This window comes from Natrialba swarupiae, assembly GCF_008245225.1.
Taxonomy (GTDB): domain Archaea; phylum Halobacteriota; class Halobacteria; order Halobacteriales; family Natrialbaceae; genus Natrarchaeobius; species Natrarchaeobius swarupiae.
In genome coordinates this window covers 1-54543 of record NZ_VTAW01000016.1, presented here as the reverse complement: position 1 = coordinate 54543, position 54543 = coordinate 1, and the positions used below count along the sequence as shown (strand labels likewise).

The 54543-nt window shown below is 63.6% G+C and carries 62 protein-coding genes, 1 tRNA gene and 2 pseudogenes (1 of these 65 only partly in view); 25 read left to right on the top strand and 40 right to left on the bottom strand.

Annotated features, from left to right (window positions below; translation table 11 throughout):
- Nucleotides 1-371, bottom strand: the 5' portion of a protein-coding gene (locus FYC77_RS12940) for a CPBP family intramembrane glutamic endopeptidase (RefSeq protein ID WP_149081916.1). 208 nt of this gene lie to the left of the window's left edge; 371 of the gene's 579 nt are visible here — the first part of the coding sequence; the start codon lies at nt 369-371; its stop codon lies off the left edge, out of view.
- 261 nt (nt 372-632) lie between these two features.
- Here FYC77_RS12940 and FYC77_RS20735 point away from each other — a divergent pair.
- The 6 genes and pseudogenes from FYC77_RS20735 to FYC77_RS12910 form a co-directional block, all read left to right on the top strand.
- Nucleotides 633-794, top strand: a pseudogene (locus FYC77_RS20735) (Rpp14/Pop5 family protein); the annotation flags it as partial.
- A gap of 4 nt (nt 795-798) precedes the next feature.
- Complete coding sequence (psmA, locus tag FYC77_RS12930; RefSeq protein WP_149081915.1) at nt 799-1563, top strand: archaeal proteasome endopeptidase complex subunit alpha; 765 nt, start codon at nt 799-801, stop codon at nt 1561-1563.
- 190 nt (nt 1564-1753) lie between these two features.
- Nucleotides 1754-2479, top strand: a complete 726-nt coding sequence (locus tag FYC77_RS12925; protein WP_149081914.1) for a ribosome assembly factor SBDS — start codon at nt 1754-1756, stop codon at nt 2477-2479.
- Between the two features lie 268 nt (nt 2480-2747).
- A complete protein-coding gene (gene hflX, locus FYC77_RS12920) occupies nt 2748-4058 on the top strand; it encodes a GTPase HflX (RefSeq protein WP_149081913.1) in 1311 nt (436 codons plus the stop codon).
- 88 nt (nt 4059-4146) lie between these two features.
- The gene (locus tag FYC77_RS12915; RefSeq protein WP_149081912.1) at nt 4147-5304 is read left to right on the top strand and encodes a thiolase family protein; all 1158 of its coding nucleotides are present in this window, start codon (nt 4147-4149) and stop codon (nt 5302-5304) included.
- Entirely contained in the window at nt 5301-5705 is a 405-nt protein-coding gene (locus FYC77_RS12910; protein ID WP_149081911.1) for a nucleic acid-binding protein, read from the top strand. The genes FYC77_RS12915 and FYC77_RS12910 overlap by 4 nt, the downstream gene beginning before the upstream one ends.
- Here the strand turns inward: FYC77_RS12910 and FYC77_RS12905 are convergent.
- Nucleotides 5702-6538 (bottom strand): DUF7547 family protein, encoded by an 837-nt coding sequence (locus tag FYC77_RS12905; RefSeq protein ID WP_149081910.1) that lies wholly within the window; start codon nt 6536-6538, stop codon nt 5702-5704. The two genes, FYC77_RS12910 and FYC77_RS12905, sit on opposite strands and share 4 nt — an antisense overlap.
- Nucleotides 6539-6684: 146 nt before the next feature.
- Between FYC77_RS12905 and FYC77_RS12900 the strand changes: the two genes are divergently transcribed.
- The 3 genes from FYC77_RS12900 to FYC77_RS12890 all read left to right on the top strand — a co-directional run bounded on the left by FYC77_RS12900 (nt 6685) and on the right by FYC77_RS12890 (nt 8626).
- Nucleotides 6685-7332 carry a DUF7504 family protein gene (locus FYC77_RS12900; protein WP_149081909.1) on the top strand — a complete coding sequence of 216 codons (648 nt, stop codon included), beginning with the start codon at nt 6685-6687 and terminating at the stop codon, nt 7330-7332.
- Between the two features lie 78 nt (nt 7333-7410).
- Nucleotides 7411-8175, top strand: coding sequence for a ribonuclease H-like domain-containing protein (locus FYC77_RS12895; protein ID WP_149081908.1), 765 nt, complete (start codon nt 7411-7413; stop codon nt 8173-8175).
- Nucleotides 8176-8230: 55 nt separating this feature from the next.
- Nucleotides 8231-8626 carry an acyl-CoA thioesterase gene (locus FYC77_RS12890; RefSeq protein WP_149081907.1) on the top strand — a complete coding sequence of 132 codons (396 nt, stop codon included), beginning with the start codon at nt 8231-8233 and terminating at the stop codon, nt 8624-8626.
- A 76-nt stretch (nt 8627-8702) separates the two neighbouring features.
- Here the strand turns inward: FYC77_RS12890 and FYC77_RS12885 are convergent, their stop codons facing one another.
- From FYC77_RS12885 to FYC77_RS12860, 6 genes are all read right to left on the bottom strand, one after another.
- The gene (locus FYC77_RS12885) at nt 8703-8990 is read right to left on the bottom strand and encodes a HalOD1 output domain-containing protein (protein WP_149081906.1); all 288 of its coding nucleotides are present in this window, start codon (nt 8988-8990) and stop codon (nt 8703-8705) included.
- A gap of 342 nt (nt 8991-9332) precedes the next feature.
- Nucleotides 9333-9406: transfer RNA gene (locus tag FYC77_RS12880), tRNA-Thr, on the bottom strand.
- 12 nt (nt 9407-9418) lie between these two features.
- Nucleotides 9419-9913: a GNAT family N-acetyltransferase gene (locus tag FYC77_RS12875; RefSeq protein ID WP_149081905.1), complete on the bottom strand. Its 495-nt coding sequence runs from the start codon at nt 9911-9913 to the stop codon at nt 9419-9421.
- Between the two features lie 50 nt (nt 9914-9963).
- Complete coding sequence (locus FYC77_RS12870; protein WP_149081904.1) at nt 9964-10572, bottom strand: CBS domain-containing protein; 609 nt, start codon at nt 10570-10572, stop codon at nt 9964-9966.
- A gap of 96 nt (nt 10573-10668) precedes the next feature.
- The gene (locus tag FYC77_RS12865) at nt 10669-11427 is read right to left on the bottom strand and encodes a GTP cyclohydrolase III (protein WP_149081903.1); all 759 of its coding nucleotides are present in this window, start codon (nt 11425-11427) and stop codon (nt 10669-10671) included.
- Nucleotides 11428-11584: 157 nt separating this feature from the next.
- Complete coding sequence (locus tag FYC77_RS12860; RefSeq protein ID WP_149081902.1) at nt 11585-11908, bottom strand: DUF5785 family protein; 324 nt, start codon at nt 11906-11908, stop codon at nt 11585-11587.
- 114 nt (nt 11909-12022) lie between these two features.
- Here FYC77_RS12860 and mutS point away from each other — a divergent pair, with 114 nt between their 5' ends.
- A complete protein-coding gene (mutS, locus tag FYC77_RS12855; protein WP_149081901.1) occupies nt 12023-14797 on the top strand; it encodes a DNA mismatch repair protein MutS in 2775 nt (924 codons plus the stop codon).
- Nucleotides 14798-14908: 111 nt separating this feature from the next.
- On the opposite strand, the gene FYC77_RS12850 is transcribed toward mutS, so the two are convergent.
- Nucleotides 14909-15094: a hypothetical protein gene (locus FYC77_RS12850; protein ID WP_149081900.1), complete on the bottom strand. Its 186-nt coding sequence runs from the start codon at nt 15092-15094 to the stop codon at nt 14909-14911.
- Nucleotides 15095-15111: 17 nt separating this feature from the next.
- Entirely contained in the window at nt 15112-15864 is a 753-nt protein-coding gene (gene nucS, locus FYC77_RS12845; protein ID WP_149081899.1) for an endonuclease NucS, read from the bottom strand.
- Nucleotides 15865-15974: 110 nt separating this feature from the next.
- Between nucS and FYC77_RS12840 the strand changes: the two genes are divergently transcribed.
- Entirely contained in the window at nt 15975-16553 is a 579-nt protein-coding gene (locus FYC77_RS12840; RefSeq protein ID WP_149081898.1) for a hypothetical protein, read from the top strand.
- Nucleotides 16554-16591: 38 nt separating this feature from the next.
- On the opposite strand, the gene FYC77_RS12835 is transcribed toward FYC77_RS12840, so the two are convergent.
- Nucleotides 16592-17083, bottom strand: coding sequence for a hypothetical protein (locus tag FYC77_RS12835; RefSeq protein ID WP_149081897.1), 492 nt, complete (start codon nt 17081-17083; stop codon nt 16592-16594).
- Nucleotides 17084-17336: 253 nt separating this feature from the next.
- Here FYC77_RS12835 and FYC77_RS12830 point away from each other — a divergent pair, with 253 nt between their 5' ends.
- Nucleotides 17337-19271: a beta-CASP ribonuclease aCPSF1 gene (locus tag FYC77_RS12830; protein WP_149081896.1), complete on the top strand. Its 1935-nt coding sequence runs from the start codon at nt 17337-17339 to the stop codon at nt 19269-19271.
- Between the two features lie 76 nt (nt 19272-19347).
- On the opposite strand, the gene FYC77_RS12825 is transcribed toward FYC77_RS12830, so the two are convergent.
- From FYC77_RS12825 to FYC77_RS12780, 11 genes and pseudogenes are all read right to left on the bottom strand, one after another.
- Nucleotides 19348-20202 carry an endonuclease III domain-containing protein gene (locus FYC77_RS12825; RefSeq protein ID WP_149081895.1) on the bottom strand — a complete coding sequence of 285 codons (855 nt, stop codon included), beginning with the start codon at nt 20200-20202 and terminating at the stop codon, nt 19348-19350.
- 64 nt (nt 20203-20266) lie between these two features.
- Complete coding sequence (locus tag FYC77_RS20490; RefSeq protein WP_202911834.1) at nt 20267-20434, bottom strand: hypothetical protein; 168 nt, start codon at nt 20432-20434, stop codon at nt 20267-20269.
- Nucleotides 20435-20528: 94 nt separating this feature from the next.
- Nucleotides 20529-20996, bottom strand: coding sequence for a DUF6691 family protein (locus FYC77_RS12820; RefSeq protein ID WP_149081894.1), 468 nt, complete (start codon nt 20994-20996; stop codon nt 20529-20531).
- Nucleotides 20993-21487 carry a YeeE/YedE family protein gene (locus FYC77_RS12815; RefSeq protein ID WP_149081893.1) on the bottom strand — a complete coding sequence of 165 codons (495 nt, stop codon included), beginning with the start codon at nt 21485-21487 and terminating at the stop codon, nt 20993-20995. The genes FYC77_RS12820 and FYC77_RS12815 overlap by 4 nt, the downstream gene beginning before the upstream one ends.
- 203 nt (nt 21488-21690) lie before the next feature.
- Nucleotides 21691-22125, bottom strand: a complete 435-nt coding sequence (locus FYC77_RS12810) for a type IV pilin (protein WP_149081892.1) — start codon at nt 22123-22125, stop codon at nt 21691-21693.
- 441 nt (nt 22126-22566) lie between these two features.
- On the bottom strand, nt 22567-22998 hold the full coding sequence (locus tag FYC77_RS12805; RefSeq protein ID WP_149081891.1) for a type IV pilin: 432 nt from the start codon (nt 22996-22998) through the stop codon (nt 22567-22569).
- A gap of 33 nt (nt 22999-23031) precedes the next feature.
- The gene (locus tag FYC77_RS12800; protein ID WP_149081890.1) at nt 23032-23466 is read right to left on the bottom strand and encodes a type IV pilin; all 435 of its coding nucleotides are present in this window, start codon (nt 23464-23466) and stop codon (nt 23032-23034) included.
- A 408-nt stretch (nt 23467-23874) separates the two neighbouring features.
- Nucleotides 23875-23980, bottom strand: a pseudogene (locus FYC77_RS12795) (IS5/IS1182 family transposase); the annotation flags it as partial.
- A gap of 62 nt (nt 23981-24042) precedes the next feature.
- A complete protein-coding gene (locus FYC77_RS12790; protein WP_149081889.1) occupies nt 24043-24474 on the bottom strand; it encodes a type IV pilin in 432 nt (143 codons plus the stop codon).
- Nucleotides 24475-24506: 32 nt separating this feature from the next.
- On the bottom strand, nt 24507-24956 hold the full coding sequence (locus FYC77_RS12785) for a type IV pilin (RefSeq protein ID WP_149081888.1): 450 nt from the start codon (nt 24954-24956) through the stop codon (nt 24507-24509).
- 492 nt (nt 24957-25448) lie between these two features.
- Nucleotides 25449-25919 carry a response regulator gene (locus FYC77_RS12780; protein WP_149081887.1) on the bottom strand — a complete coding sequence of 157 codons (471 nt, stop codon included), beginning with the start codon at nt 25917-25919 and terminating at the stop codon, nt 25449-25451.
- Nucleotides 25920-26076: 157 nt separating this feature from the next.
- Here FYC77_RS12780 and FYC77_RS12775 point away from each other — a divergent pair, with 157 nt between their 5' ends.
- Nucleotides 26077-26322 carry a hypothetical protein gene (locus FYC77_RS12775; protein WP_238386939.1) on the top strand — a complete coding sequence of 82 codons (246 nt, stop codon included), beginning with the start codon at nt 26077-26079 and terminating at the stop codon, nt 26320-26322.
- 36 nt (nt 26323-26358) lie between these two features.
- On the opposite strand, the gene FYC77_RS12770 is transcribed toward FYC77_RS12775, so the two are convergent.
- Nucleotides 26359-26907, bottom strand: coding sequence for a hypothetical protein (locus tag FYC77_RS12770; protein WP_149081885.1), 549 nt, complete (start codon nt 26905-26907; stop codon nt 26359-26361).
- 151 nt (nt 26908-27058) lie between these two features.
- Between FYC77_RS12770 and FYC77_RS12765 the strand changes: the two genes are divergently transcribed.
- Nucleotides 27059-27475: a helix-turn-helix transcriptional regulator gene (locus tag FYC77_RS12765; RefSeq protein ID WP_149081884.1), complete on the top strand. Its 417-nt coding sequence runs from the start codon at nt 27059-27061 to the stop codon at nt 27473-27475.
- Here FYC77_RS12765 and FYC77_RS12760 read toward each other — a convergent pair.
- The 11 genes from FYC77_RS12760 to FYC77_RS12710 form a co-directional block, all read right to left on the bottom strand.
- Nucleotides 27472-28191: an urease accessory protein UreF gene (locus tag FYC77_RS12760; protein WP_149081883.1), complete on the bottom strand. Its 720-nt coding sequence runs from the start codon at nt 28189-28191 to the stop codon at nt 27472-27474. The genes FYC77_RS12765 and FYC77_RS12760 overlap by 4 nt on opposite strands.
- Nucleotides 28181-28864 carry an urease accessory protein UreE gene (gene ureE / locus FYC77_RS12755; protein WP_149081882.1) on the bottom strand — a complete coding sequence of 228 codons (684 nt, stop codon included), beginning with the start codon at nt 28862-28864 and terminating at the stop codon, nt 28181-28183. Before ureE ends, FYC77_RS12760 begins: the two co-directional genes overlap by 11 nt.
- Nucleotides 28864-29853, bottom strand: a complete 990-nt coding sequence (locus FYC77_RS12750) for an urease accessory protein UreD (protein WP_149081881.1) — start codon at nt 29851-29853, stop codon at nt 28864-28866. Before FYC77_RS12750 ends, ureE begins: the two co-directional genes overlap by 1 nt.
- Nucleotides 29850-30470 carry an urease accessory protein UreG gene (gene ureG, locus FYC77_RS12745; RefSeq protein WP_149081880.1) on the bottom strand — a complete coding sequence of 207 codons (621 nt, stop codon included), beginning with the start codon at nt 30468-30470 and terminating at the stop codon, nt 29850-29852. The genes FYC77_RS12750 and ureG overlap by 4 nt, the downstream gene beginning before the upstream one ends.
- Entirely contained in the window at nt 30470-30889 is a 420-nt protein-coding gene (locus FYC77_RS12740; RefSeq protein ID WP_149081879.1) for an urease subunit gamma, read from the bottom strand. The genes ureG and FYC77_RS12740 overlap by 1 nt, the downstream gene beginning before the upstream one ends.
- 120 nt (nt 30890-31009) lie before the next feature.
- Nucleotides 31010-32716 carry an urease subunit alpha gene (gene ureC, locus FYC77_RS12735; RefSeq protein WP_149081878.1) on the bottom strand — a complete coding sequence of 569 codons (1707 nt, stop codon included), beginning with the start codon at nt 32714-32716 and terminating at the stop codon, nt 31010-31012.
- Nucleotides 32713-33099 carry an urease subunit beta gene (locus tag FYC77_RS12730; RefSeq protein ID WP_149081877.1) on the bottom strand — a complete coding sequence of 129 codons (387 nt, stop codon included), beginning with the start codon at nt 33097-33099 and terminating at the stop codon, nt 32713-32715. Before FYC77_RS12730 ends, ureC begins: the two co-directional genes overlap by 4 nt.
- 343 nt (nt 33100-33442) lie before the next feature.
- On the bottom strand, nt 33443-35203 hold the full coding sequence (locus FYC77_RS12725) for a YcaO-like family protein (RefSeq protein ID WP_149081876.1): 1761 nt from the start codon (nt 35201-35203) through the stop codon (nt 33443-33445).
- Nucleotides 35204-35347: 144 nt separating this feature from the next.
- On the bottom strand, nt 35348-36508 hold the full coding sequence (locus tag FYC77_RS12720; protein WP_149081875.1) for a hypothetical protein: 1161 nt from the start codon (nt 36506-36508) through the stop codon (nt 35348-35350).
- 60 nt (nt 36509-36568) lie between these two features.
- Entirely contained in the window at nt 36569-37642 is a 1074-nt protein-coding gene (locus tag FYC77_RS12715) for an Mrp/NBP35 family ATP-binding protein (protein WP_149081874.1), read from the bottom strand.
- A gap of 237 nt (nt 37643-37879) precedes the next feature.
- Nucleotides 37880-38203: a hypothetical protein gene (locus tag FYC77_RS12710; RefSeq protein ID WP_149081873.1), complete on the bottom strand. Its 324-nt coding sequence runs from the start codon at nt 38201-38203 to the stop codon at nt 37880-37882.
- Nucleotides 38204-38349: 146 nt separating this feature from the next.
- On the opposite strand from FYC77_RS12710, the gene FYC77_RS12705 reads away from it, so the two are divergent.
- The 4 genes from FYC77_RS12705 (at nt 38350) to FYC77_RS12690 (ending at nt 42709) form a co-directional block, all read left to right on the top strand.
- Nucleotides 38350-39336 carry a 5-methyltetrahydropteroyltriglutamate--homocysteine methyltransferase gene (locus FYC77_RS12705; protein WP_149081872.1) on the top strand — a complete coding sequence of 329 codons (987 nt, stop codon included), beginning with the start codon at nt 38350-38352 and terminating at the stop codon, nt 39334-39336.
- On the top strand, nt 39333-40400 hold the full coding sequence (locus tag FYC77_RS12700) for a methionine synthase (RefSeq protein ID WP_149081871.1): 1068 nt from the start codon (nt 39333-39335) through the stop codon (nt 40398-40400). The genes FYC77_RS12705 and FYC77_RS12700 overlap by 4 nt, the downstream gene beginning before the upstream one ends.
- A gap of 77 nt (nt 40401-40477) precedes the next feature.
- On the top strand, nt 40478-41329 hold the full coding sequence (locus FYC77_RS12695) for a translation initiation factor eIF-2B (RefSeq protein ID WP_149081870.1): 852 nt from the start codon (nt 40478-40480) through the stop codon (nt 41327-41329).
- A 93-nt stretch (nt 41330-41422) separates the two neighbouring features.
- Nucleotides 41423-42709 carry a TIGR00341 family protein gene (locus FYC77_RS12690; RefSeq protein WP_149081869.1) on the top strand — a complete coding sequence of 429 codons (1287 nt, stop codon included), beginning with the start codon at nt 41423-41425 and terminating at the stop codon, nt 42707-42709.
- A 24-nt stretch (nt 42710-42733) separates the two neighbouring features.
- Here FYC77_RS12690 and FYC77_RS12685 read toward each other — a convergent pair whose 3' ends face one another.
- A complete protein-coding gene (locus FYC77_RS12685; RefSeq protein ID WP_149081868.1) occupies nt 42734-43429 on the bottom strand; it encodes a ThuA domain-containing protein in 696 nt (231 codons plus the stop codon).
- Nucleotides 43430-43698: 269 nt separating this feature from the next.
- On the opposite strand from FYC77_RS12685, the gene FYC77_RS12680 reads away from it, so the two are divergent.
- On the top strand, nt 43699-44808 hold the full coding sequence (locus FYC77_RS12680) for a Gfo/Idh/MocA family protein (RefSeq protein WP_149081867.1): 1110 nt from the start codon (nt 43699-43701) through the stop codon (nt 44806-44808).
- Between the two features lie 173 nt (nt 44809-44981).
- Here the strand turns inward: FYC77_RS12680 and psmB are convergent, their stop codons facing one another.
- Nucleotides 44982-45713: an archaeal proteasome endopeptidase complex subunit beta gene (gene psmB / locus FYC77_RS12675; protein WP_149081866.1), complete on the bottom strand. Its 732-nt coding sequence runs from the start codon at nt 45711-45713 to the stop codon at nt 44982-44984.
- Nucleotides 45714-45928: 215 nt separating this feature from the next.
- Nucleotides 45929-46102, bottom strand: coding sequence for a hypothetical protein (locus FYC77_RS20485; protein WP_202911833.1), 174 nt, complete (start codon nt 46100-46102; stop codon nt 45929-45931).
- Between the two features lie 389 nt (nt 46103-46491).
- On the opposite strand from FYC77_RS20485, the gene FYC77_RS12670 reads away from it, so the two are divergent.
- The 4 genes from FYC77_RS12670 to FYC77_RS12655 all read left to right on the top strand — a co-directional run bounded on the left by FYC77_RS12670 (nt 46492) and on the right by FYC77_RS12655 (nt 50181).
- Nucleotides 46492-46842, top strand: a complete 351-nt coding sequence (locus FYC77_RS12670; protein WP_149081865.1) for a DUF555 domain-containing protein — start codon at nt 46492-46494, stop codon at nt 46840-46842.
- A gap of 75 nt (nt 46843-46917) precedes the next feature.
- Nucleotides 46918-47457, top strand: a complete 540-nt coding sequence (locus tag FYC77_RS12665) for a CBS domain-containing protein (RefSeq protein WP_149081864.1) — start codon at nt 46918-46920, stop codon at nt 47455-47457.
- A gap of 249 nt (nt 47458-47706) precedes the next feature.
- Nucleotides 47707-49194, top strand: a complete 1488-nt coding sequence (locus FYC77_RS12660) for a metal ABC transporter solute-binding protein, Zn/Mn family (RefSeq protein ID WP_149081863.1) — start codon at nt 47707-47709, stop codon at nt 49192-49194.
- A 3-nt stretch (nt 49195-49197) separates the two neighbouring features.
- Nucleotides 49198-50181: a metal ABC transporter permease gene (locus FYC77_RS12655; protein WP_149081862.1), complete on the top strand. Its 984-nt coding sequence runs from the start codon at nt 49198-49200 to the stop codon at nt 50179-50181.
- Nucleotides 50182-50315: 134 nt separating this feature from the next.
- On the opposite strand, the gene FYC77_RS12650 is transcribed toward FYC77_RS12655, so the two are convergent.
- The 3 genes from FYC77_RS12650 to FYC77_RS20480 form a co-directional block, all read right to left on the bottom strand.
- A complete protein-coding gene (locus tag FYC77_RS12650; protein WP_238386938.1) occupies nt 50316-50825 on the bottom strand; it encodes a hypothetical protein in 510 nt (169 codons plus the stop codon).
- 101 nt (nt 50826-50926) lie between these two features.
- Nucleotides 50927-52429, bottom strand: a complete 1503-nt coding sequence (gene guaB, locus FYC77_RS12645; RefSeq protein WP_149081861.1) for an IMP dehydrogenase — start codon at nt 52427-52429, stop codon at nt 50927-50929.
- A 168-nt stretch (nt 52430-52597) separates the two neighbouring features.
- A complete protein-coding gene (locus FYC77_RS20480) occupies nt 52598-52738 on the bottom strand; it encodes a hypothetical protein (RefSeq protein WP_202911832.1) in 141 nt (46 codons plus the stop codon).
- 140 nt (nt 52739-52878) lie between these two features.
- Here FYC77_RS20480 and FYC77_RS12640 point away from each other — a divergent pair, with 140 nt between their 5' ends.
- Nucleotides 52879-53367 (top strand): DUF309 domain-containing protein, encoded by a 489-nt coding sequence (locus FYC77_RS12640; protein ID WP_149081860.1) that lies wholly within the window; start codon nt 52879-52881, stop codon nt 53365-53367.
- A 222-nt stretch (nt 53368-53589) separates the two neighbouring features.
- Nucleotides 53590-54387, top strand: a complete 798-nt coding sequence (locus FYC77_RS12635; protein WP_149081859.1) for a M14 family metallopeptidase — start codon at nt 53590-53592, stop codon at nt 54385-54387.
- Nucleotides 54388-54543 lie beyond the last annotated feature (156 nt).

Genomic DNA, 54543 nt, shown 5'->3' with positions numbered 1-54543 from the left:
CTCACGAGAAAGAAACCGCCGAAGTGAACGCCGATGGACAGTCCGAGTTTTCCCGTTAGAACGTACGCCGCCGTGAAGGTAATCCCCATCAACCCGCTGGTGATCGGTTCGCGTACCGGATCTTCCCCGAGCGGGACGTGAAACAGCCCGAACACCACGAGACTCCCTGCGGCCGCGAGGACGACTGCTCGAGTCGGAATGATCGTCCGAAAACCCGTCGTCGTCGAGGGAAACCGTTCGTACGCACGGATCGTCGGCGATCCGGAGTCGCTACAATCGGTCGTCGACGACGTCCCGGCGAACTTCGAGTTAGACGTCAATCGGATCGAAACGTTCCCCGGCGCGCTGGAGGCCCCCGAACGGCGACTCACGCCGAAATCGCCTCGGAGGTCGGTGCGCCCCGAACACCGTTACGATGCATCTCCAGAAGGCCGAAGCGACGTTGATACCTGTCGTCGAAAAACGGATGACCGAGAGCTATCGAACACCGCCACGGTAGCGCCCGGGCGAAAGTATTGTCCCCTCGAGACCGTTCGGGTACCTCTCGTGAGAGGTGGTTCGGACGTGAATTCGTTCTCCGCGAACGATGGACACCTTGGGTCTTGTCCTACCGGCGACGGGCATCGTGGTAAGAAAACTATTTAGGACGCCGTGGGCAAGTCACGGAAGAGAGAAACGTCGTGTTCGGGAACGAGGAGCGAGTCGCCGTCTACCGTGATGGATCTACAGACGTGCGACTCGAGGAGACGTTCGCGGACGTGACAGACCTCGATTACGATTCAGATTTAGCGTGATACTATGCAGGGACAAGCCCAACAGCAGGCGTACGACCGAGGCATCACGATCTTCTCGCCGGACGGCCGACTCTACCAGGTCGAGTACGCCCGCGAGGCGGTCAAACGCGGCACGGCAAGTATCGGTGTGCGAACGACGGACGGCGTCGTACTCGCAGTCGACAAACGGGTCCCCTCGCCGCTTTTGGAGGACTCGAGCGTCGAGAAGATTCACAAAGCCGACGACCACATCGGCATCGCGAGTGCGGGTCACGTCGCCGACGCCCGCCAACTGATCGACTTTGCGCGTCGCCAGACGCAGGTCAACCAGCTTCGGTACGGCGAACCGATCGGCGTGGAGACGCTCACCAAAGAAGTCACCGACCACATCCAACAGTATACCCAGGTCGGCGGTGCCCGCCCGTTCGGCGTCGCGTTGATCGTCGGCGGGATCGAAAACGGGGAGCCGCGCCTGTTCGAGACCGATCCCTCGGGGACGCCCTACGAGTGGAAGGCGCTGGCCGTCGGTGCCGACCGGAGCGAACTCCAGGAGTATCTAGAGGAGAACTACGACGCGGAAGCCGACTTAGACGGCGGAATCGCGCTCGCCCTCGACGCGCTCGCGTCGGTCAACGACGGCTCGTTGCTCCCGAGTGAAGTCGGACTCGCGACCGTCGACGCCGAAACGGAGTCGTTCGAACAGTTCGACCAGGATCGGATCGGCGAGCACTTAGAGGAGAACGACCTCCTCGACGACGGCGACGAAGACGGCGACGAAGACGACGAGTAATCGTTCCCGTCTCTCCCGAACGACCTGCCTCGCCAAACCGACCGTTCTCGACGCGACTATCCGAGTGTACGGTCCGTTGTCGATCAGTGCCGACGAAATCACAACGATTCGTTCGTGCTTTCGCAGCGACACTGTGACAGCAATCCGTATCAGGAAAAGCTCTTTTACCCGGCCGTGGGTACTCCCGAGTATGATATCACTTGACGAGGCGGTGACAGCGCGACTCGAGTCACACGGGGCGCGCTTCGAAGTGTTGGTCGACCCCGACGCGGCGCTCGCGATCAAACGCGACGAGTTCGAGGACGATCTCGAGGACGTGATCGCCGCAGAAGACGTCTTCGAGGACGCCTCCCGGGGCGATCGTCCGGCGGAAGACGACCTCGAGACGGTCTTCGATACCACGGACCCACTCGAGATCATCCCCGAAGTTATCAAAGACGGAGAGATTCAGATCACGGCCGAGCAGCGCCGCGAGATGCAAGAACAGAAACGAAAACAGCTGATCGATACGATCGCGCGCAACGCGGTCAATCCGCAGATGGACAACGCTCCCCACCCTCCAGAGCGAATCGAGAACGCACTCGAGGAAGCGGGGTTTACGATCGATCCGATGGAACCGGTCGAAAACCAGGTCGACGACGCGCTCGACGACCTACGGCCCGTCATCCCGATCCGGTTCGAAGAGGTGACGATCGCCGTCCAACTTCCCGCGGAGCACGCCGGGAGCGCCCAGGCGAAGGTTCGCCAGTTCGGTGATCTAGAGCGCGAGGAGTGGCAACCCGACGGCTCGTGGATCGGTGTCTTGACCTTCCCGGCGGGAATGCAAAACGAGTTCTACGACACCGTCAACGAACACACGAGCGGCACCGCCGAAACCGAGATCATTAAGGACAAAGACGATCTGCGGACCCGGTAGCTCGGGCCACCGACCGATCCGTCACGCTGGTGGTGGGTCCACATCGAGCACGGGATTCAAGATGGTCCGACACGTACAGTACCCTATGACTCAGCGTCGAAACGTGGAGGTGTTCGACCGCCATCGATAGCGTGTTCGGGCATGTGAGATCCCGTTCTCACGATCCACCGTCCGCGAGTTCCCCTCGACCGAGAGGGGGCGGTCGTCGCAACGTCGAGCGATGCCGCTCGAGCGACTGCTTTCGCCCAGTTTCCGTCTCCGTACAGCCATGAGAGCGATCATCGCAAAACGCGTCGATTCCGGAACGCCCGACACGGACGAAATCCGCGAGCTCGCGGAGGCGGCGGGGTACACTGTCGTCGGAGAAGTAACGCAGTCACGGCGCGCGGACTCTGCGCTCCAGCTGGGTGAAGGGAAAGCTGAAGACCTCGCCGCGACGGTCGCGAAAACGGAGGCGACGACCGTCGTCTTCGACAACCGGCTCGGGCCGTACCAGACCTACAACCTCGGTCAGCTGTTGCCCGAGGGTGTCGAGGTCATCGACCGGTTTACGCTCATCCTCGAAATATTCGGTCAGCGGGCCCAGACGCGCAAGGCACAGCTCCAGGTCGAACTGGCCGAACTGCGATACGAACTGCCGCGTGCTGAGGCGAAGACGAGCCTCGCGAAACGGGACGAACACCCCGGGTTCATGGGCCTCGGCGAGTACGACGAGAGCCGTGAACGGGACATCAAAGCCCAGATCAGTCGGATCAACGACGAACTCGAGCAGATCGAGCAGACGGAGGAACACCGACGGGAGCGCCGTCGCGACTCCGGGTTCGACCTGGTCGCACTCGCCGGATATACGAACGCGGGTAAGTCGACGCTGCTGCGCCGGCTCTCGGAAGGACTCGACGTCGCCGAGAACGAGGGTCTCCACCCTGACCTCGATTCGACTGCCGAGTCCGAAGACAGGCTGTTTACGACTCTCGGGACGACGACCAGACGCGCAGCCATCGAGCCCCGTGACGTGTTGGTGACCGACACCGTCGGGTTCATCAGCGATCTCCCACATTGGCTCGTCGAGTCGTTCAAGTCGACGCTCGACTCCGTTTACCGGGCAGATCTCGTCTTGCTCGTCGTGGACGTTGGCGAGGATATCGACGAGATCCACGAAAAGCTCGTCACGAGCCACGACACCCTCTACGAGCGAAACGAGGCACCGATCGTCACCGTGTTGAACAAGATCGATCAGGTCGACGAGGCGGAACTCGCCGAAAAACGCGAGGCATTGTCGGGGCTCGCCCCGGACCCGGTCGCGGTCAGTGCACAGGAGGGAACCAACGTCGACGCCTTGCTCTCGCGAATCGACGACGAACTCCCAGACTGGAAACAGGAACGACTCGTGTTACCGATGACGGAGGATACGATGAGCGTGGTCTCCTGGATCCACGACAACGCGAACGTCGACGACGTCACCTACGGCGACGAGGACGTCCTCGTCGACTTTCAGGCTCGGCCGGCGGTGATCTCGCAGGCCCGTTCGCGTGCGAGCGAGTTACACGCCCCACCGACGGAGTCGACGGAAGCGTCGTAACGGCTGTTCGGAGTAACCGATTTTCAGCGGCCGTCGCCGCGCAACCACTTCCCTCACTTATAAATCGCAGAGACGACTCTGAATGGATATGGAACGTGTTGCAATCATCGGCGCGTCGATGACCCAGTTCGGACAGCGCGAGGAGTGGGTCGTCGACCTCCTCACGGAGGCCGCCCTCGATTGTCTCGAGGACGCAGCGGTAGACGCGTCGGCCGTCGAGCACCTGTACGTCTCGAACATGGCCAGCGGCGAGTTCGAAGGACAGTCGGGCGTCATGAACGCAGTCGCTCACGATATCGGTGCCGTGCCGGCGTACACGCAGCGAGTCGACCAGACGAGTTCCAGTGGTGGTGCTGGCATGTACGCCGCCTGGCAGTCGGTGGCAAGCGGCGCGAGCGAGATGACGCTGCTCGTCGGCGGCGAGAAGATGACCCACAAGACGACCGGCGAGGCGACCGACGTCATCGCCTCGTTGACCCACCCTGCCGAGTACAAAACCGGCGTCACGCTGCCGTCGTTCGCCGGCCTGACGGCACGACACTACCTCGAGCGCTTCGACGCCCCTCGCGAAAGTCTCGCGAAGGTCGCCGTGAAAAATCACGAGAACGGCGTCGACAACCCACACGCCCAGTTTCAAAAGGAGATCGACGTCGAGACCGTACTCGAGTCGCCGATCGTCGCCGATCCGCTCCGCCTGTACGACTTCTGTCCGATCACGGACGGCTCCGCGGCGCTTCTGTTCTGTCCGGAATCCGTCGCGAAGGAGTACGCCGACGAGTACGTCGTCGTCGCCGGGATCGACGGTGCGACCGATACCCACGTCGTCCACGAACGCGAAGATCCGACCGTGATGGGCGGCGTCGTCGAGAGCGGCGAGGGTGCCTACGAGATGAGCGGCTACGGCCCTGACGACGTCGATGTCGCGGAGCTCCACGACATGTTCACCATCCTCGAGTTCCTCCAGATGGAGGGTCTCGGCTTCGCCGAGCAGGGGGAGGCCTGGAAACTCGTCGAAGAGGGCTACACCGAACGTGATACCGGCGAGTTACCGATCAACACGTCGGGTGGACTCAAATCCAAGGGACACCCACTCGGTGCCAGCGGCGTCGCACAGGGCGTCGAAATCTACGAGCAACTCGTCGGCGAGGCAGGCCCGCGTCAGGTGGACGCAGACGTCGGCCTCGCGTGTAACGTCGGCGGGTTCGGAAACTGCGTAATCACGACTATCATGGAGGCAGCACGATGACGATGGAAGCCTACCGATACGAAGACGGTTCGATCAGCTATCCTGGACATCCCCGAAGCCTCGACGGCTCGGAGCCGGTCGACACGATCGATCTGAGCGAGTACACTGCAGAGGTCATCACGTGGACGACGAGTACCGCCACGCCGCCGGGTGTCCGCCAGCCGAACACCCTCGTGATTGTCGAGTTCGATCTCAGTGAGGCGTCTGAGGACGCCTCGAGAAGCCAGATAGAGGGCGAGGACGGCGAGACCGTTCGAGCGATCGGGCAGGCGACGACCGACGACGTCGAGACGGGCGATACGGTGCGTCCGGTCCACGTCGACGAACTCCGCGAGCCGGGTGCCGGCATCCGCGAACCGGACAGTCAGGAGTGGGACGGTTACCGTTTCGAGCCGGTCTAACTCTCGTCTTCGCGACCGCCGTCACGATTCTCGCTCCCGTTTCCATCCGAGTCGTCGGTCCGGTGGTCTTCACCGTCAGCTACGCCGTCGAAATCCGCTCCATCGGAGTCGTCGGAGCCCGTGCCGTCGATGCCGCCGTGATCCTCGCCGGCCGAATCGTCGACAGCCCCGACACCGTCGTCCGCGGACTCACTCGTCCCTTCCTCGTCTGCGCCGTACCGATCTTTCAGCGTCTCGAGTTCGGCGTCGACGTCGACGGCGGACTCCGGCTCCGGCTGGGCGTCCTCGGAATCGGATCGCGGATCGCCGTCCGTCACGTCGATATCGATCGACCTCGAACCGGACGATCGGTCGGAATCAACGGGATCGTCTTCTTCCGTGGCGGCTCTCAGACGGTCGTCTACCTCGTCGCGGAGCGTTCGGGCGTCGGTGAGGAGCTCCCTAGCGTGTTCGTCCGCCGGAAGCGTCCCCTCCGACGACGCTCGTTGAAGCTCGGCGAGCACCGTATCGAGCCTCGAGAGCGTCGTTTTCCTGAGTTCGTTTGCTCGCTCGTTTGAGACGGCGACTGCGTCCGTCGTTCGATCCCTGACCTCCCGCTCGGTTCGGACGAGTTCGAGCCCCCGCTGGAACGCCTCGAGTGCGCGAACGCTCGACTCGAGGACGGCGAGCAGGGCGGGGATCGCGACCTCGTCAGTAAACGAGAGTAGCTCCCGCGGCGTGGGGGGCCGAAGCGGCGGTCGACGCCGGGGGGACTCGAGTTCGTCGGAAAGCTCGTCGATCGTCCGCGTCAGTTCACGGATCGCCTCGACGAGTTCGTCATCTCGGTCGGCCATACCACCCCTACGTGGTTCTGTATGAAAAGAGAGACGATTGGTGGCTGTTTATCGGCGTCAGATGGTTGCAATTAGGAATGAACTCGATTTCTAAACAATTTTCCGGCCACAATATTTATTTAATTCATCACCCTGACCTAGTGTGAATGCAACGTGAACTGGGGGAGCGGGGGGGAGAGCGTACAACGTTTGCCCAAACGCTCAACACGTTGAAGCATACGGGGAGTAATCTGCTTCTCGTCGGAAGGGGTGGTGGTGCACACGGTACCGCCTGCCGTCGGCTGCGTGGTGAAAGCCGAGGCGAGTCGCGGTATCGCGTGTTCGTAACGGACGACGCGAGATGCTGTTACCACGACCACGAGGCCGAAGACGTGACCACTGCCATCGTCGAGTACTCCGGACCATCCTCGAGCGATTCCGGAGTCGGAGACGGCAGCGAAGAGGCGCTCTGCCAACTCGTCACCGACGTCATCGATACCGTCGAGGAGTTCGAGGACGAAGCCGACGGATTCGAGCCCTCGGAGCTTCGCGTCTGCGTCGACTCGCTCGTGCCGTTGCTGCAGCAATACGACACCGAGGACGTCTTTCGGTTCGTTCACGTGACGACCGCCCGAATCGAGCAGGCGCGTGGTATGGGCCACTATCACCTCCCAGTGTCGCGCGACCACGACGCGATTTCCCTACTCGAGCCGATGTTCGACGCCGTCGTGTCGCTTCGAACCCGCGAGAACGTCCACGAACAGCAGTGGCACCTCCGCGATCAGGGGACCACGACCGACTGGATCCAACTCTGACGTCCTCGAGCGGACGCCAGCGCCACAGCGCCCGGCGAGACCCGAGTGTTTTTTACGGTCTCTCCCCCCTGAACAGGTGTGCGAATCGAGAACAGTTTCATTCCCGTCCGCGGCGTCGGTGAGCACACCGAACGGCGCCTCTGGGAGCACGGCATCACCCACTGGGACGAGTTCGACGGCAGCGTCGTCGGAGAGACCCTCGCCGACCGGATCGACGCGTTCATCGAAGACGGACGCACACACCTCGATCGCGGCGACGTCTCCGTCTTCGCTGATCAGTTGCCCGCCTCGAGCCGCTGGCGGCTCTACGAGAACGTCCGCGAGAACACCTGTTTTCTGGACATCGAGACCACAGGGCTCGACGCGAACCGAAACCGGGTGACGACGGTCAGCCTCCACTGGGGCGGCGAAACCGAGACGTTCGTCAACGGCCGGGATCTCACGTGTCAGCGCCTCGAGGCGGAACTCGAGCGATCGTCGTTGCTGGTGACGTTCAACGGACAGCGCTTCGACGTTCCGTTTCTCGAGACGTGTTACGACCTCGACGTCACCGTTCCGCACGTCGATCTGCTCTACCCCTGTAAGAAACTCGGACTCGACGGCGGACTCAAGGCGATCGAGCGGGAGGTCGGTATCGGCCGAGAGATGCCGGATCTTAGCGGACAGGACGCCGTCAGACTCTGGCACGAGTACGAACGCGGCGACGACGCCGCTCTGGAAACCCTCGTCGAGTACAATCGCGCGGATACGGAGAACATGAAACCACTGATGGAGACCGTCGCCGATCGGTTACATCGGCAGGTCTTCGAGACGTGTTGTCCCTCCGGTGCTCGTGAGAGATGATCCGGCTTCGCTCGGGAGCGCCAATCATACGGTGGTAGACGACGTTCACACGGTCATGAACGAATTCGAGTACGAGGTCGACCTCGAGGTTCGGCTTCGCGACATCGATTTCATGGGTCACGTGAACAACGCAGTCTACGCGACGTACCTCGAACAGGCTCGTGATCGGTACTTCACCGACGTGCTCGAGGTCTCGCTGGCCGACGTCGGGACTGTCCTCGCCAATCTCGAGATCGATTACGCACAGCCGATCGAAGCCGACGAATCGGTGACAGTCGCTCTCGGTGTCCGCGAACTCGGCGACGCCAGTATTCCCATCGAGTACGAGATCCGTGCGGACGGTACGGTCGCCGCGACGGCCCGCACCGTTCAGGTCGTCGTCGACGCCGAGACGGGCGAATCACAGTCCGTCCCGTCGACGTGGCGGTCCCGGATCGAGAGTCGCCGGTAGTCTGCCGGACGGCCCGCTGGCCGCCGGTGGGTGGCCCCGCAGGCCGTGGGCCCACCGCCACGACGGGATCGCAGTCCTACTCCTCGAGGTCGTCGTACACTTCGACGTCGCCCTCGCTGGTGACGACGACGCGATAGCCACAGAACGGAAACTCGACGCGACCGTGTGTTCGGGTCGTCCCATCGGCGCGAGGAGAAAACAGGGAATCGAGTGCTTCGGGATTGACGACGCTGTAGAGCGATTCGTATTCGGGTGGTTCGATCTCCATCGGATCGACTCCTTCCCGTTCGGCGACCGAAGCGATTACTTTGAAGCTCAGTGGGTGAGTCGAATCAATCTGCGAGCGATCGACTGAGAGTAGCATTGGGCGCACACTTTCTTTCGGTGCACATAAACCCTCTGGCCTCAACACGAGCCTGTTGGCTAATCATATACTTCAACGTACGCTTGTATCCAGTAGCAACCTTTTTGGGCATGGTCTTATATCTGTGTTTATGATTCTTTCTTTGGTTAAAATTATTTAACGAGAAAATATCCACCTAGAAAGGAGAGATTGTAACGAAACGAAAGGCAATCGACGTCTCAAAATTGCTCGCGACGACCGAAGCCAGGGAGGGGATTTGAACCACGGTCGGATCAAAGCACCTCCCTGATTCAACTCCCGCCCTCTCTCGTCGTCGCTCGCGAACGTGCTCGCGACGACCGAAGCCAGGGCGGGGATTTGAACCCCGGAAGTCTCGATTACAAGTCGAGTGCATGAACCGCCCATGCTCCCCTGGCGCAGTCGGTCAGTTAGCGGTCCTCCTTTGAGTGTGTGTCGTTTTCCGACCGACCCGCCAGTGACCGTTCCATCGTCACGCGTAGTGGGTCGTATCCGTGACGGCGGTAGAATCGTCTCGCCTCCTCGTTTTCGGCCATCACCTCGAGTACCAGTACTTCCACGTCCCGCGCTTCGAACGCCGCTTCGACCGCCTCGAGCAGGGCCGAGCCGATCCCGCGGCCGCGGTAGTCTGGTTCGACGTACAGATTCGAGAGTGATCCGCGGGTTGCCTCGAGTTCTAGAGCACCATGTTCGACCGAAAAGGAGGCGAATCCGACGATTTCACCGTCGACGCGAGCGACGAGCAGTCCGTCGGTCGCCTGGTAAGCAGCGAGCGTTTCGCGCATCGTCGTTCGATTGGGGTCGGGTCGGACGTACGAGCCGTGCGAGCACTGATCTCGTGCGAGACGTACCCACAGCTCCGTAATCGCCTCGAGGTCGTCGGGCGTCGCGGGTTCGACGATCATGTGATCGAGTCACTCGCGGACAGCGCGAAAAGGACTGTGCATCGAGCCGATCACACTGTTCGGCAGTCAGAACAGACGAGCTGTCCGTTGGCGTCCCAGAGCGTGTCCGCAAGCGAGCCACAGGTCTCACAGACGCCTTGAGTAGAGTACTCATCGCCGCCGTTGGGAAGCGCGCGTTCGTCAGCCGTCCCCCCGAGCGTTGGCGCGACCGACTCGTCGGTTCGGCGCTCCGTGTCGGCTATCGGGTCGGTCGACCGGGGCGACCCCATCGCTCCCTGAAAGGACCCCGCCGCGGCGATGACGTCCCGTTGCGTGAGCAGTCCGAGGACCTCCTCGCCGTCCTCGACGACGACGTTCCGGATGTTTTCCCGGCCCATCGTGGTCGCTGCACCAGAGAGCGAGCGGTCCGGCCCGATCGAGATCACAGGCGTCGTCATCACGTCGCCGACGTCGGTCTCGGCGGGATTACCCTCGTCGGCGACGACGCCGAGTACGTCCCACTCGGTGACGATGCCGACCGGCACCGAGCCGCGAACGACGAGTACGCTACTCGTTCGCTCCTCGCGCATGAGCCGAACCGCGCCGAGGAGGCTGTCCGACTCGCTGACCCCGACGTATTCGGTCGTCAGGACGTCCCTGACCGACAGTTCCGATTCCATATGTGAACAATACACATGGGCGGGCTAAAAGCTACCCCCGCTACACTTAAGCGAATCGGCGGAGAAGTTTCGGGGCCCGGCGACCGCACCCGATTACTACGCGAGCTCGACTCTCGTCCCGTCGGCCCGGCACACTTCGAGGGCGTGTTTCGCGGCGAAGCCAGCGTCGTGGGCGCTCGAGCCCCGACCGACGCCGACTTGCAGTTCGACGTCGACGGCGGTTTCGACGTGGCCGATCGCCTCTTCGTAATCGTCGGACTCGAGGTCGGGACAGACGACGATGACGTTGTCACCGCCGACAAAAAACGAGAGGCTGTCGTGGGCGTGGCGCATGTGGCGCATGAGTTCGGCGTAGCCCTGTTCGATCTGGATGAAGCTATCGAAAGCGTTGAGTTCGTCCGTATACTGCCCGGTGGCGTCGACGACGTCGAAATGGGCTATCTGGACGTCGTCGTCGGTCCGGTGAGGATCGTCGATAGTCCGTCCCTCGAGACACTCCCGTCTGTCCTCGTCCTGTGCGCTGCCGGCGTCTTGGACGACTGTTGTCGCGTCGGAAAGCGCCTGAACGGGTGAGGTACCCGTCGCGACGCCGAGACTGAGCGTGACAGGATACCGGTTGCCGACGGACTCCTGGAGGAGTTCGTGGTCGGCCATCGTCAGGCCGTTCGTGACGGCGATCATGTTGTCGAACCGGGTGAAAAACGTATAGCCGTCGCGGTTACCGACGAACTGGGAGATGTCTGCGTAGAGGCGAGACTGCATCGTCTGGAGGTCCGCCTCCCGGCGAGGCTCGGGGGTCACCGTCCACGGCCCGTAGTTGTCGATCTGAACGAGCGTTACCTGCGTATTAGTCACGGTAGCGGAGTCTTCCGAACGGCTCCGTATAAGTGATACGTAATCCAGATTCGTGACGGTCGTGTGTCGACACGAGTCCAACGGGTGATCGCCAAGAACTCGGGGCGCATACGGTGTCCTGTCCGGCAACTCCGGAAGAACGAGACAGCAATCCGTATCAGGCGTGTTTCTTCTCCGGGTTCACACCCGTTGGGTGGTACTCCCAGAAGTTCCCTTCGCGCATGGCCGCACCGACGGCCTTGTGCATGTCCGTGATCGTCTCGAACTCCGCCGGCTCGACGTACTCGAAGATGTCGCGCATCGAGACGACCGTCTCGTAGTTGATCCGGATCGGGTCGTCGCCGTGTTCGGCGACGAATTCGTCGCGCTCGAGGGGAAAGTCCTCCTCGTCGTCGACCTTCTTGGCGATGATCGCCATATCGTACTTGCGCATCCCCTCGCTGCCCTCCTCCCCGTCGGGATCGTGTGGCCAGTCGCTCATGCCCGATGGTGGGTGTGGTGGGTGCAAAAGGATTACTCCTCGTGGGCGGCCGCCGTCTCGACAGCCTCGCCCGATCCAGCAAGCTATTTCCCCGTCGGGCGGCGGCATTCGGGTATGGATCCGGCGCTTGGCCCTCCCGAAGAGATGGCCGAGAAACGAGACGAGTTGACGCCGATGATGCGTCAGTATCACGACCTCTGTGCCCGGTACGACGACGCGCTCGTGCTCTTTCAGGTCGGCGACTTCTACGAGACGTTCTGTGGCGCCGCCGAGCGGACCGCGCGGCTGCTCGAGATCACCCTCACCAGCCGCGAGGACAGCACCGGCGAGTACCCCATGTCCGGGATCCCGATCGACAACGCGGAGTCGTACATCGAGACGCTGCTCGAGGCGGGCTACCGGGTCGCCGTTGCAGACCAGGTCGAGGAACCCGGCGAAACCTCGGGCGTCGTCGACCGCGCGGTCACACGCGTTATCACCCCCGGAACGCTCACCGAGGACGAACTCCTCGCAAGCGACGATAACAACTTCGTCGCGGCGGTCGCTCACGGCAACGGCGAGTCGCCGGCCCCTCGAGTGGGAGACGGCTCGCGAACCGGCGGGACCGAGACGCTCGCGCTCGCGTTGCTCGACGTCTCGACCGGCGACTTCCTCGCGACCAGTTCGCGCTCCCCGGACGCCATCGCGGACGAGGTCAGTCGGTTCGACCCTGCAGAGGCCGTCCTCGGCCCGAACGCGCCGCGGGACGTCCTCCCCGAGGAGTGTATGGTCACGCCGTTCGACGCCGCAGCGTTCGACCGCGAGCGCGCCGCTTCCCTCCTCTCGCGGTACTACGGCCACCCCGACGCGTTGCTCGCGGAGGACGCCGAAATCCGCGCCTGTGGCGCGCTCCTTGCGTACGCGGAGTACGTCCGCGGCGGCGAACACGCCGCAAGCGCCGGGAGCGACGACGAGGCCGCACCCGTCACCGAGCCGGCCGACCCCGACGAACGCAGTCGGCTCGAGTATCTCACCCACCTCACGCGGTACGATCCCCGCGAGTATCTTCTGTTGGATGCGGTCGCCCTGCGCAGTCTCGAGTTGTTCGAGCCGCGGGCCGTCCACGGCCGCGACGACGCGACGCTCGTCGGCGTCCTCGACGAGACCGCGAGTGCGCTCGGCGGTCGAACGCTGCGCGACTGGCTCCGCCGACCGCTGCTCGAGCCCGACCGCATCGAGTCGCGACTCGACGCCGTCGAGGAACTCACCGGCGCGGTCCAAACTCGAGAAGAACTGCACGATCATCTCCGGGACGTCTACGACTTGGAGCGACTGATCGGACGAATCTCGCGCGAGCGGGCGAACGCCCGGGATCTGCGTTCGTTGCGAGCCACCCTGGCGGTCGTCCCCGAGATTCGCCAGCGCCTCGTCGACGCCGACTGCGATCGGCTCCAGCGACTCCACGACGAGCTCGATCCGTTGGTCGATGTCCGCGAGGCGATCGACGAGGCGATCGTCGAGAATCCGCCGATCGAGATCACCGAGGGCGACATTATCGCCGACGGCTACGACGACGGCCTCGACGAGTTGCGGGCGACCGCCCGCGACGGCAAACAGTGGATCGAAGACCTGGAGGAGCGCGAACGCGAGCGAACCGGAATCGACTCGCTGAAGGTCGGCTACAACTCGGTTCATGGCTACTACATCGAGGTGACCAACCCCAACCTCGAGTCGGTCCCCGACGACTACGAGCGCCGACAGACGCTCAAGAACTCCGAACGGTTCGTCACGCCGGAGCTCAAACGCCGCGAGGACGAGATCGTCGGCGCAGAAGAGCGTGCGGACGAACGCGAGTACGACCTCTTCTGTGAGGTTCGTCGAGACGTCGCCGACGAGGTCGAGCGCGTCCAAGCGCTGGCCAACGCGGTCGCAACCCTCGACGCCGTCGTCGCGCTCGCGACCGCCGCCGCGGAGTACGACTACTGTCGGCCGGAGATAACGGATACCGACCGTCGAAGCGGCCTCGAAATCGACATCGAGGGCGGTCGCCACCCCGTCGTCGAGCGCACCCAGGAGTCGTTCGTCCCGAACGACGCGCGCTTCGACGACGGCCGGCGGCTCGCGATCATCACCGGCCCCAACATGTCAGGAAAGTCGACGTACATGCGTCAGGTCGCCCAGATCGTCCTCCTCGCGCAGGTCGGCAGTTTCGTCCCCGCGCAGTCGGCGAGGATCACGCCGGTCGATCGCATCTTCACTCGCGTGGGCGCGAGCGACGACATCGCGGGCGGTCGATCGACGTTCATGGTCGAGATGGACGAACTCGCGACGATCCTGCGCGAGGCCGACGAGCGCTCGCTCGTCTTGCTGGACGAGGTGGGTCGGGGAACGTCCACCGCGGACGGCCTCGCTATCGCACGGGCGATCACCGAACACGTCCACGACGAGGTCGGCGCGACGACGCTGTTCGCGACTCACCACCACCCGCTGACGGAACTCGCCGACGACCTCCAGGCGGCGTTTCCGCTCCACTTCGAGGTCGAGGGAGTCGACGACGAGGTCGTCTTTCACCACGAGATCGCCTCGGGCGCGGCAACCGGTTCGTACGGCATCGAGGTTGCGACGGCTGCAGGAGTTCCCGAGACGGTCGTCGAGCGCTCCCGGGAACTGGTCGACGGGACAGCAAGTGCGGCCGACACAACGGGGACCGCTCGAGATATCGACGAATTCGAACGTGTACACACGGGACGAGATCCGGCGGCTGCAGGCGGTCCGTCGCCCGCTACGGCGGACGGTGGGGACGACCCGACCGATATCGCTGCCGAGCTACGGGCACTCGATCTGGGCCATCTCACGCCAGTCGAGGCGCTGACCGAACTGGATCGATTGAAGCGCATGCTCGAGGAGTAGTCTGGAACGGACGGGCAGTGGTCCGTATCAGCGCTTTACCGCGCGCGTCTTCGAACACGTGTTCGACGGTTTTGGGATACGCCAACAGCACGAAACAGACGATGGCGGGTCCTACCGCATGGTCGCCACCGCGAACGTATACGGCACCTGATCGAACCCGACGAGAACCCCGACCGCACAGCACAGTTTGACGCCCAGCGGTACGGCCTCGTCGCCGGGAGTCGACGTCACCGGCGGTGGTTCGCTCGAGTCAGTTTCGGCGCACCCGCGACCCGGACAGCGGGTGGGCTGGGACATCGAGACAGGAACCCGTATCAGTCATCGCAGCCCGTCTCGGGAGTTGGCTCGAGCGAGACGAACTCGAGGCCGTGTTCGGAGAGCAGTCGGTCGGCTCTGTCGGTGACGGAGGGTGCGACGAGGATGCCCCGGACAGCGACGTCGGCGTGCAGGTCACCCGCGAGCGCGTCGACGTACCGACGAAGCTGGCTCACGGCGTCGGGGCCGACGCGGCGGCGCTTGAGTTCGACGACGACGGCCCGTCCCGCCGCGTCCTCGCCGTAGATGTCGACGGCACCGGCGGACGTGTCGCGTTCGGTCGCCAGCGGCCGGAACTCCGGCTCGAGGAGGCTTGGCTCGTCGAGAATCCGCTGTCGGAGGTCCGCTTCGGTCCCCGAAAGCGTGAGTTCGGTCTCGTCGGAGCCGGCGAACGCCGAGACCTGCAGGACGTCTCGAAACCGGACGAGCAAGCGCTCCTCGGGGGTCGACCGGGCGCTCTCGAGGACGACGTCGCCACCGTCACAGTACACCTCCTGCTCACAGCCCGGTGGCTGCCAGTTGACCGGCTGTTGGCCTTCGTCGGTGTGGACGAGCGTTGCGCCGTCGGGTTTGCACAGTATGAGCCGATCGCCCGCCCCGAGCCGACTCGAAGCTCGCCCCTCGTAATCGACGGTACATCTCCCGAAGACGGTAACGAGTGCACCACGGTCGATCCCGTCGGCGATCGCGTCTCGAGTGGCGTCTGGGCTGGGCTCCTCGAGGGACGTCACAGCTGCTCGGTCGGTCGTCACTGAGACCCGATAGCCACCAGTCAGTAAAAAGGGATGCGGGACGTGATAGTTCTCCAGTGTGATCGATACCTAAACCCTTACCTGTCGTCCGCTCTGCGCGCTAGTACATCATGACGAACCTCCACGACCGCCGTCGAGTGCTTCAGATTGCCGGTGCAGGCGCTATCGCGTCTGTCGCGGGTTGTTCGGACCTCGATTCGTCCGAGAGCGTCGAGAGCGAACCGGGGGCCGATGGGTCCGGTGACCAGCAAGACGCTCATGGTAGCGACGACGAACAGGGAGACGTGCTCACTGCGATCGCCGAACCGGAGATGGACGACATGCAAGAGCTCCAAGAGGAGGTTATGACGGGCGAACTCTCCCAGGAGGAAGCGATGCAACGGCAGAACGAACTCCACGAGGAAGCGATCGACGAGTTCGAAACGCGCGTCGACTCGGAAGACGACACGGACCTCCGCATCGAGGAGACCGAGGATGGATCGGGACTCTACCTCGTCGACGGCTCGGCGGACGTCCTCGTCGACGCGCTCCGAAGCGGCGATATTTCCGTGCTCGGACAGACGGGACTCTACGACCAGATTCTCCAGCAACAACAACAGCAACAGCCCGAGGGCGAGGAGATCGACGAAGACCAACTCGAGGAGATCGAGGAACAACTCGAAGAGCAGGCGAGCGAGGACGACGAGTAACGGCTGCCCGACGTGAGACGATCGGAGGCGACTGCGGGTTAGGCCTCGGGATCGACGCCGAACGGACTCTCGCGTTCCGTCCAGTCCCAGCCGGGAATCCGTTCCTGGAACCCAGCGGCGAGCGCCGCCTCGAGATCGTCGACGCCCGCGTTTTCGTCGGGGCCGCCGTGTACCTGGAGATCTGCGTAGTGAAACGTCGCTTCGCCGAGCGTCCGCAGCGGCTGCGTGCCGGCGATCGTCGCCGCGAGTTCTCGGCCGAGCAGTTCGTCGACGACGAATCCGGGATAGTCGTCCTCGACGTCGAGGTCGCGGAGAATAGCAACCATCGCGGCGACGTTGACCGCCAGGTCGCCGTCGGCGAAGACGATATCGACCTCCCTCCGGTACTGTGATTGGGTGACGGGATCGACGTCGACCTCGAACACCCGCCCCAGGTCCTCACGAACGTCGTTTACGATCGGAACGACGACGTTGGCGTGGTCTCGCACCCAGTCCCGTTCGGTCGCGACGCGCTCTCGAGTCAGGTTCATACGTCGTGTTCGGCCTCGAGTCCCCTGGGCTTTGCGAAGGCTTTTATACAACGCGAGGAATACCGTCAGGTAAGCGGGTTCTCCCTGGAATCTTCCCGCACGAACCAGGACACCGACCTGGGAGCGTATTCGTCACGACACGGAGCGACACGGATGATCCGAAAGAGAAGACGTCCTGCGTCGTCTCTCCCCGTCGCTCTCTCGAAGAAATCGTTCCCCGTCGGCGAGTTCACGCAAGCCGAATCTGGCGATTATGAGCACTGTAGAGCAGCAACTCGACGATTTGCAAGCAGAGATCACGAGTGAGTTACCGAGCGATATCTCGGTCTCCTCGGTGAAGTACGAAGGGCCGGAACTGGTCGTCTACACGCGCGATCCGAAGAAGTTCGCCCAGCAGGGTGATCTCATTCGAAAGCTCGCGAGTAAACTCCGAAAGCGGATCACTGTCCGCCCCGATCCGAGCGTTCTCTCTCGACCCGAGCACGCCCGACAGGAGATCATGGACGTCGTTCCCGAGGAGGCCGGCGTTTCGGATCTCGATTTCCACGCCGACACCGGCGAGGTCGTCATCGAAGCCGAGAAGCCGGGTATGGTGATCGGCCGACACGGCTCGACCCTCCGGGACATCACCAAGAACGTCGGGTGGACGCCCGAAGTCGTCCGGACGCCGCCTATCGAGTCCTCGACCGTCTCGAACGTCCGGAGCTTTCTCAAGCAAGAACGCGACGAGCGCCGCGACATTTTAGAGCGCGTCGGCCGGCAGATCCACCGCGAAGAAATGTCCGACGACGAGTACGTTCGCATCTCGACGCTCGGTTGCTGTCGGGAGGTTGGGCGTGCGTCGTTTATCCTCTCGACGCCGGAGACGCGCATCCTCATCGACTGTGGCGACAAGCCCGGAGCAGAGGGTGAGGTCCCCTACCTCCACGCCCCCGAAGCACTGGGCGCCGGCCCGCAGAACATCGACGCGGTCGTCCTCACCCACGCCCACCTCGACCACTCCGCGCTGATCCCGCTTCTGTTCAAGTACGGCTACGACGGCCCGATCTACTGTACCGAGCCGACGCGGGACCTGATGGGCCTGCTCACGCTCGACTACCTCGACGTCGCGGCCAAGGAAGGGCGATCCCCACCCTACGAGTCCGAACAGGTTCGCGAAGCGATCAAACACTGCATTCCGCTCGAGTACGGCGACGTCACCGACATCGCGCCGGACGTCAAACTCACGTTCCACAATGCGGGTCACATCCTCGGGTCGGCCGTGAGCCACTTCCACATCGGCGACGGCCTCTACAACGTCGCGTTCTCCGGCGACATCCACTACAAGGACACCCGCCTGTTCAACGGCGCAGTCAACGACTTCCCGCGCGTGGAGACGCTCGTCCTCGAGTCGACCTACGGCGGTCGCAACGACTACCAGACCGACCAGAAAGACTCCGAGGAGAAGCTAAAGGAAGTCATCCGGGAGGCCCACGAGAAAGGGGGCAAGGTCCTTATTCCGGCGTTCGCCGTCGGCCGCTCTCAGGAGATCATGCTCGTCTTAGAGGAGGCGATGCGAAGCGGCGACATCCCGTCGATGCCGGTTCACTTAGACGGCATGATCTGGGAGGCGACCGCAATTCACACGACCTATCCCGAGTACCTGCGCGACGATCTCCGGGACCGAATCTTCCACGAGGACGAGAATCCGTTCCTCGCAGAGGAGTTCAACCACATCGACGGCGGCGAGGAGGAACGACAGGACGTCGCCGACGGCGAGCCGTGTATCATCCTCTCCACCTCGGGGATGGTCACCGGCGGTCCGATCATGTCCTGGCTCTCTCACATCGGCCCCGACCCGGATTCGACGCTCGTCTTCGTCGGCTACCAGGCACAGGGAACCCTCGGCCGGCGCATCCAGACCGGCTGGGACGAAATCCCGACCAGCGAAGTCGGCGCAATGGGCAACGGCGGCGGCCGCGGCACCCTCGATCTCAACGTCACCGTCGAAACTGTCGACGGTTTCTCCGGTCACGCCGACCGTGCCGGCCTCGAGAACTTCGTCAAGACGATGAATCCACGTCCCGAGAAGGTGCTCTGTGTTCACGGCGACGAACGCTCCGTACAGGACCTCTCCTCGGCGTTGTACCACGACTACAACATGCGGACGTTCGCGCCGAAGAACTTAGAGACGTTTCGCTTCCTGTAGTTTCGTCTTCGCTCTCCGCTCACAACTCGAGTCCGTCCCACGCACTCGAACTTCGATTCCCTGTCGTCCAGGTCGATCACTCGACCGCTTCGACCGGGTCGATCACGTCACCAGTTTCGGGATAGACGCCGACCTGATCGCAGACGTCGCCCATCGGACAGGCGTCGGGGTCCTCGAGACACGCCGGCTTTCGCGCCGTACAGTACTCACGGCCGAACTGGATCGTCGCCGTGTGGCCGAAGCCACACTTCTCGGCAGGCACCTCGCGCTCGAGGGCGGCCCGTACCACCTCGTGGTCGGCGTCTGGCGGAGCGACACCCATACGGCGGTAGATCCGGTGGACGTGCGTATCGACGGGGAAGACGCCGGCCCGGCCACCAGCAAAGAGGAGGACGCAATCAGCGGTCTTCGGGCCGACGCCGGTCACGGAGAGGAGACTCTCGCGGACCGCCGCCGGAGACTCGTCCGTGACAAAGGCATCGAACGCGCGGGCCGACCCGAACTCCTCGAGTACCCACTCGGCCGCCGCGATGATGACCTCCGATTTTTGGTTGTAGAGGCCGGCCGAACTGATCGTCTCCGCGAGTTCGGTGCGGTCGGCGTTCGAAAGCGACGTCGCGAGGTCGGCCCCATCCTCCCGGTCCTCGTCGGCGTCTACCGCGTCTGTGCTCGATTCGCCGCCGTAGCGCTTGATGAGCGCGTCGTGGGCCGGTTGGCTCGCGACATCGCTCGTGTTCTGGCTCAGGATGGTCCGGACGAGACAGGTAAAGGCGTCTTGCCCCCCGTACGTTTTCTGCCAGTACAGTTCGCCCAGACGGTCGACGACCCGTTCGGCTCGCGTGTCGGCGGTTGCTGGATCGAACTCGGTGGCTACGCCGCCGCCGGATTCGCCGCCGCTGATGTTGACCGACGGCTCTCGATCGTCGCTCATGCGTGACGAAAACTACGTACTCGACGCCAATCTACGTACTGATTCACCGTCCGGAAACCAGCTGTCACCACGTCGTCTTGCAGCTGAACGTCTCGCCACAGGACGAGCAACTCGCCGACCTCGCGAACCCGTCTTTCAGCGATCCAACGGCTTTGCTCGTCCCGGTGACGGTCATATCGATGTCGACGTCGACCGACTCCGAACAGTGTGGGCAGATAACTCGCTGTGACATACGACTCGATACCGAGGAATCGTAATCACCGTTGTGGCCAGGTATCTCTCACCCAACACTCCGCGCCCTCGAGGAGGACGCGTCGGTGCCGTCGTCAGTCCGCCGTCGTTGCAGGCGTCGAACTGTCCGCACGCGTCGAGCGCCAGAATCCCTGAATGTACGCGCCGAGGAACATGCCGACGATACCGGTGAGAATCGGGTAGTTCCCGATCCCGAGGCTGGCGTAGGCAGCGCCGGGACAGATCCCCGAGAGCCCCCAGCCGACGCCGAAGATGCCGCCGCCGATGACGACGTTCTTGTCGAGGGTCTTCAGTCGACGGCCGTAGGTCGCGCCCGTCAGCGGCGCGTCGTTTCGGACGAGTTTCACGCCGAAGAACGTAATCCCGGTGACGATTGCGGCACCGAACATCACGAACAGCAAGCCGAGATCCTGGAACTGCAGGAAGCTCAGGACGACTTCGGGTTGGGCCATGTGACTAAACCCGAGACCGAAGCCGAAGATCAGCCCGCCGACGAACACGAGCGGGAGAAACAGCGGGTGTTGCTCGTGGTCGGCGCTCACGGCACCACCCCCACGGCCTGGACGAGTTGTGCGGTGCCGATCGCGATCAACAGAAAGGTCGCGACGCCGACGAACGACGCACTCGAGACCGAGCCGACGCCACAGACGCCGTGGCCGGAGGTACAGCCCTTCCCGACGCGGGTACCGATCCCGATGAGGATTCCGCCGACGAACAGCCGCCACCACTGGACGTCGGTCGTCCAGATGCCGTCCTGAAACGCCAGCGCGTAGACGGCCGCCCCGGCAACGATCCCGACCGTGAAGACGACCCGCCAGTCTCGAGAGGGGCGATACTGCTGGAATCGCGACAGACTCGAGCCATACGAGAGCGTCGACTCGAGGAAGGTACTCGCGCCGGCGGGGATCCCGGTGCCGAGGTAGATCACGGCGACCCCGAGGCCGACGAACAGTCCGCCGATCGCGTAGTGGCTGATCCCGTTGGGGAACAGCTCCGCGAGCATGGCGACGACTATCGCAGCGGTTGCGGTCATTACTCGAGGGGAGGAATCCTCGGCGTATCAATGCTCCCCAGGCGGGGAAAATTGTGCGTATCTCGGTTGGCTCTGACGACGGTGTGTGGTCGGTGGTCTCGAGGCCGTTCCCCGCCTCTCGCCGTCTCTCCGGTCGGCGGTCTCCGCCGGCTCCGGAGTGGATACTGGCCGAACTCGGCGTGCGAAGAAAGCGCCGACAGGCGTTAGAACTCCCAGTCCTCGGAGGCGACCTGGGTCTCCGTTTCGGACTCGTTGATCACCGCGATGGCGGAGATCGTTCCGGCGGGCTCGAGATCGTCCGCTTCGGTGTACGAGACGGTGTCACCGACGGTCAGAAGTGACGCGTTGTCCGGTTCGCCGCTCCCGGTATCCCAGTTGCTCGAGGAGAGGTTGACGTGATCGGCGTTGCCCATCGACGTCACTTCGACCTGGATCGCGTCGGCCTCGTGATCGACGTCGATCGAGACGGCCGCCTGCGCTTCCTGGCCGACGCTGCCGCCGAGGTCGAGAACGAATGCGGCGATGACGGCCGCGAGAATAACCGTGATCGCGACCATCAGAATAACGCCGATAACTGGCGATACGGCCCGTTCCTGCTCGTCTCCGATCAACCTATCGCGTACGTTCGTTGCATCCATTGGTGATCCCGTGTCCGTCGCACCCGAACAGCCGGACGGTCGTGTGCGCCGACGTAACGCCGTCGGCCTCCGTGGGGGTCAGCACAACCGTCCGGCGGTCGTCCCTGCTGGCACTCCGGTGCTGATTCCAACCAGTGAATTCAGGGTATATATAATTAGTCGTTCGTATATTGAGATGGAAATATATCGACCCGAGAGCGGTTGCGAACGTGAGAGTCGCCCTCTCGAAATCGGTTACAGTTTCTCCCTGTGGCGGTTCCGTACTGCGGTTTTCTTCAGCTGGCTACAGCTGGTCTCCCACTCACAGCGGCCGCTTCAAGCGCCGCTATGACTGGTTGAAAACCGTTGGTAACTGCGTGTACTGTCAGCGATAGTCGGACCGTGTCGTTCAGACGACACACGTCACCGCCGTACGTGTCGTCGATAAAGAAGGAAAAGCGATCAGCTAAAGTCGTAGTCGTCGCTCGTGATCAGGGTCTCCTGTTCGCCGGCTACCCCGACCGCGACGATGGTTCCCTCGTGACCGGCCGACTCGAGGTCGTCGCGCTCGATTCGGAGGCTGTCGCCCGTCTCGAGTTCGGTGAAGTCGTCCTCGTCGATGGACGCACCTGGTGTGAGGTGCTCGGCAGGGTCGCCAGTGACGTTGATGTGGTCGGCGTTACCGAGCGTCGTCACCTCGACGTCGATGTACTGTGGATCGTGCTGGACGGTAATCGAGACGCCCGCTTGCACTTCTTCCTCGATGTCGCTACCGATGTCGAGGACGAATCCTGCGACGACGGCCGCGAGGATTACGGTGATTGCGACGACGAGAATGACGCCGACAACCGGCGATACGCCCCGGTCACGGTGTCGATACTGTGTTCTAATCATGTGGTGAAATAAAACCGAAAAGTATGGATGTGCTTAGAAGTCCCAGTCCTCGGACGCGACCTGTGTCTCGGTTTGCGTCTCGTTGATCACTGCAACGGCGGAGATGGTCCCTTCGGACTCAATGTGGCCGGCATCGTAATCCAGAGTTGTCACGTTTCCGACAGTCAGTTCATCAGTGTCAGCGTCGTCCCAGTTGCCACCTTGCCCGTTAGAGGTTAGGTTAACGTGATCGGCGTTCCCCATCGACGTGATCTGGATTTGGATTTCTTCCTGAGTCTCGTCTACATCGATCGAGACACCGGCCTGTGCTTCTTGCCCGACGCTCCCACCGAGGTCGAGGACGAATGCTGCGATGACGGCAGCGAGAATGACTGTAATCGCAACCATCAGGATAACACCGATGACAGGCGATACTGCTCGTTCCTGCTCGTTTCCAACTAGCTTGTCGCGGATTTTTGTTGCGTCCATGATTATCGTGTGATTTCGTTTCCATTGCACCCCACGACAGCCAGAAAGGTTATGCGCGCCGACATGGAACCGTCGGCCTGCACCCGGGGATTGGGGGTAAGCATGACCCGTCCGGCGCTTCCTTCCTGCTATCGATTTGGTGCTGATACCAACCAGTGTAATCTGGGTATATATAATTAGCTGATAGTGTACTCTCCCGAAAAATACCTGATTAATATTGCAGTCATATCCGATTATCAAGTTAATCTTGAGCGGTTCAGGATCCTGTTGAATCGGCGTAATTTGGTGAAATCAATTTATATTGATGAATAAAAATTGGGTTGGTTTGTGGAGATGATTAAAACAAGTGTGTATTTATTATATAATATAACAGGTTATATCTGAGAAGAGCATGTCATAGAAACTAACTCATAGCTTGAGTTTCTCACGTCCTGGATCGTCGCCTCGCTCATAGTTGATGAATGCTAACACCATCACGGAGACACAGCGCAACAAACACGCTGCTTCGTACGTGACCGTTTCTATAACATGCTTCTAACAAGGCAGGGTCAAAGTTCGAGATATTACGAAAGGAAATCAGCTGAAGTCGTAGTCGTCGCTCGTGACGAGGGTCTCCTGTTCACCAGCTACCCCGACGGCGACGATGGTTCCGTCGTGACCGACCGACTCGAGGTCGTCGCGCTCGATTCGGAGGCTATCGCCCGTCTCGAGTTCGGTGAAGTCGTCTTCGTCGATGGACGCACCCGGCGCGAGGTGCTCGAGTGGATCGCCAGTGACGTTGATGTGATCAGCGTTGCCGAGCGTCGTCACCTCGACGTCGATATACTGCGGGTCGTGCTGGATGGTGATCGAAACGCCGGCTTGCACTTCTTCCTCGATGTCGCTGCCGATATCGAGGACGAACCCTGCCACGACGGCGGCGAGGATCACAGTGATCGCAACGACCAGGATCACACCGACTACAGGCGATACGCCTCGGTCACGATGGCGGTGCTGTAAGCTAATCATGTGGTGAAATAAAACCGGAATGTGGGGTTAGTTTAGAAGTCCCAGTCCTCGGACGCGACCTGCGTCTCGGTATCCGTCTCGTTGATTACTGCAACGGCGGAGATCGTTCCGGAGTCATCAAGAGCGCTGTCACTACCATCCTCGTACTCAAGATTCGTCACGTTACCGACGGTCAGCTCATCTGTATCTGCATTGTCCCATTCATCACTGTCACCAATACCGTTCGACGACAGGTTGACATGGTCAGCGTTCCCCATCGAGGTCACTTCGACTTGGATTTCCTCCTGCGTCTCGTCCACATCGATCGAAACACCTGCCTGTGCTTCCTGCCCGACGCTCCCACCGAGGTCGAGGACGAATGCGGCGATGACGGCCGCGAGAATGACCGTAATCGCAACCATCAGAATAACACCGATAACAGGTGATACTGCTCGTTCCTGCTCGTTTCCAACCAGCTTGTCGCGGATTTTTGTTGCGTCCATGGGTATCGTGTGATTTCGTTTCCATCGCACCCCACGACAGCCAGAAAGGTTATGCAGGCCCACGTGGAACCGTCGACCTGCGCCCGGGGATTGGGGGTAAGCATGACCCGCCCGGCGCTTCCTTCCTGCTATCGATTTGGTGCTGATATCAACCAGTGTAATCCGGGTATATATAATTAGTCGTTAGTGTAGCTGCGTGGAATTATTCGCACTCGCTGTCGGTTTCATATCTGATAATCAAGTCCCTCCAGAGGGGTTACAGCACCCCGTTGAACCGCCGCAGTCTTGCGGTTCTGTCTCGATCCCAACGGGAAGACGACCCGCAGTTCTCGCGTCGTGACGCCGGTTCCAATCAGCAATGGAAACCGCCAGTGAACACTATCGGAAACTGTCGTTACCCGTCGGTTCGCTACTAACGGTACAATCTACCTCTTCTACCCGGACACAATCCCAACGAGCGACCCCGATCGAACGAGCCGTCCGCGTCGGCGGTCACTCCCCGCTGCACTCCGTGGGTGAGGACTTCCTGACGATCGCCACCCAGAACTCCTCGACCGAGCGGACGAACTCGACGAACTCCTCCGGTTCGACCGGCTTTCGGAGGTAGTGGTCCGCCTCGAGTCCGTGGGATCTGACGATCTCCTCGCCCGCATCGGAACTCGTCAGGACGACGAGCGGAATCTCACGTAACACGGGATCGCCCTCGAGTTCCGCGAACACGTCCATTCCGCTTTTTCCGGGAAGCTGTGTCTCGAGAAGGATGATGTCGGGCTCCGGTGTATCCTCGTAGCCGTTGTGCTGGTGGAGGAAATCGAGAGCGGATTCCCCGTCCGAGACGGTGTAGATCGTGTTCAGGAGCTTCGCCTCGTCGAACGTTTCGGTAAAGAGCCGGGTGTCGCCTGGGTTCGGCTCGACGAGCAAGATGTCGATCACGTCCTCCTCCCGGCCGTCTGTCGAACTCACACCAATCCATTGGTGGGAGCGAGTAAAAACATATCTGTCCTCCGGCCTGCCAAAACACAGATATTAACTCGTTCAGCAGGAGATATGTCTATCCCGTATACTCTCAGCCCGAATATCAAACGATCGTGGTTTTATCTACCGGCGGCGTAGCGACGGTATGGATCCATCCCACTCACCCGGACGGCGACGAACGCGCGGATCTGCCACCCGTCTCGAGTGCGTCGAACGACGCCTCGAGGCGGCGGAGATCCGTCTCGAGCGACTGCAGAACACGCTCGACGGGCTCGCTCGCTCGTCGGGCGTCTCGATCGGCTGCCCGTGTAACCGGTGTGGCCGGAGTTACGTTCTCATCGAGGGCGGTCGGATTCGCTGTCCGGAGTGTCGGTTCAGCCAGTCGGTGTGAACGCTCCAGTCGCCGGTTCGAGTCTTCCGATGGCGATTACGGGAGTCGTTCGACCGCCTCGGCCAGATCGGATTCGGTCTCCCACCGGTGGAGCCGGCCCTCCTCTTCGAGCAACTCGAAGACGCCGTCTTGCATCCAGCCGAACGGTCGCCGTTCGTCCTCGTACTCGCGTTTGAGCACGTAGCTCTTCGAGACGTACTCCTCGGTGCCGACGAGCAGTCCCTGCTCGACCAGGAAGTCACTCGGATCTCTCTCCGCGACGCCGACGACGTGACTGACCAGATCGGCGATCAGACAGAATTTCTGAATGCCGTTATCCCACTCCCCGCGGACGTCGACCATCCGGAACGCGTAGGCGTCGGGCCGGCGGTTCAGCCTGTCGACGACCAGGTTCAGCCGGCGGATCGGCTCCCGGTCGTAGTTTCCGAGAACGAAGTATGTCCGGTCGTTCTCGTAGATCGGCGTCAACTCGCTCAGCGCGTGCAGGATCTCCTCGTTGTCCGCGAGCGTGATCTCGTCTGCCGCCAAGCGATCGCTCGCGCTCTCGAGGAGGTCCTCCGGCCGGGGCGGCTCCTGTTCGGTCATACAGCGACGTTCTCGCGACCGGGAAATAGTCGTTTCCGAGTCGTTTCCGTTTCCGATAGCGAACGGTTCCTCTGTGTTCCCAATTCCAGTTTACTCTAAAGTAGTTTACTCCAGGGTAACTTACTTGGTGATCTACTCCGTAGGTGAGCGTATGAGTACCAGTCTGGGCGCTGACGACACAGGGGGGACACGGGAACTCGTCCACTTCGTCACCCAGGAGACCCGGTTTTCGCTGATCGCCAACGTGGTTCAACACCCCGCGGGGCTGGCGTCGATGTACGAACTCGAGCAGCTAAATCCGAGCGTGAGCGAGGCGACGGTGTACAAACACGTCCAGAAACTGATCGAGGCCGGCATTCTCGAGGCGGTCACGCTCCCGGACGACGAACGCCAGCAGGGGTATCCCTGGAAGTTCTACCGGCTGACCGACGAGGGGCGGGCGTTTCTCGACGAACACAACTTGCTCGCCGCCGAGGAGACGTTGCGACTGATCTACGACTCGATTTCCGATAAATCCGAAAAGATGGTTCGATACGAGAACGCCCCGCGTCCGGACGTCCAGCATTAACTCATAAACAGCCGCCGTCCCGCTCGTTCGTGGCGCATTCCCATGATCTCCGCCAGCGGCGCGAACGACGCCATCGCGGTCGCATCGTCGTCGACGTGACGGTCACAGATTTCGACGACGACGGATTCGAGGTCGCCGAGCACCCGCTGGATCTCGGTGTGACCGAACCGCCCGAGTCGCTGTGCGGCCCCCAACAACCCAGTCACGAACGAGTAGGCGTGGGAGAGACAGGCCTCGAGCCGCGGGAGACCACGGCTCTGGGCGACGACGCCGAAGACGACTGGGTAGTGACCTGGCGTCTCACCGGCGTCGATTCGCGTGGCGAACTTCTGACGGAGGCCCGTACGGACGTCCACGGACGCGAGGTCTTCCTCGGTCCCGGCGAGCAACTCGCACAGCTTCGCGCCTGCTTTCGTCGAACTCTCGCGGAACTCGCTTGGCATCGTCACGGCGTGGAGGCGCGCGTCGACCTCGAGGAGCTGATCGAGGTCGTCCGACGAACTCGCGTCGTGGGCGTTCGCGAGCGCGACGGTCTCGCAGGGCCCGACCACGCGCCGGAGGTAGCCCGCGAGCAGCGCCCGCAGGTCGTCGCCGTCGCCGATCCGCCCCTCGTTGACGTACTGCTCGAGGCCGTAGGAGGCGGTGTACCCGCCGACCGGCAGAAACGAGTCCGAGAGCCTGAGGGCGGTCAGAAACGAGTCGGAATCAATGGTCATGATCGTGTTCGTGGCTGTGTCCGTGACTCCCGTGGTGGTCGTGTCGGTGCCCGTCACCATCGGTCTCGCCAGCGCTGTCACCGTGACTGTGATCGGTCTCGCCAGCGTGATCACCGTGACTGTGGTCGTGGCCGTGACTGTGGTCGTGACCGTGACTGTGATCGGTCCCATCACCGTGGCCTCCCTCGAGGTCCGTCACGAACAGGTCGGCGTCGACGGTCGTCTCATGAATCTCCGACCCGGGAATCACGTCCGCGACGACGCGTTCGACGATGTGTCGATCTGCCGCGAGCGGGACGTAGACCGTTCCATCCTCGACGGCCAGGTCCCAGTGCTGGTTGCCGACGCGGTGGCCGAGTTCGACCGCCGCGGCGAGTGTCTCCGACGTCGCCTCGGGCAGCGACACGGCGAGTGCGTCGCGAGGTTCGAACGCGACGACGATCATTCGCTCGTCGTCGACGAGCAAGACGTCCCCCGACGAGACGGCCGGCGCGTTCACGACGACGCCGACGTCGGTCCCCGCGTCGGTCGTCGTGCGAAACCGGGAGCGTCTGCGATCGCTCGCGTCGACGACCACTCGCTCGAGCGTTCCGTTCGCCTCGTGATCCTCGCACAGCGTCGCGAGTTCGTCGTCGGTGTGGACGTTGCCGACGATACCGTCGATTCGCTCCATCAGTATCGCCGGTCGGCCGGTGTGCCGACCCCGAGTACTGCCCGTCTCGTCTCGTCCCACGCTGTGCGGACGGTCTGGCTTACGTCCGCCTGACTCTCGCCCACCACGCGGACGATCGCACCCGCGTCGAACGGGAGCCTCGAGACGGCTGCCTCGACGCCCGGTCGATCCGTGATACGGTCGTGGAGCGTCCCGACCAGTTCCTCCTGGTCGACCACACCGACACCGCTACCCTCGTTCGATCCGTCGCCGCTTTCGCCGCCGGATCCGGGTGCGAAGACGTACAGCGAGCCGACGACGCCGAACTCCCCGACGCTCGCGGGGTCGCGCGGATCGCGGTCGTCCGGCCGGAGGTCGACCGCGTCGGCACACACCAGCCGGTCGTCGACGGTCGCCTCCACGCGGGCGTGGTAGTGGTCGAAGTCGAACGGCTCGTGGTCGCTCAACCCGTCCGGGACGAGGACGTCCGAGAGGACGACGACCGCGCCTTCCGCGAGGTCGACGTCGACGGTCTGGAGACAGCGCGCGTCCTCGTTGACGATCGTCGGGCCGGGCAGATACTCGAGGTAGCTCCCCGCTTTCGCCCGGATCGTCGCATCGAGGTGAGCGTAGTTCTCGCGCATGCTGTGGACCTTCGTCGCACTCTGGGTCGTCACGTGTACGCGAGCGCCCGAGCGGGCGTCGAGGACCATCCGGTGGCGATCCCCCTGGGCGACGCCGCCGGTCGGCTCCTGGGCGACGAGCGTCGTAAGCCCCGGCACAGGATCGGTCTCGAGGGTCCCGGTCAGGTGGTAGGGAACCTCGACGCGGTCGCGTATCAGTCTCGTCGGCCCGTCGTCCTCACGGGCGAAGACCGCTTCGAGCAGGCCGTTCTTTCCGGGGCCGCCGGCGGGTGCCTGGGCGAGTGGCTCGTCGGCGTACTCCCCGAAGGCGGCCGGAATCGTCCTCTCGTCCGCGAACGGACTCGCGTCCGACTGTCCCGCACTCACGCGAACAGCACCTCCCGGTCGACGTGTTCGAGCACCTCGTCGACCCCCGTCCCGTCCTTGCAGTTGGTGAAGACGAACGGATCGTCGCCGCGGACGTCCGCTGCGTCGGATTCGATCACCTCGAGGTCGGCGTCGACGTACGGCGCGAGGTCGGTCTTGTTGACCACGAGCAGGTCGGCCTGTGTGACGCCGGGGCCGCGTTTCCGGGGGATGTCCTCGCCCTCGGCGACCGAGATAACGAACAGGAAGTAGTCGGCCAGTTCGGGGTTGAAGGTTGCAGCGAGGTTGTCACCGCCGCTTTCGACGATAACGACGTCGAGATCCGGGTGGCGCTCGGTGAACTCGTCGATCGCGGCGAGGTTCATCGAGGGGTCCTCGCGGATACCTGTGTGTGGGCAGGCACCCGTCTCGACGCCCTCGACGAGGTCCGCCGGTAACAGATCCCCGAAGGATTCGCGGAAGACGTCGGCGTCCTCCTGGGTCATGATATCGTTGGCGATGACGCCTACCTCGTACCCCTCGTCGACGAGTTCGGGTACGAGCCGCCGGACGAGCGCGGTCTTGCCGGAGCCGACTGGACCGCCGATACCGATCTTGGCGACGTCTCTGTACCCCATCAGTCACCCTCCGTCGCCTGCGGGTCGTCCTGACTCGCTTCGAGGTCGTCCGCCGCCTCGAGTTCCTCACCGGGACCTGGGTCGACGGCCTCGAGTTGCTCGCGGCTGTCCGCCCGGATCGGATCGTGGATCGTCACCAGTTTGGTGCCGTCGGGGAAGACGGGTTCGACCTGAACCATGCCGATCATCTCGGGAACGCCGTCCATCACGTCCTCGCGGGTGAGCAACTGCGTCGCCTCTGATCGGATCTGTGAGACCGATTTCCCCTCGCGGGCGGCCTCACAGGCCCAGTCGGAGATGTAGGCGACCGTCTCGGGATGGTTGAGCTTTACGCCCCGCTCTTTGCGTCGTCGGGCGAGTTCGGCGGCCATGAAGACGGTCAGCCGCTCCATCTCCTTCGGCGAGAGGTTCATTCCCATGGGATCACCTCCGCGGGACGGCTCGAGATAGAGTGTGTCGATCGCGGTCGCGTTTCCATTGCTGGCGGTCTCGTCGTCGGAGTCGTCGGTGTGTCTTCGAAATCCATAGTCGATGTCGGATTAGAGCAGGTATCGCTGTGCGAGCGGAATTTCCTCGGCCGGGTCGCAGGTGACGTGTTCTCCGTCCACCTCGACCTCGAACGTCTGGGCGTCGATCTCGATGTCGTCCGGACAGTGGTCGTTGTGGACCATGTCGGATTTCCGTACGTCTCGGGTGTCGCTGACGGGCCGAACGGGCGTCTCGAGGTCGTAGGCGTCGCCGACCTCGTTTTCGGCGGCGGCCTCGCTGACGAACGTGACGGAGAGCCCCTGCTTCGCCCGCCCCTGTGCGCCGGCGCGTTCGCGGCCGATGACGGGCTCGCAGGTCATCAGCGAGCCGTTGGCCTCGCCCATCTGGGACCAGACGGGGAAGCCGCCCTTGATGACCGCCTTCGGCTTGACGCCGAAGAAGGCGGGGTCCCACAGCGCGATATCGGCGAGCTTCCCCGGCTCGAGCGAGCCGACGTAGTCGTCGATGCCGGCCGTGATCGCGGGGTTGATCGTGTACTTCGCGACGTAGCGCTCGATGCGGGCGTTGTCCGCCTCGGTTCCCTCGTCGGCCTCGAGGGGGCCCCGCTGGGCTTTCATCTTGTGAGCGGTCTGCCACGTGCGGCTGATGACCTCGGCCATGCGCCCCATCGCCTGCGAGTCGGAGGTCATCATGCTGATCGCGCCGGTGTCGTGGAGGACGTCCTCCGCGCCGATGGTCTCCGCCCGAATTCTGGATTCGGCGAAGGCGACGTCCTCGGGGACATCCGGATTCAGGTGGTGACAGACCATCACCATGTCGAGGTGCTCGTCGAACGTATTCACCGTGTAGGGCATCGACGGGTTCGTCGACGAGGGCAGCATGTGCTCGTGGCCGATCAACTCGAGAACGTCCGGCGCGTGGCCGCCGCCGGCACCCTCGATGTGGAAGGTGTGGATCGCCCGGCCGTCGATCGCGTCGAAGGTGTGTTCGACGAAGCCCGACTCGTTGAGCGTGTCCGTGTGGATGCAGACCTGAATGTCCTCCTCGTCGGCGACCTCGAGGCAGGTGTCGATCGCGGCCGGCGTCGAACCCCAGTCCTCGTGGAGTTTGAGCCCGCAGACGCCGGCGTCGATCTGCTCGTGGAGCGCCTCGGGCTTGCTGCTGTTGCCCTTCCCGTAGAAGCCGACGTTGACGGGCCACTCCTCGGCGGCCTGGAGGAACCGCTTGATGTTCTCGGGGCCGGGCGTACAGGTCGTCGCGCCGCCGCCGAAGCCGCCGCCGAGCATGGTCGTCACACCGGAGCCGAGCGCGTGCTCGACCAGTTGGGGGCTGTTGAAGTGAATGTGAATGTCCAGCGCGCCGGCCGTCGCGATCAATCCGTCCGCGGGGATGGTGTCGGTACTCGGCCCGATCACCATGTCGACGTCGTCCATCGTGTCCGGGTTTCCTGCCTTCCCGACGCCGACGATTTTGCCGTCGCGGACGCCGATGTCGCCCTTGCGGATGCCCAGGACGGGGTCGATTATCACGACGTTCGTAAACGCCCAGTCGAGTGCGCCCTCGGCCTGCGTGATGCCCGACTGCATCCCCATCCCGTCGCGCATCGTCTTCCCGCCGCCGAAGACCGCTTCCTCACCCGGGACCGCGTGGTCCGTCTCGATCTTCGCGAGCAGATTCGTATCGCCGAGTCTGACCCGGTCACCCTCGGTCGCACCGAACAGATCCGTATACTCCCGTCTGGAGAGTTCACGACTCATTCGCTGCCCTCCGTCAGGTACCCACGGTCTCGAGCGCGCTCCATCGCATGGGCGATCACGCCCTCGTCGTCGAGTGGCCCGTCGACGAGACCACCCATCCCGTGAACGATCCGATCGCCGCCGATGTCGACGAGCGTCACGTCGCGTTCACACCCCGGCTCGAACCTGACCGCAGTTCCGGCGGGGATGTTCAGGCGCGTTCCGTACGCGGCCTCTCGATCGAACTCGAGGCCGGGGTTGACCTCGAAGAAGTGAAAGTGTGATCCGACCTGGACCGGCCGATCGCCGGTGTTCTCGACGATAACTGTCGTCGTTGCCCGTCCCTCGTTGATCCGTACCGGCTCGTCTTCGGTGAGCAGCTCACCCGGCACGAGGTCGCTCATCCCTCGACCACTCCGGGCACTCGCCCGAGTCCGACTACGAATGGATATCTCATTACGTGAGGGAGTGGTTGACAGACGACCTAAAGACACGCCTGGACTACAATACTTGCCCACCGTCGATCGGATTCGGGACAAATGAACAATTCCCGTGGACAATCGCAACAAAGTAGGGGAAAGGAGATGGACGGATCGTCGATTTCGGCCACTTCGTTCCGAAACCGTCATTCGAGGTCTGACAGTGGCGAAACGTCGTTACGTCCGGGACGACCGCTGTAGAAGAACCCCGATAGCGGCGTCGCCCCGGCCGCGTCAGCTGATACGGTTTGCCGTCAGTCCGTATGAATCAGGGGTAGGGATGATACGGCCGCTCGAGGCGCGCCTCGAACCCGAGGTCCTCGGGGACCGTCCGGGCTCGCTCGCCGAAAAACGGCGTTCCGGTGAACAGCGGTTGCGCGCCGGGGACGACGACGCGAACCGCCTCGAACCCGATCGCTTCCACGTCGCGTGTGGTCACTCGCGCCGCGTACGGAACCAACCCGACGTCCTCGAGGCGGTCGACGACCGACTCGAGTGCGTCGGTTCCCGCCGGAACGTCGGTGGGCCCCACGCTCTCGGCCGGAACGGTTCGATCGACGTCGACGAACTCACGGGCCGGGTCCGGGTACGAGGCGTACTCGCCGATCTCTCCCGACGCCTCCGCCGCGTCGTCGGGACCGAGATTCCGGAGTTCCATCCAGTTTTGAAGGGCTTCCTCGAGTGCGGCCGTCGCCGCGGCCGTCGCGTCGAGGTCGGCCGCAGAGCCGGCGGCGAACGCCGGCCACGCGTCGTCCGTCGTCTCGACGCCAGCTTCGGGAACCGACGCCGAATCCCGGTGGACGGCGACGGCGACGACGGGAACGTCGACGTCCTGCGTGACGAGCAGCGGCGTCACCTCGAGTCCCTCGCTTTCGGCGCGGCGCTCGAGGGTCTCGAATCGCTCGTCGTCGACCGTGAGTCCGAGCGAGTCGAACGTCGAGTACCACGCGAGCATGGTGGCATCGCGCTCGATCACTTCCGTCAGCCCCGACAGCAGGGCGTCGACGGTCGACGAGCCGAGGCCGAGTCCGGTCGTGATCGCGGGGACGAGCCGCTCGCCGGGCTGGGGGAACTGGACCGCAGCGGCCGGCAACTGCGCCGGGTCGCCGGTCGCGAGGTTCTCGCCGTCGACCCAGCGGCGTTCGACCGTGGGGTCGTACGACGGCGCGTCGTCCGGGCGGACGAGTTCCGTGGGCGAAACGGGGTTCTCGAGGTCCGTTTCGCTCGCGTGGACGAACTCGTCGTCCCGGTAGACGCCAGCGCAGTAACGCTCGAGGCCCTCGCCGACGGCTTTCATCAACGCCGCGTTCCAGTCGTCGGCGACGCCTGCGGCCTGTTTCGGCGCGCTCGCGTCGCTGAAACCCTCCGTTTCGGCGTTCGTCGCGAGATAGTACGGTGCGGGAAACGATTCGACCTCTCCGATGCTCGCGACGATCCCCATCCGATCGTCGATCGTCGCTTCGACGCGTTCGACCGCCACATCGAGCGAGAGCGACTCGTCGTCGTACTCGAGTGTCCGGTCGCGGTCCTCGTCGGCACACCGACAGCCGGGAACCGGGAGCAGCCGTCGACGTCGGTGTGGGAGTTCGACGATGTGGCCGATCACGGATCGCTCGTCGCCGGAGAGAACGCGAACGCACTCTCGGCCGGCGAGTGCGCCGGCGAGGCGTGCGGTCGAACGATCGGCACTCGGGCGCTCGGTCGTCTCCGGATCGTGCGACGCCACGCGCGTGCGGAGGCAGTCGAAACAACCGGTCGCCGGCGCGAACCCCGACACCGCGGCGTCTACCGATTCGAGCGGATGACCGCCGACGCCACCGATCTCGACGGCGATCCACGGCGTTCGGCCGGACAAGGCCGCCTCGTTTGCTCGTTCTAGCGTACTCGAGCCGGCAACGTCGGCAACGACGCCGAACCTCGCGTCGGCGAGGTCGTTCGGACTGGCGTCCATGACCGAGACGTCGACGTCTCCCAGCGCGGCGACGACGGCCTCGTAGACCGGATCGTCGCCGACGACGTGAACCTGCATGTTCGTACGCTCGCAGTCGGGGGCAAAAAAGGCCGCGACGAGACTGACTGCTACGGTCTGGGATGACTGGTACGGACTGCTGTCATTTCCGATGCAACAACGGCACGTAGCGGTTGCACCGGTATATCGGTACAGCGATCCGTCTCACTCGAGGAGATCGAACGCGACCGCGAGCGGGTCGTCACCGGGGGCGCCCCAGTAGGCAAACCGGTACCGTCCGGCAGCGAGGTCCGGACAGATCTCGAGGTCCTCGCCGCGGAAGTGATCCGCGAGGATGCCCGATTCGGTGAGTTCGAGCGTCCACTCGAAGCCTTCGCCGGGTGGGTGTAAGATTCCCTCGTCGGTGTACCCAAACGTCGCCTCACCGATCGTTCCCCGAATCTCGATCCATCCCTCCTCGGTCAGACGCTCGAGGGCGTACTTGCTCGCGTTGCCGGTCGTCACGTAGTCGGTCGAGACGTTACGCATCCAGATGTCCAACTCGTCCCCGTACTCGAACTCGAGGTCCTCGGACTCGCCGCCGACTCTAGCGCCGTCGATCCGCATCGCCAACAGGGGAGTCCCGTCCTCGTCGCGGACCTCACCCCACGCGACGGCCCCGCGATCACTCCAGAGCCGTTCGAAGTCGGAATCGTCGCACTCGAGGGAGTCCGGAACCGATTCGGGTTCCTCGGTCGGGCGAACGGCTCCCGGAAGCAGATCCGGGTCGACCAACCCGTCGACCGACTCGACCTCGGTTTCCTCCCCCCAGCCGTCGACGATCGAAAACGCGGCCGCCGTCGGAAGGTCGTCGCCGGTGACGCGGACGAGCGCCGACGGGTAGGTGATCGACTCTCCACAGGCCTCGTCGGGCTCGCTCACGTCGACGGCTCGAGCGGTTCCAGTAATCACACCATCCCCGTCGTTCGCGTTCTCCGCGGCCGAGACGGCGACGTTGTCGACTTCGATCTCGGCGTAACACGTGTTCGGGCCGACTGTCTGGACGACAAGAACTCTCGACTCCTCGAAGTCGGTGTCGGCGAACCACTCCTCGAGCCCGTCGATCTCGTCGGGATCGTCGACCGGCCACAGCGCGTCCCGTTCGGACTCGATGACGGAGACGAACCCGTTTTGATCCTCTTCGAAGGCCCACAGCGGCCGTGAGAGCGAGGGTCCGAGCTGGAAGGTTTCGACCGCCGGGGACCCGCCGCCGTCGCCCGACGAACCGGTTCCGATCTGCTCTCCGAGACAGCCCGCGAACGCGGACGTACCGACGCCGACAGTGGCGGTAGCCAGAATCGCGTCGCGTCGGCTAAATCGTTCCATACGAACGAGTACAGACAGAACGGATAAATGCCTTCAGGAAGGTAAAAGTCGCGTTTTTCCTTACTGATCCGGAGACGGTGTCTCGCTCGCCCGACCGCTCGAGACCCCCCGCCGGTGGACGATCCCGGTGTTGTTCGCTACGTTCTCGGTGATCGTCCGGAACGCATCACCTGTGTCGCCGTCCTCGAGGACGGTCGGCGTCCCACCGTCGCCGCCCTCGCGAACGGCCGGATCGAGCGGGATCGAGCCGAGAAACGGCATCTCGTGGGTCTCGGCGAACTCCTCGCCGCCGCCGGAGCCGAAGATGTCGTGTTCGCTGCCACAGTCCGGGCAGGCGAACGTCGACATGTTCTCGGCGATGCCGAGGACGACCGTCTCGTGTTTGGCGAACATCTCGAGGCCCTTGCGGGCATCGTCGAGCGCGACGTCCTGGGGCGTCGTGACGATGACCGCACCCGTGACGGGCATCGTCTGGAGCATCGTCAGCTGGGTGTCTCCGGTACCGGGCGGGAGGTCGATCACGAGGTAATCGAGGTGGCCCCACTCGACGTCCTCGGTGAGTTGGGTGATGACCTTGTGGACCATCGGACCGCGCCAGATGACGGGGTCGTCCTCGCCGGTCAGGAAGGCCATGCTCATCAGCTTCACGCCGTACTTCTCGGGCGGGACCAGGGTCTCCTCTTCGGTCGCCATCGGTGGCTCGTCGGCGTCGACCATCCGCGGGACGTTCGGCCCGTAGACGTCCGCGTCGAAGAGGCCGACGCGCGCACCCAGCCGAGAGAGGCCAGCCGCGAGGTTGACCGCGACGGTCGACTTGCCGACGCCGCCTTTACCGGAGGCGACGGCGATCACGTTTTTCACGTTCGGAAGCACCTGTTCGTCGTTCGTGACGTCGTCACGATCGGGGATGCTCGCCGAGAGATCGGGCTCGAGCCCCTCGTCGACGAGAACCTCGCGGATCTCGCCCGCGAGAGCGGTCTCAGACGGCGAGTACGGCGCGCCGAGCGCGAGGTCGATCGCGACCTCCTCGCCCTCGACGGTAATCTCGTTGACGAGTCCGAGCGAAACGATATCGTCGCCGAGTTCCGGATCCTCGACCGTCCGGAGGCGGTCGCGAACGGCGGCTTCGTCCATGTCGGTAGGTACCTCCGGGCGTCGAAAAGGGTTGTGTTCGGTCCGGGGCACGGTTTCAGGAGACTCTGGCAAACGGTTACCACAGTCCGTCTCAGCGATCGAAGAGGTAGTCGTCCGGCGGCGACTCGAGGCCGGTATCGACGTCACAGTCGAGAAACTGCGCCAAGTCCCCCTGGCGGACGAGGACGGACCCGTTCTCGAGGTCCCGGACGTTCCACGCCGGTGCCTCGAGTGTCGCTACGCGTCGAAGTCGAACCGCGGCCCGCCGTAGGTCGGCGGGTTCGGCTCGAGTTCCACCCCCCGCTCGTAGCGGACGAAATTCAGATAGAAGGGACGACCGCAGCCCTCGATCGCCTCTCCCTCGAGGTCGGTGACGGGGCCGTCTTCGCCGCAGATAAAGGCGATCCCGTCGGCCGACTCGAGGTCGTCGTCGCCCGGCTCGGCGTACTCCCACCCGGGCTGGGCGGTCATCGTGACCGATCGGTCGGCGAGGGAGGGAGCGCGTTCGACGCTCGTGACGGCACCGCAGGTGGGGCACGTGTATCGAACAGTGAGGGTCATCGAATGGGTTAGAATCGGTGAGGACGTAAACCTGTGGGCGCCGTCGGCGTCTGGAGGGAAGCCTCAATTTTCGGCGCGCGTAATTAACGACAATTATTTCCTACGTAGATGGGATTCATATTGGTAATGGTTTATTGCTAACACGTATGGTCGAATACGTTTCAACCACGACGGGGCTGTTCCCGCTTCCGGACTGGGCCAAGGAGGAACTGACAGATCTGAAAGGACACCAGAAAGCGGACATGGTCTCCGGCGACGAGACCGAGGAGATCGAGGCGGTCTACGACCGCGCTCGAGCCGAGATCCTGTCGACCCAGCGCGCGGCCGGCGTCGATCTGCTGGTCGAAGGCCAGTACCGCTGGGACGACATGGTGACCCACGTCCTCTCGGTGAACGAGAGCGTCGAGACGACCGGGATCGCACGATACTACGACAACAACAACTTCTACCGGAAGCCGATCGTCACCGACGACCTCGAGCCAAGCGGCGACGTCGCCGACGAACTCGAGGCCGCGGCCGCGTTCGCCGACGGGGCGCTCCAGGCGGTACTCCCTGGCCCCTACTCGCTCGCGCAGTTAGCCGACGACGACCACTACGGCGACGACGGTGAGTTCCTCGCGGCGCTCGCCGACTGCCTCGCGGGCGAGGCGGAAGCGTTCCCCGACGTCGAGGCCCTGACCCTGCTCGAGCCGTCGCTGGGCGTCACCGATCCGGACGAGCCGGATCGAGTCCGCGAGGCGCTCGAGACGGTTTCCGACGCCGTCGACGCCCCGGTCGTCGTCTACACCTACTGGGGCGCGCTCGAGGTGGACCTGTACGCAACGGTGCTGGACGCCGACGTCGACGCGGTCGGCTTCGACCTGGTCACTGCCGAGGAGTCGGCGCGGTCGCTCGTTTCGGAGCACGGAACGCCCGACTCCGTCGCGCTCGGTGTCGTCGACGGCCAGAACACCCGCGTCGAGTCGGCCGAGGAGATCCGGGCGACCGTCGACGAGTTCGTGGATGCGGCCGGCGACCTCGAGACGGTGTACGTCACCGCGAACACGGGGCTGTTCTACCTCCCGACGAACCGATTCGAGGCGAAACTCGAGGCGCTTGGGCGGGCGACCGAACCTGAGGTGGCCAGCGTATGACCGGCCCTCGCGAGCAGTTTCGGCCCGACGATCACCCGAACGAGCACTTCCTGCTGACGACCGTCGTCGGCTCGTATCCGAAGCCGAAGTGGCACGACCGGGCGCGGGAGCTGTTCGAGGACCCGGATGGCGATCTCGACCGGGGGGCGTGGGAGAAAGCCAAAGACGACGCGTCCCGCGCGATCGTCGACGAACACGAACGTGCGGGGATCGACGCCGTCACGGACGGCGAGATGCGCCGCACCGAGATGGTCGAGTACTTCGCCGACCGGATCGACGGCTACGAGCGAAACGGCCGCGTCAAGGTCTGGGGGCACAACTACTTCGACAAACCGAGCGTCTACCGCGAAGTCGAGTACAGCGACTCGTGGCTGGTCGACGAGTACGAGTTTACCAGCGACGTTGCCACGCACCCGGTGAAAGTTCCGATCACCGGCCCCTATACCCTCGCGAGCTGGTCGTTCAACGAGGCCTACGAGGACGACGCGGCACTCGCTATCGCCCTCGCGGACCTGGTCAACGACGAAATCCAACAGCTGGTCGATGCCGGCGCGCGCTACATCCAGATCGACGAGGCGGCGCTCGCGACGACCCCCGAGGACCACGCCATCGTCGGCGAGTGTTTAGAGCGCATCGTCGACGGCCTCCCCGAGGACGTCTACGTCGGCCTCCACGTCTGCTACGGCGACTACTCCCGGATCTACCCCGAGATCCTCGAGTTCCCCGTCGACGAGTTCGACCTCGAACTCAACAACGGCGACTACGACCAACTCGAGGTGTTCCGGGAGCCGACGTTCACGAAGAACCTCGGCTTCGGAGCCGTCGACGTCCACGCGGCCGAAGCCGAGTCGGTCGCGGAGATCAAAGCCAACATCCGCCGTGCTCTCGAGGTCGTCCCGCCCGAACGGCTGACGATCAGCCCCGACTGCGGGATCAAACTCCTCCCGCGCGAGGTCGCCTACGCCAAACTCGAGAACATGGTACAGGCCGCACGGGAGATCGAAGCCGAACTCGACGACGGCACGGTCGAAGCTACGGCACCGGCCCCGGGCGCGGCGGACTGACTGCACCAACGTTTTGCGCAGTGGCGACGACCGAGCGAGGCGCAACACCTTTCCCGTTCACCGAAATCCTTTGTCGTATGATCGACGAGACGGTCGAGGAGATCCAGGAGATGCAGACCCACAGCTCCTCGGTGGTCGCCGTTCGGGCGACCCGGGCGCTCGAGGAGTTGACCGGACGGGAGTTCGCCACCGTCGAGGAGTACGTCCGCGCGCTCGAGCGCAACGGCTCGGTACTCCGGCGGGCGAACCCCTCCCACGCGTCGCTCCAGAACGCCGTCAGGGGCGTCGTCGAGGACGTCACGGACGCCGACCTCGAGAGCGTCGCGGAGGCGAAGGAACTGACCAGAGAGCGGATCGACGCCGTCGTCTCCCGGATCGAATCGGCGAAAGACCGGGCCGCCGAGAACGCGGTGGCCCACCTCGAGGACGGCGCGACGCTTCTGACCCACGACTACTCCTCGACGGTGATCGAGGCGCTCGAGCGCGCGACCGACGCGGGAAAGCGCTTCGACGTCTACGTCACAGAGGCCCGACCCCGCTACATCGGTCGCAAGACGGCCCGAACCCTCGCCGGGATGGACGGCGTCGAGGCGACGCTGATCACGGATAGCGCCAACGGCTTCGCCCTCGAGGAGTGTGACCGTGTCGTCGTGGGAATGGACTGCATCGTCGACGAGACGCTGTACAACCGGGTCGGGACCTTCCCGATCGCCGCGACGGCGGCCCAACTCGACGTCCCCGTCACCGTCCTCGGATCGGCCGCGAAGATCGTCTCCGAAGGGTTCGTCTTCGAGAACGACTTCCGCTCGAGCGTCGAGGTCATGCCCGAACCCGCCGAGGGGTTCGACGTGGAGAACCCCGCCTACGACGCGACGCCGACGTCGTTGCTCGAGAGCGTGATCACCGACGAGGGCCGCCGGGAGTTCTGAACCCGATACTGGGACGTTCCCACGTTTGTTCGGAGACGTGACTGTCTTCGAGCCGTGGCGAGACCATTAGCCGTTAACCGGTGTACGGTGGGTATGCGCCTCGTGCAGGTGTTCGTTCCGGAGGGGGATCTCGACCTCGTCATCGAGACGGCAGACGAGATCGGCGTCGACTACGCCGTCTCCGAGGAGACCAGTCGCGGGGAGTTCGAGGCGGTCGTCTCGATGCCGGTCCCGCCGGCCGCCGTCGAACCGCTGCTCTCGGCGCTTCGAGACGCGGGTTTCGACGAGGATTCCTACACCGTCGTGACCGCGGCGGAGACGATCGTCTCGAGCCGGACGGAGGAACTGGTCGACGAGTTCGTCGGGACGAGAATCTCGCGAGAGGAGCTGAGCGCTCGAGCGGCGGATCTCGCGCCGGCGGCGTCGACGTACTTCGTATTGCTGGTGGTGAGTACGGCGATCGCGACCGCCGGATTGCTGCTCGACTCGGCGGCGACGATCATCGGTGCGATGGTCGTCGCACCGCTTATGGGCCCGGCACTTGCGGCCAGCGTCGGCGTCGTCGTCGACGACGACGAACTGGCGACCCGCGGCGTCGTCTTGCAGGTCTTCGGCCTCCTGGCGTCGATCGCGACGGCCGCCCTGATCGGCTGGCTCCTCCGCGGGACCGTGTTGCTCCCGCCAGGGTTCGACGTCACGACGGTTCCACAGGTCAGAGAGCGGATCACGCCGGATCTCCTCGCGGTATTTCTCGCCCTCGGATCAGGGATCGCCGGCGTCGTGAGCCTCGTTCGGAACGTTGGCTCCGTCCTCGTCGGCGTTGCGATCGCGGTCGCGCTCGTTCCGCCGGCCGCGACGGTTGGCCTCGGCATCGCTTGGGCACACCCGACGATGATCGTCACCGCGGGGACGCTCGTCCTCGTCAACATGCTCTCGATCAACCTCACCGCGTTGATCCTGCTGTGGATCTCGGGATACCGCCCACACCGCGGCGCGAACGTCGACCGCGTCTACGGCCGCATTCGCTCTCGAGTCGCCGTGCTGGTGGTCGCCATCGCCGTCCTCTCGCTCGTCCTCGGCGGCGTCACCTACGGCACCTACCAGACCGCCGCGGTCGAACACGACGTCCAGACCGAACTCGCGACTATGAGCGACGACCCCGCCTTCGCGGAGCTCGAGTTTCGCGAACAGGACGTCCAGTACGAACTCGTCGACGTCTACGCGGACAACCGGCCGGTCGTGACCGTCCTGGTCGAACGGCCGCCCGGCGAGAGGGAACCCGACGACTTCGCGGATCGGGTCAGAGAACGACTCGAGGCGGCGACAGGTGTCGAACTCGAGGTGATCGTCGAGCTGGTGGACACTCGTCGAAGCGGATGAGCTGGCGATATAGGTGTTCCGGGGCTACTCCCGTTCGCCGAACGTCCGCGGGGCGCCCTCCGTCGGCGTCGCCCACTCGACGGCGTTGCGAAGCACCCGCCGAATCTCGTCGTTCTCGTAGATCGGGAACGTCTCGTGACCCGGCCGGAAGTAGAAGATCCGGCCGTTCCCACGCTGGTAACAGCAGCCGCTACGGAACACCTCGCCGCCCTCGAACCAGCTCGTAAACACCAGTCGGTCGGGTTCGGGGACGTCGAAAGGTTCGCCGTACATCTCAGTTTCCGGCAGCTCGATCGATTCGTCGAGCCCGTCGGCGATCGGGTGGCCGGGATCGACGACCCACAGCCGTTCGGTCCCGCCGTCTTCGCGCCACTGCAGATTACAGGTGGTTCCCATGAGCCGCTTGAAGATCTTCGAGAAGTGCGCCGAGTGAAGGACGAGGAGCCCCATTCCCTCGAGGACGCGCTCCTGGACGCGGTCGACGATCTCGTCGTCGACCTCGTCGTGGGCCTCGTGGCCCCACCACACCAACACGTCCGTTCGCTCGAGGACCTCCTCGGTGAGCCCGTGCTCTGGTTCGTCGAGCGTCGCTGTTTCGACCTCGTGGTTGCCCTCGAACACGCCAGCGAGCGTAGCGTGGATTCCGTCGGGGTAGATCGCCGCGACCTCGTCGTCCTCGCGCTCGTGTCGGTACTCGTTCCAGATCGTGACGCGTACCATATGCGTCGTCCATCGGCCAGACTCTTAGCTGGGTCGATAGACGAGCTGACCAGCAACCCGCTCTACGCGCCAAATGGTGGACATTCACTCGAAATATATCATTTTATCTGAGAATCTTCCACCCATGACCGATTTATCAGTCACAACCCTTATTTTGGTCGCGAACCGGGTACTCACATGGACCACCGGGCTCACGTGCAACTGACCGCGAAACGGCATCTTTCTCACCGCCTGCTCTCCCTCATCGTCGATAAATCAGGTGTTTACACATGACCGGTGCGGAGATCGGGGTTGGTATCGTCGGGCTCGGCGGGATGGGGACCCTCCACGCCCGGAGCCTTGAGGATCTCGGTGCGGATATCGTTGCCGGCGCGGATCTCGTCGACGCACAGCGTCGCCGGTTCGCCGAGACGTTCGACGCGACGACCTACGAGACCCACGAGGGACTCGTCGTCGACGACGCGGTCGACGCGGTAGTCATCGCGACGCCGAATCGGTTTCACGAACCGATCGCCGTCGCCGCACTCGAGGCCGGACATCACGTCCTCGTCGAGAAGCCACTGGCACATACGCTCGAGAGCGCCGAACGGATCGCCGACGCGGCGAGACACGCGGAGGGGATCTGTATGGTCGGATTTCACAACCGCCACGCCGCGTCGATGGCCATGTTCGAGGAGTACAATTCTCGCGGTCGCTTCGGAGATCTCACGCACGTCGAGGCGAACTATGTCCGGCGACGCGGCGTTCCCGGGCCTGGCTCGTGGTTTACCGACCGAGATCTCGCTGGCGGTGGCGCGTTACTCGACATCGGCGTTCACGCACTCGACCTCGCACTCTATGCGCTCGATTTCCCGGAGATCACCGAGGTGTCGGGAGTCACCAGAACCACGTTCGGCACCCGCGAGGAGTACGCCGATCCGGACGGGTTCGGCGACAACTGGAACGCCGAGGCCGACACGTACGAGGTCGACGACTCGGTGACCGCGTTCATCCGCTGTGAGGGCGGACGCACGATCTCGCTCGAGGCGGCGTGGGCGACCAATCGAGAGGAGAGCATGGACTTTCGCGTCCGCGGAACGCAGGCGGGCGCGCAGTTCGATATCGGCGAGACCGAGCTGACCATCCTCGAAGCGGGGACGACCGGCTGTGATCACTACTCGAACGTGAACTTGACCGGTGACCCCTCGATGACCGGCTACGCGAAACAGGACGAGCAGTTTCTCACGACGATCGCAAGCGGCGGTGAGCCCCTGGCTAACACGATTGACGAAGCGCTTCTCGTCCAGCGGGTGATCGATGCCATCTACCGCTCGAGCGAGTCCGGCCGGGCCGAACCCGTCTCGACGGCTGAACTCGAGTGCACCCCACGAGCCGACTGATCTGCCACTGTTTTCGGCCGGACAACCGGTTTCGAGCGACGGTGTCGTAAATCGCGTCTCGATGTCGACGGTCCGACGTATCCAATGCTCTCGAGTGTGAACGGAGCATGCACTCGCTCGAGGAGAGATCGGAAAAGCGGATCGTCGATCCGTCGGCCGAGGCGGCTGACCCGTTAGACCACGTCGTCGAAGTCGTGGTGGCCGTGGATGTCGACACCCTCGTCGGTGATCTCACAGAGGAAAACGCCGTTTCCGGAGCCGGTATCACGCTCGGCGGCGGATTTGATGCCGCGGGCGGCGATCGTCGTTGCCTCGTCGTTCGAGAGGTCGTCCTCGTAGGCCTGTTCCAGGTGGCCGTAGGCGAGTTGCATTCCGCTTCCGGTGACGGTGTAGTCGTCTTCCATGACGCCGCCGGCCGGATCGATACTGTAGACGTGACTGCCCTCGTCGTCGACGCCACCGAGGATCGGGTGGATCGCGAAGAACGGCCCGCCGCGAGCGAAGTTCCCCGCGAGCGTCGCGAGCGCGTCGATGCTCATGTCCTCGCCGCGTCGCGCTCCGAAGAGGTTGACCTCTGCGCGCAGACTCGCGATGAACGACTGAGCGCCGCCGACGCTGCCGACCATCGTGAGTGCAGCGGTGGGGTGGATCTGTTCGACCTTCTGGACGTTCTTGTTGGAGACGAACCGGCCGCCGAGGCTGGCGCGCATGTCCGTCGCGATGACGACGCCATCGGCGGTCGTGATGCCGATCGTCGTCGTTCCCGTTTTGTTCACGTTGTCCAGGTCAGCGCGTGTAACGTCGTTGCGCGGCAGGGATCCAACTTCCGGCTCGTAGGGGTTTGGATCGCTAGCCAACTGATCGACCGTTCGCGAAAACTCGGAGTCGTGAGTCGGTGTTCGCATTGACAGACCTTTACGACCGGCACGGTATAAAAGAGCGGCGTTCACCTCCGTCGTTTCCGCTTTAGGTGGTGTCCGACCGCCGGTGGTCCGATCGCCGCTGTCCGCCGACAGGTGTCGTGCGGACTGCTGTCCCGATCTCCCGGTGTGGCCGCGACCGCTCTGTGGTCCCACCCGGAACGACGGATCGCATACCGTTCGAACTGGCGTGTGTTACGTCATTGAGCGTGGGCGGTCTCGTACGCCTGTTCGACGTTCGAGAGCAGACGGTGGATTGGCAGGGAGAGCCCGGCCTGTCGGGTGGCGATTGCGAGCGGCATTGCGACGATTCCGATCACAATACACAGTTGGTACAGTGCGAACAGCGTCGCGCGGTACACGCGGGATATCATCAGCGTTCAGCCGTGCTCAGACGCAGGGAGTATATAAGTTTTCTTGAATCGTGAAGACTATAATGGTTATTAATAGTCTTTCAGGTCGCCGGAGTCATGCGATTCAACTGAGCTTTCGTCGGGAGAAACCAGAGGCGCACTCGAGTGGAGATCCGACTAAGCAGGGAAGAATCGACCGACACAATTCTCGTAACTTATCGCCATTATTCGGCTCACGTGCGCGCCGAATGCGCCGTGTGGACGCCTGTCAGCCCGTTTCGGCCCACACGCGGTAGTAACTCTGCAACTGATTGCAGTGACTACTATCGAATCCGTCTCGGTAAAATCGCCGATCGACGAGCAAAAAGCCGAACCGCAAAGCAGGAAACCCCTGGGACCATCGAGGACGTATGGGAAACTATCTCGTCGCGATGGAAGCCGCGTGGCTCGTTCGTGACGTCGAGGAGATTGACGACGCAATCGGCGTCGCCGTAAGCGAGGCTGGGAAACGACTGAACAACGAGGGGATGGAGTACGTCGAGGTCGAGGTCGGCGCTACCGGCTGTCCCGCGTGTGGGGAGCCGTTCGATTCGGCGTTCGTCGCGGCGGAGACCGCCCTCGTCGGTCTCGCACTCGAGATGGACGTGTTCAACGCCGACGGGGAAGAACACGCCTCGAGGATCGCAAAGAGCGAAGTCGGTGGCGCGTTGCGCGACGTCCCACTCTCCGTTATCGAAGTCATCGAGGTTCCCGACGAGTAACTATCGGTGACGGGCGATCCGCCAAGGCTGTACGGCACCCAAAACACTTTCTATAACCCGTAGTTATGTGTCGGTATGGAACTGCCGACACCAGCGGACCTGCGTCAGCGACGGACCGATCTCGGGCTCACCCAGAGCGAACTGGCCGACAAAGCCGACGTCTCACAGCCGTTGATCGCCCGTATCGAAGGCGGTGACGTCGATCCCCGCCTCTCGACGCTCCGTCGAATCGTCAACGCCCTCGAGAAAGCCGAAAGCGACGTCGTTCGGGCCGATGATCTGATGAACGAAGCCGTCGTCAGCGTCTCACCCGACGATCCCGTGAGCGAGGCCGCACGGAAGATGGAGTCGGAAGCGTACTCCCAACTCGCGGTGATCCAAGAGGGGATCCCCGTCGGATCGATCAGCCAGAGCGATCTAGTCCACGTCGACTCCGGCGCTCGAGACGAACCCATCGAAGACCACATGAGCGAGAGCTTTCCGACGGTGTCGAAAGACGCGACGCTCGACGAGATCGGCAACTTACTCGAACACTACAAGGCCGTGATGATCACGGAGGCCGGCGACACCGTCGGAATCATCACGGAAGCGGACGTCGCCAGCCGTCTCTCGTGAGAGCGGCGACGGCGACCTCGCCCACCGGTTCGAAACGCGGCTGTACGCCCAACGGCGCACAAACGGCCTCTCGAGGCTGATTCTCCGGGTCCACCGTGGCAGCGCTTTTTCAGGGAATATCCGATAGGACCCCTTATTATTCCCCCATATTCTGCCCAATTGTTTACTTATTCAGGGTGACAACGGAGTTAGCGCAGTATTTGGCCCCATTCACAGCACGTATTACCACGCCACGGCGAGAGTCGAAGCATGAACCAGACGCGGCGGACGTTTCTGATCGCCGGTGGAACCGCATCGGTGAGCGCCGTCGCCGGCTGTCTCGAGGAGTCAGACCGATCGACCGACTCCTCCCATCGTGGGGACCGACGAGCGTACGCGTCGTTTTTTACGCTCTCGGAGTTCACGCGAGCGGTGGTCGGCGACGCGTACGAGGTCGACAACGCCGTTCCGTCGGGCCAACACGGTCACGAGTGGCAGCCGTCGGTCGACGTCCTCCCGACCGTCGTCGAGTCGGACGTCTTCGTCTACCTCGGCGTCGAAGGGTTCCAGACCTGGGTCGACGACGCCGTCGACCGGATCGACGTCGACCACGCCGACGACGTTGCACTCGTCGACGCCGCAGCCGGGATCGATCTCCTCGAGTACGACGGTGCGCACGGTCACACACACGAGAACGACGGCCACAGCCACGGAGACGGCCACGGACGCGCTGAAGCGGACGGCGAGATCGCCCACGCCCGTTCGATCCAGGCGATCGACCTCATCGATTCCGAGACCGACGAGCGCGTCGCCGACGCACACGGCGACCACTGGCACGGTGGCCCACTCGCGGTCGCCGTCAACGGCTCGCGAACGCTCGAGGCAATCGTCGAGGACGAAGACGGCGAAACGATCGATCCCTCGACGGATAGGTACTCGATCGATGTCCGAATCACGGGCGGCGACGCGTTCGCTGCCGTCGACGGTGGCGGCGATCACGTCCACGTCCGGGGCGACGGAGACGGAACCGCGACGCTCGTCGTCCAGTTGCTCGTCGAGGACGAGGTCGTCTGGGAGTCACCCGGACTGGACGTTCGTGTCGGTGACGGCGACGACGGCCGTCCCGACGGTAGTGCGGACGATCATGGCCACTCCCACGACGACGGCGAACACGGTCATGGCCACGGAGACGGCGGTCACGACCACTCCCACGGCGAGTACGACGCGAAGTTCTTTTCCGATCCGGTCTTGGCTCAGAGGGGGGTCGAGATCATTCGGGACCGCCTGATCGAAATCGACCCCGATCGAGAGTCCGTCTACACGTCGAACGCCGCCGACTACCTCGAGCAACTCGAGGCGCTCGACGACCGGTATCGCGAGGCGCTCTCGGATCGGGAACACGACCACGTCTTGCTGGCGGGACACGACTCGTTTCAGTATCTCGGCGAACGCTACGGCTTCGAGATTCACACACCGATGGGACTCTCGCCGGACGACGAACCGAGCGGTACCGAGATCGCGGCCGCAGTCGAGTTCGCCGAGGAGCACGGCCTCGAGTACGTCCTCTGGGACTATTTCGACGGCCCGGAGCTGGCGGAGACGATTGCGGCGGAAGTCGACACCGTGGTGGGCACCGAGATGGTGTCGCCGGCCGAGAGCGTCGTCGAAGCCTGGGACGAGGAGGGGTACGGCGGCTACGTCGGTCAGATGGTGGAGATCAACCTCCCGGCCTTCCGCAGAGCGCTCGGTGCCCGATAGCCGATGCGACGATCGCTCGCGCTGGTCGTTCGGGCGATGCTCGGAACGATCGCAGGTGCGGTCCTCGTCGTTTTCCTCCCGGTCGCGTTCGGCGTGATGCCCGAACGGTTCTTCGACGCTGGCTGTTCGACCGGCCGCGCGCTCGGCACCGAGATGGGGTGTTATCGCTTCATGTGGAACACGATCACGGTCGGCGTCTTCATCGGCATCGTCGGCCCACTCATTGGGGTCTTCCTCGTTCACCGGGAGATGTCGCTGATCGGCGAGACGCTTGCACACACCGCCTTCGCCGGCGTCGCGTTCGGAACCCTGCTGTTCGCGGCCTCGGGGTGGGACGCTCGCCTGTTGCTCGTCGCGCTCGCCGCCGCGGTCGTGGGTGCCCTCGGCGTCCAGGCGCTTGCCCGCCGAACCGGGTCGTACGGCGACGTGCCGATCGCGATCGTACTTACCGGGAGTTTCGCGCTCGGAACGCTGTTCATCGACGTCGGCGGCGGATTCGCGTTCGTCGACATCAACAGCTACCTGTTCGGCAACATCTCGATCACCGACGAGCGAAGCGTCACCCTGATGGCCACCCTCAGTCTCCTCGTCGTCGCGGTCGTTGCGCTCTCGTACAAACAGTTTCTGTTCATCACGTTCGACGAACGCGCCGCTCGAGTCGCCAGAGCGCCGGTATCCGCCTACAACACCCTGCTGATCGTCCTGACGGCGCTCGTGATCGTCGGGGCGATGCAGATTCTGGGCGTCATCCTCGTTGCCGCGATGCTCGTCGTCCCCGTCGCGTGTGCGTCCCTGATCGCAGGGAGCTTTCGCGAGACGGTGTACACCGCGATCGTCGTCGGAGAACTCTCCGTCCTCGTCGGAATCGTCCTCTCGTGGACGTTCGCGCTCCGTCCGGGAGCGACCATCGTCGTGATCGCGATCGGTCTCTACCTCGTCGCAGCCCTCCGAACGGATCGAGCTGGTGACGTGAGTGGAACTCACTGATCGATCGCTCGAAAACGACGACCCTGGTCTGGTGGTAGGTGGTCTGCCGGTATCGGCGTACAGCGGTCCGTCGCAGTCGTTCGTACTGGGAGCGTCGTCGGTTGACACTCAACCGGAATCGGTCTCGACACCGCTCAGTCAGAATCGTCGCTGTCCGGATCGTCGCCGACGGGAACTCCGTCGTCTGGACCGACGGGAACCTCGTCACTCTCACCGGCGTCTTCCGTCTCGTTTATCGTCTCACCGCTGTCCTCGCGTCGGACCTCGACGACGAAGTCCTCGTCGAGCCAGACGAGAACGAGGCCGGTATCCGGCGTGATCGTCACCTCGCGTACCTCCGTCTCGTCGTCGTTTTCCACGTCGAACCTGGTGATCCGAAGCGTCTGGTAGACGCCCTCGAGATGGGGAGGAATGACGTTTTCGCCGGGCGTAACCGCGTAGGCCTCCTCGTAGGTCTGGCGGTTCGTCTCGCGCTCGTAGGCGACCAGCTGGACGTTGTAGTACTGGTCGCTCTCGCTGTAGATCTCGATCGGCACCACACCCTGGACGCTTCCCTCGAAGTGCTCCTGGACCCCCTCGAGACAGCCCGCGAGGCCGACAGCTCCGAGCACACCGGCAGACTGCAGTACCGTACGGCGGTTCACACCCCTCACTCGGGACCGGACGAACGTAGGCGTTACCTTCTCGACTCGAGTGACGATCCGGTCCCCGTCCCCAGAACGATCCACAGATAGACGAGAGCGGGTCAGTCGCTGTCCGGCGAGTAGTTCGGCGCCTCGTCGGTGATGACGACGTCGTGGGCGTGGCTCTCGGCCTGTCCAGCCGAGGAGACGCGGACGAACTCGGAGCGCTCCTTGAACTCCGGGATGGTGCCCGCGCCGACGTAGCCCATTCCCGACTGCATGCCGCCGGCGAGTTGGTGAAGTTCGGACTTGAGCGTCCCCTTGTAGGGCGTCGCAGCCTCGACCCCCTCGGGGACGTACTCGTCGTCGTCCGCCGGATCGTCCTTGAGGTACCGATCGCCGTCGCCGGATTTCATCGCACCGACCGATCCCATCCCGCGGTACTGTTTGTACTTTTTCCCGTTCATCGTCACGACGCGGCCGGGCGCTTCCTCAGTGCCTGCAAAGTACGAGCCGAGCATGACTGCGTCGGCGCCGGCTGCGATCGCCTTGATCGCGTCACCCGAGTACCGGATGCCGCCGTCAGCGATCACCGGAACGTCGTGTTCGGCCGCGACGTCTGCAACCTGTGCGACCGCCGTGATCTGGGGCATCCCCGCACCGGAGACGATGCGAGTCGTACAGATCGAACCGGGGCCGATGCCGACTTTGATCCCGTCTGCGAAGTCGACCAGTTCCGCGGCGGCCTCGCGCGTGCCGACGTTCCCCACCACGATGTCGGCCTCGACGGCCTCGTCGATCTCGCGGGCACCCTCGATCACGTTCATGTTGTGTGCGTGGGCGGTGTCGATAAAGAGCACGTCCGCATCCGCTTCGTCGGCCGCCTCGGCGCGCTCGAGTTCGAACGGGCTGACGGCGACACCACAGCGAAGACGGCCGTCCTCGTCTCGAACTGCCTCCTTGTACTCCCGGCGCTGGAGGATGCCCTGCATCGTCACGAGACCGACCAGCAGGTTCTCGCCGTCGACGACGGGGACGCGTTCGATCTTGTGATCGTACATCAGATCGAACGCATCACGCGCGTCGATGTCGGTCGGCGCGGTGATCACTTCGTCGGTCATCGCCTCCGTCACCGGATCGTCCTCGTTGACCTCGAGGTGTGGACGAATGTCCGTACTCGAGATGATCCCCAGAACCTCGCCGCGAGTGTTGACGACCGGCGCGCCGCCGACGCCCTCGCGGGCCATCAGGTCGTCGACTTCCCGGACGGACATTTCGGGGTCTGCCGTGACGACCGACTCGAGTGGGATGATGAGTTCGTCCGCGCTCTTGACGCGGTCGATCTCCTCGACCATCTCGTCGACGTTCATATTGCGATGGAGGATGCCGAGACCGCCGTGGCGAGCCATCGCGATCGCCATGCCGCTCTCGGTGACGGTATCCATCGCCGCCGAGAGAATTGGAACGGAAACCTCGACGGATGTCGACACGCGAGAGGTCAGGTCGGCGTCGTCCGGCTCGACGCGGCTCTCTTTCGGCCGCAACAGGACGTCGTCGAAGGTCAACGCTTCCGGTACCTCGAGTTTCGAAGAATAGGGCCCGTGCTCGGGAACGTCGTTCGCCATGTAAACTGTCCGCCCCCTCCGGCCAAAAGCGTTGCGAGACGCGAGACCGAGTGTGAACGTCTCACGGACTCGCGGTCTGGGGCTGAGGCGGATTACTGTTAGGCGGCTCCGGCACACCCGCGTCCGTTCGACGACTCTGCCGGGAGATCGGACGCCACCCGCCCCCTGTCACGTACTGGGGCCGAGGCGAACGCCGTCGAAGACGTCTTCTGCGTACCGCTGGTCGCAGTTCAAACACTGGTAACCGCCGTCGGCGTGTTCGTAGAGACGTTCTCCGCAGTCCTGGCACTTCCCGCGCGGATAGTTCATTCGCTCGAGTCGTCTCACCGACCCGTTATAAGTTCGTCCGTCGATCTGTCCGTCCTTTTTCTACTCGTCGAGCTGTTCGTCCTTTTTCAGTCCGCAGACGATGGATCGTCTTTTTTGGCACCCCCGTCGTACGGTCTGTCGTGGACGACCACACCAGTAACCCGGATACCCCACCTCCGTCGTCTGGGGAGCCGACAGGGTGGCTCGCCGCCGAGGGGCGCTGGGCGCACGCGACACTCCGGGAGGCGACGGTCCACGGCGTGCGTCTGTTCAACGCCGGCGACTACCACGAGAGCCACGACTGCTTCGAACTCGAGTGGTACAACTACGGCCGGGGGACGACCGAGAGCGCGTTCCTCCACGGGATGGTCCAGGTCGCCGCCGGCGCGTACAAACGACACGACTTCGACACCGACGACGGCATGCGGTCGCTCTTCCGGACTGCGCTGCAGTATCTCCGTGGCGTTCCCGCGGACTACTACGGCGTCGACGTCCTCGAGGTCCGGACGGTTCTGACGAACGCACTCGACGACCCCGAACGGATCGACGACTGGCGAATCCGGCTCGACGGCGACCGACCGACGGCCCGGCCTGTCGAGTACGCCTACCTCGAGGACCTCGAGGACTGATACGGTTTGCTGTACCGATCTCCCGAGATAACCGGAGTCCGAAAGCGGTTGTGCGGGACTGACGAACAGTAGACCCTCTAACCGGCACGAGCCACGACGAGCCGTTCCGCCGACACCTTCGTGTGAAACCATCACACGAGGTGGCTGTCGGACCTGTCCCGTGTGTGATCAGTTTTGCGACGGACCGAACGGCCTTTGAAGACGTAGCCCAACTAGCAGGTAATGAGAGTCGCACAGCTCGGGTCGGGAACGCCGGAGATTGCGGTCGTCGCCGGTATTCACGGCGACGAGCCCTGTGGCGTTCGCGCCGTCGAACGACTCCTCGACGATCCACCCGCCGTCGAGCGACCCGTGAAACTCGTCGTCGCCAACGAAACGGCCCTCGAGCGCCGCGTTCGGTTCGTCGACGAGGATTTGAACCGGACGTTTCCCGGCGACCCGAACGCGAAGACCCACGAGGGACAGCTCGCACACCGACTCGTCGAGGAACTCGAGGGGTGTCTCACCTTCTCGATGCACTCGACACAGAGCCACGCCGAACCGTTTGCGATCGTCAACGGCATAAGCGAGACCGCACACGAGGTCGTTCCACAGCTCCCCGTCGTGGCGATGGTCGAGACCAGCAACTTCTCGGAGGGACGGCTCTTCTCCGAGATCCGGACGATCGAGGTCGAATGCGGCCTCCAGGGCTCGGAGACAGCAGCCGAGAACGCCGACCGGCTGACGCGGTCGTTCCTGACCGCCGTCGACGCACTGCCGGGGGATACGGTCGGACGGGACCTCCCAGTGTTTCGGCTCACCGACGTGATCTGCAAGGACCGAGCCGACACCTACGAGGTGTTCGTCGACAACTTTACCGAAGTCAGCGCTGGCGAGACGTTCGCCGCCGCCGACGGCGACGTCCAGGTCGCAGGAGAGTCGTTTTACCCGATTCTCATGTCGCCGAACGGTTACCGGGACGTCTTCGGCTACGCCGCCGAGAAGACCGACGTACTGACGTCGCCGCCGGCAGCCGACTGACCGGCTCGAGTCCGTCAGTTCGGTCGCCCGTTCGTTTTTCGTCTCCGTCGATTTCCGACCGTGACGCCCGCGAGTTAGTCTCAGTCGATCACACCGACAGCCTCACTGTCTTGTCCAGTAGGCGCTGAATCTGGTTGAACTGTGCTCGGCCCGTCT

What these genes read in the sequence shown, in the direction of transcription:
- FYC77_RS12830 (WP_149081896.1), top strand. Translation starts at nt 17,337, where the DNA reads ATGAGCACTGTAGAGCAGCAACTCGACGATTTGCAAGCAGAGATCACG.
- FYC77_RS12710 (WP_149081873.1), bottom strand. Translation starts at nt 38,203, where the DNA reads ATGACCCTCACTGTTCGATACACGTGCCCCACCTGCGGTGCCGTCACG.
- FYC77_RS12885 (WP_149081906.1), bottom strand. Translation starts at nt 8,990, where the DNA reads ATGCTACTCTCAGTCGATCGCTCGCAGATTGATTCGACTCACCCACTG.
- mutS (WP_149081901.1), top strand. Translation starts at nt 12,023, where the DNA reads ATGGATCCGGCGCTTGGCCCTCCCGAAGAGATGGCCGAGAAACGAGAC.
- FYC77_RS12705 (WP_149081872.1), top strand. Translation starts at nt 38,350, where the DNA reads ATGGTCGAATACGTTTCAACCACGACGGGGCTGTTCCCGCTTCCGGAC.
- FYC77_RS20490 (WP_202911834.1), bottom strand. Translation starts at nt 20,434, where the DNA reads ATGTCACAGCGAGTTATCTGCCCACACTGTTCGGAGTCGGTCGACGTC.
- FYC77_RS12900 (WP_149081909.1), top strand. Translation starts at nt 6,685, where the DNA reads ATGCAACGTGAACTGGGGGAGCGGGGGGGAGAGCGTACAACGTTTGCC.
- psmB (WP_149081866.1), bottom strand. Translation starts at nt 45,713, where the DNA reads ATGCGAACACCGACTCACGACTCCGAGTTTTCGCGAACGGTCGATCAG.
- FYC77_RS12635 (WP_149081859.1), top strand. Translation starts at nt 53,590, where the DNA reads ATGAGAGTCGCACAGCTCGGGTCGGGAACGCCGGAGATTGCGGTCGTC.
- FYC77_RS12915 (WP_149081912.1), top strand. Translation starts at nt 4,147, where the DNA reads ATGGAACGTGTTGCAATCATCGGCGCGTCGATGACCCAGTTCGGACAG.
- FYC77_RS12685 (WP_149081868.1), bottom strand. Translation starts at nt 43,429, where the DNA reads ATGGTACGCGTCACGATCTGGAACGAGTACCGACACGAGCGCGAGGAC.
- FYC77_RS12665 (WP_149081864.1), top strand. Translation starts at nt 46,918, where the DNA reads ATGGAACTGCCGACACCAGCGGACCTGCGTCAGCGACGGACCGATCTC.
- FYC77_RS12770 (WP_149081885.1), bottom strand. Translation starts at nt 26,907, where the DNA reads ATGACCGAACAGGAGCCGCCCCGGCCGGAGGACCTCCTCGAGAGCGCG.
- FYC77_RS12890 (WP_149081907.1), top strand. Translation starts at nt 8,231, where the DNA reads ATGAACGAATTCGAGTACGAGGTCGACCTCGAGGTTCGGCTTCGCGAC.
- ureE (WP_149081882.1), bottom strand. Translation starts at nt 28,864, where the DNA reads ATGGAGCGAATCGACGGTATCGTCGGCAACGTCCACACCGACGACGAA.
- FYC77_RS12700 (WP_149081871.1), top strand. Translation starts at nt 39,333, where the DNA reads ATGACCGGCCCTCGCGAGCAGTTTCGGCCCGACGATCACCCGAACGAG.
- FYC77_RS12910 (WP_149081911.1), top strand. Translation starts at nt 5,301, where the DNA reads ATGACGATGGAAGCCTACCGATACGAAGACGGTTCGATCAGCTATCCT.
- FYC77_RS12690 (WP_149081869.1), top strand. Translation starts at nt 41,423, where the DNA reads ATGCGCCTCGTGCAGGTGTTCGTTCCGGAGGGGGATCTCGACCTCGTC.
- FYC77_RS12815 (WP_149081893.1), bottom strand. Translation starts at nt 21,487, where the DNA reads ATGACCGCAACCGCTGCGATAGTCGTCGCCATGCTCGCGGAGCTGTTC.
- FYC77_RS12680 (WP_149081867.1), top strand. Translation starts at nt 43,699, where the DNA reads ATGACCGGTGCGGAGATCGGGGTTGGTATCGTCGGGCTCGGCGGGATG.
- ureG (WP_149081880.1), bottom strand. Translation starts at nt 30,470, where the DNA reads ATGGGGTACAGAGACGTCGCCAAGATCGGTATCGGCGGTCCAGTCGGC.
- FYC77_RS12660 (WP_149081863.1), top strand. Translation starts at nt 47,707, where the DNA reads ATGAACCAGACGCGGCGGACGTTTCTGATCGCCGGTGGAACCGCATCG.
- psmA (WP_149081915.1), top strand. Translation starts at nt 799, where the DNA reads ATGCAGGGACAAGCCCAACAGCAGGCGTACGACCGAGGCATCACGATC.
- FYC77_RS12695 (WP_149081870.1), top strand. Translation starts at nt 40,478, where the DNA reads ATGATCGACGAGACGGTCGAGGAGATCCAGGAGATGCAGACCCACAGC.
- FYC77_RS12775 (WP_238386939.1), top strand. Translation starts at nt 26,077, where the DNA reads ATGGATCCATCCCACTCACCCGGACGGCGACGAACGCGCGGATCTGCC.
- FYC77_RS12800 (WP_149081890.1), bottom strand. Translation starts at nt 23,466, where the DNA reads ATGGACGCAACAAAAATCCGCGACAAGCTAGTTGGAAACGAGCAGGAA.
- FYC77_RS12670 (WP_149081865.1), top strand. Translation starts at nt 46,492, where the DNA reads ATGGGAAACTATCTCGTCGCGATGGAAGCCGCGTGGCTCGTTCGTGAC.
- FYC77_RS12805 (WP_149081891.1), bottom strand. Translation starts at nt 22,998, where the DNA reads ATGATTAGAACACAGTATCGACACCGTGACCGGGGCGTATCGCCGGTT.
- FYC77_RS12835 (WP_149081897.1), bottom strand. Translation starts at nt 17,083, where the DNA reads ATGAACCTGACTCGAGAGCGCGTCGCGACCGAACGGGACTGGGTGCGA.
- FYC77_RS12740 (WP_149081879.1), bottom strand. Translation starts at nt 30,889, where the DNA reads ATGGGAATGAACCTCTCGCCGAAGGAGATGGAGCGGCTGACCGTCTTC.
- FYC77_RS12765 (WP_149081884.1), top strand. Translation starts at nt 27,059, where the DNA reads ATGAGTACCAGTCTGGGCGCTGACGACACAGGGGGGACACGGGAACTC.
- FYC77_RS12810 (WP_149081892.1), bottom strand. Translation starts at nt 22,125, where the DNA reads ATGGATGCAACGAACGTACGCGATAGGTTGATCGGAGACGAGCAGGAA.
- hflX (WP_149081913.1), top strand. Translation starts at nt 2,748, where the DNA reads ATGAGAGCGATCATCGCAAAACGCGTCGATTCCGGAACGCCCGACACG.
- ureC (WP_149081878.1), bottom strand. Translation starts at nt 32,716, where the DNA reads ATGAGTCGTGAACTCTCCAGACGGGAGTATACGGATCTGTTCGGTGCG.
- FYC77_RS20480 (WP_202911832.1), bottom strand. Translation starts at nt 52,738, where the DNA reads ATGAACTATCCGCGCGGGAAGTGCCAGGACTGCGGAGAACGTCTCTAC.
- FYC77_RS12655 (WP_149081862.1), top strand. Translation starts at nt 49,198, where the DNA reads ATGCGACGATCGCTCGCGCTGGTCGTTCGGGCGATGCTCGGAACGATC.
- FYC77_RS12725 (WP_149081876.1), bottom strand. Translation starts at nt 35,203, where the DNA reads ATGCAGGTTCACGTCGTCGGCGACGATCCGGTCTACGAGGCCGTCGTC.
- FYC77_RS12720 (WP_149081875.1), bottom strand. Translation starts at nt 36,508, where the DNA reads ATGGAACGATTTAGCCGACGCGACGCGATTCTGGCTACCGCCACTGTC.
- FYC77_RS12850 (WP_149081900.1), bottom strand. Translation starts at nt 15,094, where the DNA reads ATGTCCCAGCCCACCCGCTGTCCGGGTCGCGGGTGCGCCGAAACTGAC.
- FYC77_RS12905 (WP_149081910.1), bottom strand. Translation starts at nt 6,538, where the DNA reads ATGGCCGACCGAGATGACGAACTCGTCGAGGCGATCCGTGAACTGACG.
- FYC77_RS12785 (WP_149081888.1), bottom strand. Translation starts at nt 24,956, where the DNA reads ATGGACGCAACAAAAATCCGCGACAAGCTGGTTGGAAACGAGCAGGAA.
- FYC77_RS12840 (WP_149081898.1), top strand. Translation starts at nt 15,975, where the DNA reads ATGACGAACCTCCACGACCGCCGTCGAGTGCTTCAGATTGCCGGTGCA.
- FYC77_RS12825 (WP_149081895.1), bottom strand. Translation starts at nt 20,202, where the DNA reads ATGAGCGACGATCGAGAGCCGTCGGTCAACATCAGCGGCGGCGAATCC.
- FYC77_RS12870 (WP_149081904.1), bottom strand. Translation starts at nt 10,572, where the DNA reads ATGGAATCGGAACTGTCGGTCAGGGACGTCCTGACGACCGAATACGTC.
- FYC77_RS12875 (WP_149081905.1), bottom strand. Translation starts at nt 9,913, where the DNA reads ATGATCGTCGAACCCGCGACGCCCGACGACCTCGAGGCGATTACGGAG.
- FYC77_RS12715 (WP_149081874.1), bottom strand. Translation starts at nt 37,642, where the DNA reads ATGGACGAAGCCGCCGTTCGCGACCGCCTCCGGACGGTCGAGGATCCG.
- FYC77_RS12925 (WP_149081914.1), top strand. Translation starts at nt 1,754, where the DNA reads ATGATATCACTTGACGAGGCGGTGACAGCGCGACTCGAGTCACACGGG.
- guaB (WP_149081861.1), bottom strand. Translation starts at nt 52,429, where the DNA reads ATGGCGAACGACGTTCCCGAGCACGGGCCCTATTCTTCGAAACTCGAG.
- FYC77_RS20485 (WP_202911833.1), bottom strand. Translation starts at nt 46,102, where the DNA reads ATGATATCCCGCGTGTACCGCGCGACGCTGTTCGCACTGTACCAACTG.
- FYC77_RS12860 (WP_149081902.1), bottom strand. Translation starts at nt 11,908, where the DNA reads ATGAGCGACTGGCCACACGATCCCGACGGGGAGGAGGGCAGCGAGGGG.
- FYC77_RS12760 (WP_149081883.1), bottom strand. Translation starts at nt 28,191, where the DNA reads ATGACCATTGATTCCGACTCGTTTCTGACCGCCCTCAGGCTCTCGGAC.
- FYC77_RS12790 (WP_149081889.1), bottom strand. Translation starts at nt 24,474, where the DNA reads ATGATTAGCTTACAGCACCGCCATCGTGACCGAGGCGTATCGCCTGTA.
- FYC77_RS12730 (WP_149081877.1), bottom strand. Translation starts at nt 33,099, where the DNA reads ATGAGCGACCTCGTGCCGGGTGAGCTGCTCACCGAAGACGAGCCGGTA.